This is a genomic window from Amycolatopsis sp. NPDC114503, from assembly GCF_055633655.1.
Map to the genome: position 1 here is coordinate 1 of NZ_JBVKDT010000019.1, position 55,251 is coordinate 55,251.

The following is a 55,251-nucleotide window of genomic DNA, read 5'->3' on the forward strand; positions in this document are numbered from 1 at the left end:
TGCTGACGGTTCGGGGGTGCTTGTCAAGGCGGGAAAGATGCCTTGACAAGCACCCCCGAACCGCAGGGAGGCTTCGTATCGGGGTGCGGGGGAGGTGTGGGTGCCTCGCTAGTTGGGTGTGCTGGCTGCGGGTTCGTGGTGGTCCGTGAAGGGGCCCTTGAGGGAATCTAAGTATGTGAAGGAGCCCTTCACGGACTGGTGGCTGGGAGTGAGGGGAACCCTGCGGGAATCAGGGGGTGTGAGGGTGGCCCTCACTGCTCGAATTGCCGCAGGAGTGTGCTTAGCGGGGTGGTGGTGAAGGAGGGGAGGACTTGGTCTGCTTTGGCGAAGTCCAAGGAGGCCGTGATGGGGTTGGGGATGGCGATGGTGGTGATTCCGGCTGCTTTTGCTGCGCTGACGCCGTGGGGTGAGTCTTCGAAGGCCAGGGCTTCGTCCGCGGTGACGCCTAGGGTGCGCAGGGCTGCCAGGTAGGTGTCTGGGTCCGGTTTGGGTTTGTGGCGGTCGCCGGTTTCTACGGCGGCGAAGCGGGACGCCAGGCCTAGGCGTTCTAGTTGGCCGTGGACCCAGGTGCCGGATGAGCTGGAGGCGACGCCCAGTGCCAGGCCGCGGGCGGCTGCCTCGTTCAGGTAGTCGAGGACGCCTTCTCTCGGGCCGTCTTCGGCTAGGAGTTCGTGTACCCGCGCGCGCATTGCGGGGCGCAGGGTTTCCGGGTCCAGGTCTTCGACTTGTTCGGCGAGCAGGCTGAACATCGTTGCGGCGGTGTTCTGCGTGCCGATGACTTTGTGCCAGACGTCCAGGGGCAGTTCGACTCCGTGTCCGGCGAACATTTCTTGCCAGGACCGCAGTACCGCGGCTTCGGTGTCGGCTAGGGTGCCGTCGAAATCGAAGATCAATGCTCGCGTGGCCACGTTTCGCAGCTTGCCTCAGCCGGTCCGGCGGCGGGGTCAGTTCGTGGCGAAGAACTCCGCGAGGACCGGGGCCAGTACGGCGGTTTTCACCAGGTGCGTCTGGCCGGGCAGGGTGCGGTAGCCGGCGTGCGGCAGTTGGCTTGCTGCTGCGGCGACGCCGTTGCGCATCCAGGCGGGGCTCTTGCCGCCGTCGAGGATCAGGGTGGGGGCGGTGATTCCGGACCAGCGGTTTTCGGGGAGCGGGCGGCCTGCCTGGTTGTCGTCCATGACCTGGGCGTCGTAGGCGAGGGTGTGGGCGATGCGCTTCATGCGCGGCCACGCCGGCATCAGGCGCATCATCATGACCATGAAGGCGGGCAGTCCTACGCCTTCGACCATGAACGTTTTGATCGCGGCGCCTGGTTCTCCGGCGGCTACGGCTGCTTCGAGTTTCGCCTGGTAGTCGGCGGGGACTCGCTTGCGGGTGCCGTCGACGACGAAGGGCGGTTCGTACACCGCGACCTTCTTCACCGGCACGCCGCGGTGGGCGGCTTCCAGGACCAGGGCGGCACCGGAGGAAATGCCGTAGAGGCTGATCTCTCCGCCTGCTTCCTTGGCCAGTGCGGTGATGTCTTCGATCTCGCGCTCGACGGCGTACGGGCTTGCGTCGCCGCTTTCTCCTCTGCCTCGGCGGTCGAAGGTGTAGACGGTGAAGCGGTCGGAGAGGGCTTTGGCGAGGGCGTCGTTCGGGGTCGAGGTGCGATAGCAGAGCGCGCCGTCGACGAGGACCAGTGCGGGGCCCGAGCCGATGCGGGAGTAGGCGATCTGGGTGCCGTCGGCGGACGTGACGGTGGGCATGGGGTTCCTCCTGGGGGTGCCGTTGGAAGAACTGTCGCATCCGACTAGTTGAGTTGTCAAGACAAAAAAATTGTTCGGAGGGATGTGGGGGAAGGCGAGGGAGGCGGGCGGGGGTTAGGCGCTGCGCAGGGTCAGCAGGGCGATCTCGTTGGGGGCGAAGACCCGGAACGGCGGGCCCCAGAAACCGGAGCCGCGGCTGTTGTACAGCTGGGTCGGGCCGTGCCGGGTGAGTCCGGACAGGGTGGGCTGGTCGAGGCGGACCAGGAGGTGGAAGGGCCAGATCTGGCCGCCGTGGGTGTGGCCGGAGATCTGCAGGTCGACGTTTTCCTCGCGGGCCTGTGCGACCTGTTTGGGCTGGTGGGCCAGGAGGACGACGGGGACGTCGGGATCGGAGCCGTCCAGGGCGGCGGCCAGGTCGGGGCCGTGGCCGGGCAGTCCGGAGGCGGCTCCGGTGGGGTCGTCGATGCCGGCGAAGAGCAGGCGGGCGCCGTCGCGTTCGAGCAGGGTCGAGCGGTTGTGCAGGGTGTCCCAGCCGAGGCTCTCCATGTGGTCCAGCCAGGCCTGGGCTTCGCCGAAGTACTCGTGGTTGCCGGTGATGTAGAACCGGCCGAGCGGCGCCTGGACGCCGCCGAGCGGGTCGACTTGCTTGCGCCGCTTGGCGACCGACCCGTCGGCGAGGTCTCCGGCGTGGCAGACGACGTCGGGCTGCAGGCGGTTCAGTTCGGCGACCAGGCGTTCGGACCAGCGGGTGCGGTCGAGGGGGCCGTAGTGAGTGTCGGTGATGACCGCGACCCGCAGTCCGTCGAGCCCGGCGCCGAGCTTCGGCAGCACGACGTCGACCGCCTTCACCGGCGGCACCCGCATGGCGATCCGGTTCCCGGTGACGAGCAGCACCGCCGCGACGGCGAGCGTGACTCCGGCTACGATCCGTGGCCGCGCGGGATCGTCCACTCCGGACACCAGCAGGACCAGCCGCAGCACATGCGTGAGGACGCTCCAGGTGAACAACACCCAGACCGTGCCGAGCGTGACGTCCCCGGCCCGCGCGGCGGCGTCGCTCTGCTTCGGACCGTGCCCGAGCACCATGAGCACGGGAAAACTCAGCGCGGCCACGCCGAAAACGACCGTGCCGGCGACGGTGCCCGCGCCCGGCCAGTCCGGCAGCAGCACGAGCACCGACCACGGCTCGCCGAACAGCAAGAGCACCGCGGCGACCACGAGGGCAACCCGACGAACTCCGACCACGGTTCTCTTCCCTTCGCCCAGGTACTACCCAGCGTAGCCGCAGTCCGGAGGTGGGCGGCGGGGTGTGATGGGGAGGGGTGAGCCGGATGTTCTGGACGGAGTGGCCGTTGCCGGGGCGGGCGTGGGCGAGCGGGGGGCCGTTGGCGTGGTTCGGGGAGGTGGCTGCGCGGGAGGTGAGCGGTGGCTCGGTGAGGCGGTTCGCGGGAGTTGAGCGGTGGCTCGGTGAGGCGGCTGCGCGGGAAGTGAGTGGTGGCTGGTGAGGCGGCTGCGCGGGAGGTGAGTGGTGGCTGGTGAGGCGGCTGCGCGGGAAGTGAGTGGTGGCTGGTGAGGCGGCTGCGCGGGAAGTGAGTGGTGGCTCGGTGAGGCGGTTCGCGGGTAGTGAGTGGTGGCTGGTGAGGCGGCTGCGCGGGAAATGAGCGGTGGCTGCTGATGCGAAGCCGTCGTCTCTCGAGAAAGTGCCCGCAGCGGCCACGGTCCAGCGTGCCACCGCGGCGACGGCAACCGTCTTCGGCGGCCTCGCCCGAATTCAGCTCGCGTGGTTCTCGCGTGGTTCAGGACTCTCCGCGACCCGCGCGCCAGCTGGCCACCGTTTCCTCCACGTCCAGCGGCCTCGCCCGCAACACCGGGCCGTCTTGCGGCATCGCGTGTGCCTTGCGGATGCGGTCGTTCAGGTCCTCGACGATCTCCCGCACCTTGCGTTCGGCGTGGATCTTCGCCAGTTTCCCCGGCAGGTCTTGGATTTCCCTCGGCAGGGCGAGCGACGGCGGCAGGAACGCGGCCACGTCGAGGTCGCCTTCGCGGGCGCGGCGGATCGCCCAGTCGGTCGCCGCGTCGCGGCCGGTCGGGGGCGGCAGGGGTTTTCCGGCTCCTGGCAGGTCTTCGAAGTCGCCGCGGGATTCGGCGGCGACGATTTGCCGGTCGACCCAGGTGCCGTACGACACGCCGGGCGGTTTGCGTTCCGTCACGGGAACCACCTCCCTCGCTGCCCAGCGTAGCGGCCAACCGGCCGGTGCGGACGGGACGAAGGTCCTGAACCGGCAGGTAAGATCCCACGCTCAGGCGTACGGAGGCCGGGAGGGGACGCGATGATCGTCGAGCACGAGGGCGACGGTCCCGAGGCCGCGCGCGAGGAGGTCGCGCGCACGCTCGCCCTGTTGTGGCGCGACCGTGCGGGCGCCCCGGAACCCTCGGCCCGCGGCAGGCGGCCGACGCTCACCATCGAACGGATCATCGCGGCGGCCATCGCGGTCGCCGATGCCGAGGGGCTCGTCGCGACGTCGATGCACCGCGTGGCGAAGGAACTCGGGGCGGGCACGATGACGCTCTACACCTACGTTCCCGGCAAAACCGAGCTCATCGACCTCATGGTCGACACCGTTCTCCTCGAACGGAATCTCCCCGGGCCCGGCGAGCCCCGGCCGGAGGACTGGCGTGCGCAGGTCCGCGTTTACGCCGACCGGACGCGCGACATCTACCGCAGGCATCCGTGGCTGCGGGAGAGGTCCCGGGTCCGGCCCGCGCTCGGTCCGGGGCAGCTGGCAGGCCAGGAATATCTGCTGTCCATTATGGACGGTCTGGGTCTGCCCGCGCGCGAAGTCGTCGCGGCGGCCAATTCGGTCGCGGGATATGTGGACGCGAACGCGGCGGCCGAGGCGGAGAGTGTCCACTTGGAACAGACCACGGGACAGTCCAACGACGCGTGGTGGGGTCAGCGTTCTTCGTTCTGGTACACGTATTTCGACGTCGAATCCCATCCGGCGATGAACCGGACCTGGCTGGCTGGCGGGTTCGAGAAGCCTTCGGCGGAGCAGGCTTCGGACGCTTCGGAATTCGGATTGGACCGGCTTCTCGACGGGATCGCCGACCGGATCGACCAAGTCGGCAAGTAAGCTCAGACGCTGGCGACGGCGTCGATTTCGCCGATCAGGTCCGGCCACAGCGGACGCGGAAGATCGTGTCCCATGCCTGCGTAAGTCACGAATTTCGCGCCGGGAATGGCGTCGGCGGTCGCGCGTCCGGCGCTGACCGGCTGCACGGGGTCGGCTTCCCCGGTGACGACCAGGGTCGGCGCGCGCACTCCGGCCAGTTCCGCGCGCCGGTCGCCCAAGGCGTACATTGCCTTGCCCTGCCGGCGAAACGCGGCGAAATCGGTGCGGGTGTGGAAAGTCCGCCGGCCGACGTCTCGGATCCAGTCCTCGTCGTGCGGATGGCCGGGAGAGCCGACGATCCGGTAAATGCGGACGAGCTGTTCCCCGGCGGATTCCGGATCTTTGGGCCGTTTTCGGTGTACGGCAGCGAATTTGACGAGCGTGCGGAGCTTGCGCAGATTCCATCGCTGGAGGTGGTCCGGCGCGGAGGACAGCGACGTCAGGCTCAGCACCCGCTCCGGGTGCCGGGTCGCCATCACCTGGGCGATCATGCCGCCGAGGGAGACGCCGACGACGTGTGCGCCGGGCCAGCCGAGCGCGTCCAGCACGGCGACTCCGTCGGCGGCGCAGTCGGCGAGGGTGTAGTCCGCAGTGGCGCGCGAGGACTGGCCTGCGTCGCGGTTGTCGTAGCGGGCGACGTGGAAACCCTTGTGTGCCAAGGCTTCGCAGAACTCGTCCGGCCAGCCTTGCCTGGGGGCGAGTCCGCCTTGGATCAGCAGCAGCGGACGTCCTTCGGTGCCAAAGGTTTCGTACGCGATGTCGAGGTCGCCGTTGTGGGCGAATGAAACGGTCATGGAGTCCTCCGTGGATCGGGGAACACCGCGGCGAGAGTTCCGGCGAGCACGCCCGTTACGTCGGTGTCGGGATCGACGCCGCGACGCAGGGCGAGTCCGCCGCTCAGCGCACCGAGCAGCACGACCACTTGCGGCAACGGAACGGCCGGCGTGATTCCCAGCCGCCGGCAGTGTTCGTCAAGCACGGCAACGATTTCCTCTTCATGCTGCCGTTGCGCGGAGACGGCGGCCGCGGCGGTTTCGGGAAGTCTCGTTACGGCGGCGGCGAATTCGGCGGTCGTCCGGCTCCACCGGGCGGCTTCCTCGTCGTCGGCGATGGCGTTCGGCGTGAGGGCGGCGATCAGGTCGTCGCGGGTGGATGCCTTGCCGAGAGCGGCTTTGAGCAGGTCGAGGTGTGCTTCGGCGCGGGCGTCGATGATCGCCAGCCACACGCCTTCCTTGCCGCCGAAGTGCTTGTACACCGCACCGCGCGTGTACCCGGCTTCCGCGGCGATCTCCTCCACGGTCGCGGCGAGGAACCCGCGCCGGACGAGCACCGTCCGGCCCGCTTCGATCAGCTTTTCGTGCGTGAGCTGCTGTTGTTCGGCCCGCGTCAGCCTGGTCAAGGCACACCCATTCGGTAACACGACGTTTCTAGAAACGCGACGTTACCAAGATGCGGGCGCTTCAGGAACCCCCGAGCGCGAACTGGATCCCCGTCGCTTCCTCGGAAAGCGTCCACAACCGACGGCCCCGCGCTGCCTCCCGCGAAGCGCCCATCGCCGTCCCTAATCGGGGCCGACCCACACCGCCGAACGCCGGGCCGTAGTAAGAACCGCCGGTCGCAGCCGGATCGACTGCGGCCCGGACCGCGGGCCACGCGCCGTGATCCTTGCCGTGGGTATAGGGCGCGAGCAGCCGCATCACTGGCACCGGCTTGGTGATCCCTGGTCGAGCGGGGCTGGTCCGTTCAAGACTGAACCCCGGGTGCGCGAGGATCGACTGCACCGGCGAACCCGCCGCACGCAGGCGTCGGTCGAGTTCCATGGCGAACGATTGCACGGCGTGCTTCGACAGCGCATACGCGCGAAAGTCCGAATACTTGTGCGAGCTCTGCAGATCGTCGATGTCGTACGGGTACATCCGGGTGATCAGGCTGCCTGCCAGCACCACCCGCGCAGACGAGGCGGTCAGCACTGGCATCGCCAGCGCGGTGAGCGCGAAGTGGCCGAAGTGGTTGGTGCCGACCGCAAGCTCCAGGCCCTGTTTCGTGGTCCGGCGCACGGGTCCGGGCGCGGTGATGCCCGCGTTCTCGATCAACGCGTCCACACGGTCGAGCCGTCCGAGAGCGTCGACCGCAGCCGGAATGGAGTCCAGGTCGGCCAGGTCAAGCGGGATCGTGCTCAAAGAAGCCGAACCGACGCGGGCGCGCACTGCCTCGACAGCCGCGCGCAGCCGAGACGGGTCGCGGCCCAGCAGTGCGACGTGTGCTCCGGCGGCGGCCAGCTGCTCGGTGATGAAGTAGCCGATTCCGGCGTTGCCCCCGGTCACCGCATAGGTCCTGCCAGCGAGGTCAGGCAGGTTCCGGGGATTCCACGCCACGATCGCCCCCCACAGTCCGGTTTCCGGTCGGTCCGGACTATACGAACGCCGCGGTCAGTGCGTCGGCGCGGCCTCCGTCGTGGTGCTGGAGGTCGTCGTCGTGGTGGTCGACGTGGCCGGGTTCGCCGGGGCGGAGCTGGACGGCGTCGTGCTCGTCGGCGTGGTGCTCGTGGGCGTGGTGCTGGAAGGCGTGGTCGGCGGAGTGCTGGTCGGCTTCGCCGGGGTGCTGCTGCTCGGCGCGGTGCTGCTGCCGGGAAGCTGCGTCGGCGTGCCGGGCTGGTTCGGCTGGGCCGGGGTGACCGGCGGCGGGACGGGCGGGGCGACGTCGCCCGCCGGGCTGCCCGCGGCGGCTTCGACCGCGCCGGGGCCGGGCGGGGCTCCGATCGGGACCTTGCTGTCCGGCAGGTTCGAGACTCCGCTGCGGTAGCCGTTCGCGTACGCCATCACGGTGTCCACATAGGACTGCGAGTTGTTGTACCGGCGCACCGCGAGGCGCTGGTTGGCGTCGGTGGAGAGGTCCAGACCTCCCGAGCACAGGTAGCGCGCGGTGGCGAGGGTCTCGTCGTAGATGTTGTTCGGGTCGGACACGCCGTCGCCGTTGCCGTCGGAGGCGTACGACGCCCAGGTCGACGGGATGAACTGGGTCGGGCCGACCGCGCGGTCCCACACCGGGTCGCCGTCGTAGCGGCCGCGGTCGGTGTCGCGGATCGCGGCGAACCCGCCGGAACCGTCGAGGACCGGGCCGAGAATGCGTTCGAGCGTGTTGCCCCGGGCGTCGACGTAGCCGCCGCGGGCGTGGTTCGACTCGACCCGTCCGATGGCCGCGATCAGCGCCCAGTCGACGTGGCAGCCGGGCTGTTCGCGGGCCATGATGTCGGCCGCGTTGCGGTAGGCGCGCAGCATGCTGTCCGGGATGCCGAGCGGGCCGGCGGTGGTGGCCGAGCCGGGGCCGTTCGGATAGCCGGGGACGCCGAGCGCCTGCGGGACCGGCGGCTGCGGGAGGCTGCCGTCCACGCCGATCGGCGGGAGCGTGACGCCGGGCGGCAGACCGGGGGAGTTCGGCGCGGATTGAGCGGCCGACGGCGGGTCCGCGGCGCGCAACGCCACCGGGATGCCGGACGACGTCACCGTCGGCAGCACCACGAGCGCGCCTCCGGCGAGGGCGGCGAAAGCCCGGCTCCGGGCGTTCCGTCCCTCCAGGCGGCGTCTGGCCATGCGTGTCTCCCCGTTCGGTCGGCCGGTCTGCGGCCCAAGCTAGCGGATCCGTGCGCGATCCGGTGAGGGGTCGCCGGAATTCTGTCCGTTCCGGCCAACTTTCGTTCGTCTGGCATAAAACCTTCGGCGGGTTCCGGTCATCGGTGCTTAACCGGAATTTTGCTGAATAGGCCGAATGGAGTAATCCGTTCGTCGGGTCCACAGTGGACCCGCGGGCGATTTACGCGGCCGGGCCGAATCGTTTCCGGTATTCCGACGGCGACAGCCCGGTGTGCCTGCGCAGCTGCAGCCGGAGGTTCGCGCCGGTGCCCAGTCCGGCTCGGGCGGCGATGCGGTCCAGACCATGTTCGCCGCGCTCGATGAGGCGGCGGGCCAGCGTCACGCGTTCCGTGGTGAGCCAGGCGAGCGGCGTCGTGCCCAGTTCGGCGCGGAACCGGCGGTGCAGGGTGGCGGCGCTGGTCGCCGCGCGGGCGGCGAGGTCGGTGACGGCGAGCGGCTGGTCGAGGTGCCGGCGGGCCCATTCCAGGACCGGTGCGAGCGACGCGTCCGGAATCTCCGGCACCGGGCGTTCCACGAACTGTTGCTGGCCGCCTTCCCGGTGGCCGGTGAAAACGAGACGACGGCTTACCGCGTTGGCGATTTCCGCGCCGTGATCACGCTGGATCACATAGAGCGACAGATCGAGTGCGGCCGCACTTCCGGCGGCGGTGAAAACTGTGCCGTCCTCGACGAAGAGGACATCCGGCTCCAGGCGGACCCGGGGGTAGCGCGCGGTGAACGCCTCGGCCCACTGCCAGTGCGTGGTGGCGCGGCGATCGTCGAGCACGCCGGCCTCGGCCAGGGTGAACGCGCCGGTGCAGAAGCTCATCAACCGCGCGCCGCGGGCGTCCGCACGCTGGATCGCGGCGATGATCTCCGGGTCGGCGGGGGTCTGCGGGTCCGGCCGGTTCGGGACGATCACGGTGTCCGCGGCGTCGACCGCTTCGAGGCCGGCGACGTCGGCGAGGGTGAAGAAGCCGAGGTGCATCCGGGCTTGCCCGCCGGGCGCCGCGATCGCGAAGTCGTACCACGGCGTCGGCAGTTCCGGCCGGCGCAGGCCGAACAGCTCCGTCGCGACGCCCATCTCGAACGGGTTCGAGCCGTCGCCGACGATCATCACGACGCGGTGCGAGGATCCTTTCGACATGTGCGATTCCTAGCACTCCCGGCTGCCGGAAACCAGGCCCAAGATCGGACTATGACAACTCAGCCCCTCGACCTGCGGGCCGTGCTCGCCGGATTCGACGCTCCGTGGAGCCCCCGGATCGTCGCCAACGTCAACGACTACGACATCCGCCTCGCCCGGTTCCTCGGCGAGCACGTGTGGCACAAGCACGACAACACCGACGAGTTTTTCCTCGTCCTCGACGGCAGCATCGAACTCGGCCTGCGCGAAGCGGACGGCGAACGGACCGTGACGCTGACGCGCGAGCAGGCGTTCGTGGTCCCGCGCGGCACGTTCCACAAGCCGTCGTCGAAGGAGGGCGCGGTGGTGCTCCTCGTGGAGCCGTCCGGGACGCTTTCGGTCGGCGACGAGCACGAGGAAGTGCCCGACACTGTCGACGTGACCGTCGGGCATCGCGTCTGACCTGCTGGGTTGCACCGTGGGACGGCGTATCCTCGCCGTCATGAAACGCACTTCCTTCGCGCAGTGGCCGTGTTCGATCGCCCGGACCATGGACCTGCTCGGGGACTGGTGGACGCCGCTGGTGCTGCGGGACGCCTTCTACGGCGTCCGCCGCTTCGACGAGTTCCAGCAGGCGCTCGGCATCGCGCGCAACACCCTCGCCGACCGGCTGCGCAGGCTGGTCGACGAGGGTTTGCTGGAGAAGCGCGCGTACCAGGCTGAGCCGGTGCGCTACGACTACGTGCTCACCGAAAAGGGGCGCGATTTCTGGAGTGTGCTGGCCGCGATGACGGCCTGGGGCGACCGGTGGCTGGCCACCGAAGCAGGCCCGCCGATCGTGCTGCACCACGACGCCTGCGGGCACGACACGACCGCGGCCGTCGTGTGCGCGGACTGCGGCGAGCCGTTGTCCGCGGACGACACCCGGATGCGGCGCGGCCCAGGCTTCCCCGAGCGTCTCGCGCAGCGCCCCGACGTCCAAGCGAGGTTCGCGCCCCTGGAGTAGCGGTCCGTGAAGGGCCCCTTGAGGGAATCAGATTCCCTCAAGGGGCCCTTCACGGCTGTTGGCCGGAGGCGAGTTGACATGGTCAGTCTCGTTACGCAACTATGCTGGTCGAGACGCCAACGGAGGAGGACTCGCCATGGAGTGGACCGGCGCGCGGTACGCGGACGCCCCGACTGTGCAGGTGGACGCGTGGATCGACGGCTCGCCCGAGCAGGTCTGGCGGTTCGCCTCGGACGTCGTGCTGATGCCGGAGCTGAGCGGCGAACTCCAGTCGGTCCGGTGGTGCGACGAAGGCTCGGCGCCGGCGCTCGGACGGTCCTTCGTCGGGCACAACCACCACAAGATGCGCGGCGACTGGGAAACGACGTCCTACATCGTCGAATGCGAGGAGCCGCGCGTCTTCGCCTGGGCGGTCAGCGATCCGGCCAATCCGACCGCGGTCTGGCGGTTCACCCTCGCCCCGGAGAACGGCGGCACGCGGCTGACGCAGTGGGCGCAGATGGGGCCGGGGCCGTCCGGGGTGACGGAGGTGATCGCGCGGATGCCGGAGAAGGAACAGAAGATCGTGCACGTCCGGCTGAGCGAGTTCGAGGCCTCGATGACCGCGACGCTCGGCGCGATCAAGGACCGCGTGGAGTCCGCCGGATGATGCGCACGGCCACCACCGTCGAGGCGTCGTCCGGCTGGCCTGAGACCCGGGATTTCGTGCTGGAAGCGGAAAAACTGGGTCTCGGCGAATGCTGGGTCGCCGAGGCGTGGGGTTCGGACGCGCCGTCGGTGCTCGGCTACCTCGCCGCGCGCACGGACAGGATCCGGCTCGGCTCCGGCATCATGCAGCTCGGCGTGCGCACGCCGGTCGCGCTCGCGCAGGCCGCGCTCACCCTCGCCGAGATGTCCGGCGGACGGTTCGCGCTGGGGCTCGGTCCGTCCGGTCCGCAGGTGATCGAGGGGCTGCACGGGGTGCCGTTCGCGCGGCCGCTGACCCGGATGCGCGAGACCGTGCAGATCATCCGCAGCGCGTTCGCCGGGGAGAAGATCTCCTTCGCCGGCAAGGCTTTCCAGATTCCGTTGCCCGGCGAATCCCGCCCGATGCGGCTGTCGACGACGCCGAACGAGGACATCCCGATCTACCTGGCCACGCTGTCGCCGCGAATGCTGGAACTCACCGGCGAACTCGCCGACGGCTGGCTGGGCACGAGCTTCGTCCCGGAAGGCGCCGACGCCTACTTCCGCCACCTTGACGCCGGGCTCGCGAAAGCCGGTCGGAGCCGCGGCGATCTCGTGGTGTGCCAAGGCGCGGAGGTCGCGTTCGCGTCCGATGAGGACGAACTGCGGACCATGGTCGCCGGGCGCAAGAAGGAACTGGCCTTTTCGCTGGGCGGCATGGGTTCGGCGAGCACGAACTTCTACCACGACGCCTACAGCAGGCAAGGCTGGGCCGAGGTCGCCGCTGAAGTGCGGGAACGCTGGCAGTCCGGCGATCGCGACGGCGCGGCCGGGCTGGTGACCGACGAGATGGTGCTCGCGACGACGCTGATCGGCACCGAGGACATGGTCCGCGCGCGGCTGAAGGTGTGGCGCGCCGCCGGAGTCGACACGGTCCGGCTGTATCCGGCGGGCGACACCTTGGAAAACCGGCTCGCGACGCTCGGCCGGGCACTCGAGTTGGTAACGGAAGTGCCCTGACAGACCAAGTATTGGGCCAACTGGCTGCGTCGGCGGGTCCGGCTGCGCCATAGTGTCGGCGATCCCGAACACCAAGGAGTCGCTCGATGCGCAAGATCGTGTCCACATTGTTCGTCTCGCTCGACGGCGTGGTGGAAGCGCCGGACCAGTGGTCGCTCTCGTACTGGAACGACGAGCTGGAACACGCGGTGGGCGACGGCATGGCGGACGCCGACGCGATGTTGCTGGGCCGCGTGACGTACGAGGGCTTCGCCGAAGCGTGGCCGGGCCGCACGGACGACCCGGGCGCGGAGTTCATGAACAGCGTGCCGAAGTACGTCGCGTCCACCACCCTGACCGCGGCGGACTGGCACAACACGACCCTGCTGCGCGGCGACCTCGGCGAGGCGATCGCGGAGCTGAAGTCCAGCGAGGGCGGCGACATCATGACCAGCGGGAGCACGACGCTGGTGCGGTGGCTCCTGTCGCACGGGTTGGTGGACGAGCTGACCCTGCTGCAGTACCCGGTGGTGGTCGGCAAGGGACGGCGGTTGTTTCCGGACGAGGGGTCGCAGCTGGACTTCCGGCTCACGGACACGACGGCGTTTCGTAATGGGGTGCTGCGGTTGGTGTATCGGCCGTCGGACGACTGAAAGTCCAAAAAGGACTATCCCCGAATCCGGCTCGCTGAGCGGGATTCGGGGCACCTCCGGGGTTATTCCGCCAAGCGGGCGCCACGACGCCAGATGGCGCGGGTGCTGAGCGTGTCGCTGATGTCGCGGGTCGGGTCGCCGTCGACCAGCAGAAGGTCGGCGCGGAGTCCCTCGGCGACGCGGCCTCGGTCGCTGAGGCGGAAGCGGCGGGCGGTGGTCGCGGTGGCTGCTCGCAAGGCTCGTTCGGGAGTGAGACCGGCTTCCACGAGGTACTGCAGTTCGTGATGCAGGCTCGCTCCGTGCGCGAGACCTCCGAAGAACGTCTCGGCCATGGAGACGTCGGTGCCGGCCAGCACGTCGACGCCGGCGGCGTCCAGCGCGCGCACGGTGTCGTACACGTCTTCGAGTTTGCCCTGCGGGTAGCGGTTGTAGCTGGAGCGCAGGGTTTCGTCCCACTTGCTGTCGAGGCGGGCGGCGACCCGGGGGTCGTCGGCGAGCGCGCTGCCGGTGATCCCCATCAGCGAGGCGTTGAGGCTGATGCAGGGAACGACGAACATGCCCGCGTCCTTGACGAGGCTGATGATCTCGGCGGTGTGCGGCTGGTCCATGAACACGTGGGCGAGGCCGTCGATGCCGGCTTCGACGGCCATCTTGGTCGCCTCGACAGTCAGCGCGTGGGCCACGGTGAGAGCGCCGTACTTCTTGGCTTCCGCGACCCCGGCGTTCACGGTGGCCTGGTCGAGGCACGGCAGTCCGGGATGTCCTTCGACGCTGCCGTCGTCGATCATGAACTTGATGAAGTCGGAGCCCCTGGCCAGGAGCTGGGGGACGAAGGCGGCGGCTTCCTCGGGCGTGGTGGAGAACGGCATCACGGGCATCACCGGCGGGAGGTCCCACTTCGGCCGGAATCCTTCGGGCATCAGCTCGCTGGGGTGACCGCCGGGCGGGGTGATGCCGAAACCGGCGGACCGTACGTCGGCCACCGTGTCGTCGTCGGTGATGTGCCCCCGGTTCTCCCGGGTGTTCATCCCCTGCATCTCCAGTTCGGTGGTCACCCCGAACCGCAGGGCCAGCGCCAGCGAGCCCGGGGCGGAGTGCACGTGGGCGTCGATGAGCCCCGGCAGCAGGGTGGCTCCGGTGCCGTCGACCGTTTCGCTGCCTGCCGGGATTTCGCCGCCGACCTGGACGATTCTCGTGCCGTCGAGGACCACGGTCTGCACGCCGAGGGACTTCTCCCCGTCGAAGACCCGGGCGTTGGCGATGGCGGTGAGTGTCATGGCGGTTCTTCTCGTTTCCTTGCTCCGGGTATTTACATACCTAATGCTATGTACTTGCCCCAAGGTATGCAAATGGGCTGGTGCGGCCTAGGATCAAGCGCATGAGCGGCTCTCCCGACCCCGTACTGGACCAGATCGGCCCAGCGCTGTCCCGGCTGCGGCGGCGCACTCCGGCGTCGAACAAGGATTTGTCGCGCAATCTCGTGCTCAACGTGATCGCCGACGCGCCCGATGAGACGACGGTCGGCGGGCTCGCCGTCGAGATGGGTGTCGCGCAGCCGGTGGCCAGCCGGACCGTCGCCGCGTGCATCGCCGACGGGTTGCTGCGGCGGGCGGCGTCGCAGGCCGATGGACGTCGTACGGTGCTCGAACTCACCGAGCATGGCGAGGCTGAGCGGAAACGTTTCGCCGTCGAGCAGCGAAAAGCGTTCGAGGAGATCACTGCTGGCTGGTCGGCGGACGAGCGGATCCAGTTCGCTCGGCTGTTGGCCCGGTACGGCGCCGATGCCGCGGAGTGGTCGAGGAAGCAGGCGGCGAGCCGAGACTGACGGGGGGTCTGATGGCGAAAATTCGGTGCAGGTGCGGGAACATCGTGAGAGACGACGACCCGGACGGCACCCTGTACTTCCTGACTGATGACGAGTTCGACGTCGAAGCTTCCAGCACCGCGTTGTTCGGCAAAGCCACCCGGGTCGTGCGCTGCCCGGAATGCGAGCGGCTCTGGATCTGGGCGGACGACGGCGTCCTGACCGAGTACGTGAAAGGCGAGGTGATCCGCCCCGACGCGCCGTAGCCGGGTCAGTTCACCTGCCGCCCCTGCCCCTCCCAGAACGGCTGGCGCAGCTTGAACTTCTGGATCTTCCCGGTCGCCGTCCGCGGCAGCTCAGCGAGAAACTCCACGCGCTTCGGGCATTTGTACCCGGCCAGGTGCTGGCGGCAGTGCGTGATCAGCTCGTCAGCCGTCACCTCGCTCCCGTCGGTCACCACCAGCGCCGTGACCAGTTCGCCCCATTTCTCGTCCGGAATGCCGATCACCGCGGCCTCCCGGACGGCCAGGTGCGAGCTCAGCGCGTCTTCCACCTCGATCGACGACACGTTCTCGCCGCCGGTGATGATGACGTCTTTCTTGCGGTCGGCGATGGTCAGATAGCCGTCGGTGAAGGTGCCGCCGTCGCCGGTGTGGAACCAGTTGCCTTCCTGCACCCGGGCGGTCTCGTCCGGGTTTTCCCAGTAGCCGTCGAGGTTGTGGTTGCTCTGGGTAAGGACTTCGCCGTCGGTGTCGATCGTGACGCGGACGCCCAGTGCCGGAGCACCGGCGCGGCCTAGGAGTTTCGCCTGCTCGTGCGGGTCCAGGTCGGCCCATTCGCTGCGGAAGCGGTTCACTGTGACCAGCGGCGAAGTTTCGGTCAGGCCGTAGATCTGAATGAACTCCCAGCCGAGTTCCGCGCGCACGCGTTCGATGGTCCGGGTCGGCGGCGGCGCACCGGCGACGACGATCCGGACGCGGTCGCGGCCGGGGATTTCGCCGTCCCACGAAGCGGCGCCGTCCAGGGCCGCGGTGACGACGGCGGGGGCGGCGCACATGATCGTCACGCCGTGTTCCTGTACGCGGCGCAGGATTTCGGTGCCGTCCACTTTGCGCAGCACGATGTGACGTCCGCCGAGACCGGTGACCGCGTACGGCATGCCCCAGCCGTTCGCGTGGAACATCGGCAGCGTGTGCAGCAGGACGTCATTGTCGCTGAGCGTGGTGTGCAGGCCGAAAGTCGTTGCGTTGAGCCACAAATTGCGGTGCGTGAGCTGGACGCCCTTCGGCCGCGCGGTGGTGCCGGAGGTGTAGTTGATCGTGGCGGTCGCGGATTCGTCGGCATTCCACGGTCGCGGTTCGCCGTCGCCGCCCCAGATTTTGTCGTCGTCCTCGCCGAGGACGAACACGTGTTTCGCGGTTACGCTGTCCAGCAACGGTTTCAGCTCGGGGTCGATCATCAGGACCTCGGCGCCGGAATGCTCGACGATGTACCGCACTTCGGCCGGGGCCAGGCGGAAATTCACCGGAACCAGGACGCGGCCCCAGCCGGAGACGCCGAAGAAGGACGTCAACAGCCGCGCGGAGTTGTGCGAGACGATGGCGACCCGGCCGCCGACGGGAACGCCGAGCGCGTCGAGGTTCGCCGCCTGCGCGCGGGCGCGGCGGGCGAGTTCGCGGTAGGGCACCGAACCCCAGGACTCCGCGGGCTGGGCAGGCTCGTCCACCACCGCGATCCGGTCCGGGTACACCGTTTCGGCGCGGTCGAGGAAGTCGCGGACACTCAGGTCATAGAACACGTGCCGATCCCTTCGCGTCTGCGGGCCGCACTGCCCGCGCGGGTGATTTTCGCTCGCCGAACCGGATCTAGCCACCCCACATGGAGGGTGTATCCGATTGGGACTGGATGCGGGTCTTCAGAGGTACTGGACGATGCAGAACTCGTGCCCCTCCGGGTCGGTCATGGTCAGCACGACGCCCTCGCCGGGGCAGTCGTGGCGTTCACCGGTCCATCGCCCGCCCAGCTCCTCGATCTGTGCCCGCGCCTCGTCGACGTCATCCACCTGGACGTCCAAATGGAGTCTCACCTTGCCGCGCTTCGGCTCGGGAACTCGCTGGAACGTCAGCCTGGGAGCGGCGTCGAGGCGGGAGCCGACCGTTGCCCAGTCCGGCCCGTCATGCTCTCCGGAAACCGGCCGGTCGAGAACGGCGCTCCAGAAGGCAGCCAGCACCGCAGGTTCGGCGCAATCGATCGTGACCCCGCTCAGTCGTCTCATGCGGTCCGTCCTAGCGCAGCAGCCCCGCGGCGCGAGCCCGGTTCACCGCCTGCACCCGGTTGGACACCGCCAGCTTCCGCATCGCGTGCTTGAGATACGACTTGACCGTGTTGGGCAGCAGGCCGAGCCGGTCTGAGATCTCATCGTTCGTGCAGCCCTCGCTGACCAGCCGCAGCACGTCGACCTCGCGCGGGGTCAGCGCGACGCCGGGCAGATCCAGCTCCGGACGCAGCCGTTCGCACACCGCCAGCAGCCGTTGCCGGGTGCTTTCGTCGTGGATCGACCCGGCGATCGCGGTGAGCTCGGCGTGCAGGTCGCCGCGTTCGGCCGCGGGGACGGCCGTCGGCGCGGACAGCCGTCGCTGCACCTCTTCTTCCACCTCGATGTCGCGTCCCAGCCGAGTCGCCACTGCGGTTGCCGCGTGCAACAGCCGGTCGCCGAACGTGATCGAATCGCGCGACGCGGCATACAACACCGCGCGCGTGGTCTCGCCGACGCGCACCGGCAGCGCCACCATCGCGCGCAGCCGCTCAGGCGCCACCGCGTGGTCGTATTTGTGCGTGATGCCCTGCGCGTTGAGATAGTCGACCACCGTCGACGGCCTGGCCAGTGCCACCGCTTTGCCGCCGAGCCCGGCCCCGGTGTCCACCTGCACGTGCTGCATCGACCGGGTGGCAGTGCCGCGGAGCTGGTCGATCACGTGCGAGCGGGAGGCCGCCGACACCGGTCCGCCCATCGCGACCGGCAGCTCGGTCGCGATTTGCAGTGCTTTGAGCGCGCTGGTGACCAGGGGGCTGGCCGTCAGCGCGAGCCGGCCCGGAGGCGTCATGGGCACCGTCCCGCTTCACTCGACCTTGTTGGGTGGACGTCCACGTTACGCGTTGCGTCGCGTTCGGACTACTCGTGTGGTTCGGTGGCACACGTGGCAACCTCGGATTTCGATACCGTCGCCGACCGGCTCTATGCGGGTGAGCCGGCCGACTTCGTCGCGGAGCGCACCGCGGCCGCCCGCGCGGCGAAGGAAGCGGGCGACGTCGAGCTGGCGCGCCGGATCCGCGCGCTGCGCAAGCCGACCGCGGCCGCGGCGTACGTCAACCGCCTGGCGCGTGACGGTTCCGCTCCGCTGTCCGAGCTGGCCTCGCTGGGCGAGAAACTGCGCGACGCGCACGAGCAGCTCGACGGCTCCCGGTTGCGCGAACTGGCGCACCAGCGGGCGGAGCTGGTGCAGCGGATCGTGCGGGACGCCTCTGGCTTGAGCGATTCCGTCGAGCGCGAGGTGGAGGAAACGCTGGAGGCGATCGTCGCGGACGCCGAGGTCGCCCGGCTGGCGCTGGCCGGACGGCTGACGTCGAAGGCCCGTCAGGACGCCGACCGCTGGCTGTCGCTGCCGACGAATCCCGCACCCGCCAAGAAGACCCGACAGTCCGAAAAGGACCGGAAGGCCGAGGAGGAAGCCCGGGTCCGCGCACTGGAACGGCGGCAGGCGGTGCGGGCGCGGGCGGAAGCCGAGCGGAATCTGCAGCGCGCGGAGCGGACGGCCGAACAGGCCGACGAGCGGGTGACCGAATTGCGCGAACGCCTCGCCGAGGCGGAGCACCGTGCTGCCCGGGCGGCCGACGAGCTGACCAAGGCACAGAAGACCTTCGAGGAAGCCGATGATGCCGTTCAGCGGTCTTGAGGAGCTGTCCGACGGCGCGCTCGCCTTGTCCCCGCTGCGGCCGGACGACGCGGAGGCGCACTTCGCGGGCGAGGACCCGGAGCTGATCCGCTGGCTCAACGGCGGACCGGGGACGCTCGCCGGGACCCGGGAGTATTTCCAGCACTGCCAGGAGGAATGGGTTTCCGGCGGGTCGTTGCGGGCGTTCGGCATCCGGGTGAACGGCGTGCTGGCGGGGACGGTCGACCTGCGGTTCTCCGGCGAGCATCTCGTGCCGGGGGAGGCGAACGTGGCGTACGGGCTGTATCCGCAGTGGCGCGGTCGTGGGTTCGCGACGAGGACGGTGCTGCTGGCGGTCCGGTACGCGGCCGGTGCTGGCGCGAAGCGGGCGGTGATCAAGGTGGAGCCGGAAAACGTCAGTTCAAGCGCGGTGGCGCGGCGAGCGGGATTCGAGCTGAGCGGCCGGACGGTCGAGGACGGCACCGTGCTGGACCGGTACCACCGGTGCCTCCTGGACCTCGGCTAGCGGGCGATTTCCGTTCCAGCGCACCACACCGTGCGGATCGCCCGGGTCGCCGACAGGTCCGCCACCGGATCGCCTTCGACGAGAACCAGATCGGCTCGCAGCCCAGGCCGGATCTCGCCCCGATCCGTCAGCCCGAACGCCCGCGCCGGGGCGGACGTCGCGGCACGCAGGATCTCCACCGAACTCAACCCCGCTTCGGCCAGCAGTTCGAACTCGTGGTGCAGGCTCGACCCGTGCGCGACTGCGAGCGGGGCTCCGGAGCCTCCGTTGGCGTCGGTTCCGGCGAGGATTTCGACCCCTGCGGCGTGCAAAGCTGCTGTATTGGCCACGAAATCGCCAGCGGCGCCGTCGAAGAAGGCGAGCGCCCCTTCCATCATGGTGAGCGTCGGGATCGCCGTCTGCCCGGCGGCCTTCATCGCGTCGATGTCTTCGGCGGCGATCCGGCCGACCACCGGCACATGCGTCACGAACCGCGCGCCGGTCGCCACAGCCAGGTGGTACGCGCCGGGGGTCGCCGCGTGCACGACGGCGTCCAGCCCTCGCTCCCGCGCCGCGTCGACCAACGCCTGCAACGCCTCTGCGGGCGGCCCGCCGTCACCAGGAGCTTCGGCGACGCCTTTGACGTAGTCGACGCCCTCCGCAGCCCGCGCTTCGACGAACTGGACGGCGGCTTCCGCGGTCGTGACGATCGCGGAAGCGGGCATTTCCGGGATCGTGGAGTGGAGGCCGTGCGGGCCGATCAGGGGAAGCCCCGCGGTGCGGAAATCCGCCGGGCCCGCAGCACGTATCTCGGCCACGCGCTCGGCTGGCCAGCACGCCATGTCGAGGCCGGTCGTGATGCCCCATTCGGCGAGGTCGGCCAGTTGATCCGGCCGTTCCAGGTGAAGGTGCGCGTCGATGAGGCCGGGCAGCAGCGTCGCCCCGGCGGCGTCGATTTCCCTTGCCCCGGCGGGATCTGTGCCGAGCACCGGCCCGTCGATGACGACGGTGCGCGGCTCGGTGAGTCCTTGTCCGTCGAAGACGCGCACATTGCGCAGAGCGGTCTTGGCCACGATCCCTCCCCGGGTCAGTGGACGTGATACCGCAAGAGTACTGAACTGTCGTCGACAAGCACGCTAATTAATTCGAGCTGCTGCGGCTCGATCGCCGCGCCCATCGCGACCCGCGGCGCGTCTCCGGCGATCAGCATCGGCGCGACCGTCAGACGCAGTTCGTCGACCACACCGGCGGCCAGCAGCGACGCGAACAGGTGCGGTCCGCCCTCGCAGTCGATGCGGCGGAGGCCGCGGCGGGCCAGTTCGTCCACCGCCGCCGCGAGGTCGACGTCGCCGTGCCGGGGGCGCGGGCGCTGGTCGTCCGGGGCGGCGTGCAAGGCCGGGTCGCCGGTGGCCTCGTGCAGAGTTGGGTCGCCTGTCCCAGCAACCAGGACATCCGCCCCGGCCGACGCCCACGCCGCGCGCAGTTCCGGATCGGTCGCCGCGCTCGTGATGACGATCGTGGGCACCAGGGCCTTGGTGATCACCGGTGCGTCCGGCGGCAGCGAACGGCCGGTGCTGACCACGGCGATCGGCGCGATCGGGGCCAGCCCGTGCCTGCGCCGCCGCTCGGCGGTCTTCTCGTCCGGCCGCAGGCCCTCGAACCCCTCGGCCTGCGCGGTGCCCGCGCCGACCAGCACGACGTCGGCGAGGTCGTTGCCCAGCCGGTAGACGATCCGGTCCGCGGGCGTCGACAATCCGCCCGAGCGGCCTTCGATGGTGATCCCGCCGTCGGCGCTCGAAACGAAGTTCACCGCGAGCCACTTCGGCACGTCCGGATAGACGTAGAGCTGCTCGACGTCGGCCTCGGTGCGGTCTGAGTTTCCGGGAAAGACTTCGCGCATCAGACCGACCGTACAACGTTCGCCGGCGGCCGGGTGCCGACGATGCTCGCGACCATCTCCGCGACCTGCCGCGTCTCGCGGACCTGGTGCGCACGGAACATCGCCGCGCCGTGCATCGCGGACACCGCGGTCGCGGCGAGCGTGCCGACGACCCGTTCGCCGACCGGGAGGTCCAGCGTTTCGCCGATCACGTCCTTGTTCGACAGCGCCATCAGCACCGGCCAGCCGGTCGCGACCAGCGCGTCGACGTGCCGCAGCAGCTCGAGCGACTGGTAGGAGTTCTTCCCGAAGTCGATGCAGGGGTCGATCATGATGCCCTCGCGCGGCACGCCCGCGGCCAGCGCGCGTTCGGCCAGCTCGGTGGTGCCTTCGACCACCGCGGCCACCACGTCGTCGTACACCGGCCGGAGCGCTTCGGTGCGCGGCACGAGACCGTTGGTGTGCGAGCAGATGTAGCCCGCGCCGTGCTCGGCGGCGACGTCGAGGATCTCGGGCTCGATCGCCGCCCAGTTGTCGTTGACCAGGTCCGCGCCCGCGCGGCAGACGGCGTCGGCGACCTCGGCGCGGTAGGTGTCCACGCTGATGACCAGCTCGGGGAAGTTCTCGCGGGCCCAGGCGACGGTCGGCACGACCCGGCGGATCTCCTCCGCCGCGGTGACCTCGGGGCCCTTGCCCGCGGGGACGCCGCCGATGTCGATCAGGTCGGCTCCCTCGGCGTGCGCGCGGCGGATGGCCGCCTGAGCGGGGGCTTCTTCGAAGGTCGCACCGTTGTCGTAGAACGAGTCGGGAGTGCGGTTGATGATGGCCATCACCAGGGCGCGGTCACTGGTGAGGCGACGGCCTCGGAACACGAGGTCGGGCGTGTGCATGCGGTCTCCCGGGCCGGAACGAAAGATCTCGCGTGATCATAGGCGAGTTCGCGCCGGGAGTACGTCCGGCAGGTGGCGGGCGGAGCGGTCCGGAGGCCACCTGCGTCCGGGCGTTCGGTCGATCCTGCGAACAGCGGTGCGATCAGGAGGCGAGCGCCTCGTTGACGGTCAGGAACTCATCAGCGGTGCGGGTGGCGGAGAATTCGATCACGCGGTAATGCGCGAGGCGTTGCAGCACGAGCGGGTCGGTGGCGAGCACGGCGTCGAGCTTGCCGCGCAGGCACGGGCGGGAGATGATGACCTGGTCCGCGTCCTCGTTTCCTTTTCCGGAAACGAGGAACAATCCGCGCGCGAAGTGGCCGCGCAGCCAGTCCGCGTGTTCGGCCAGTGCGTAGTCGACTTCGTTTCGAGGTGCTGTGTAGGACAGCAATGCGATGTACATGACCTCAGAGTAGGACGCTTCACCGGATGGTGCATCCTCCTCCCGAGTGCCGTCGTGCTTCATCGAATGGTCAAGTATTCCCAATAATTCTTTACGGAACAGCGTACTGGTTGGATTTCCGTTACGGGGTACGGGAAATCACCGGGCCCGGCGTTTCCGCAGGACATTTCGGACGGATGGTCAAGACCACCCCCAATTCTGCGTGAAGCAGCCCGCCAGATAAAGATCCACGCGGTCGGCGAACCGGCTCGGATCGCGTCCGGTGAGTTCGCCGATCCGGGTGATGCGGTATCGCAGGGTGTTCACGTGCAAGTGGAGCGTGGCCGCCGTCTGTGTCCAAGATCCCGAATTCTCCAGGAACGCCTTGAGTGTCGTTATCAATTCGGAACCGTGTGCGGCGTCGTACGCGAGTACCGGCCCCAGTACTTTTTCGCCGAATGTCCGGCGCAAGTCTTCCGGCACGGCCGCGAGCAGCAGCAAATGAGACGCCACTTCATCGCCGGACAGCACCGTCGCGCGGCCCGGCGTCAACGCGGCCAGTGTGCGCGCATGCCGGGCTTCCTGCACGCCGGAGCGCAGACCGGCGGCGTCCGCGGCCCGGCTGAGGCCGAGCGTCAACCGCGCGGACCCGAGCGCCGGCTCGATGGTGTGCACTGCTTCCCGCAACGTCTCGGTGTCGCGCGAGGAGAAGAGGCCGAACGTCTCGCCGTCGACGGTCGCCACCAGCACCGGCTGTCCGGTGGTCGAAAGCAGCTCCTCCACCAGCACCTGCGCGAGTCCCGGCCCGCCGCCGCGGACCTCGGCCGACAGCGTGGCCACCGGTTCCTGCGGGGCGAACCCGGCGGCGGACAGCCGGGAGGTCAGCTCGCCCGGCGCGGCGTCGTCGGAGAGCACCAGCCGCAGCAGCGGTTCGGCCGCCCGGTTCTCGATCCGCCGGGCCTCGTCCACCCGGGACCGTTCGAGCCCGATCAGCGCGGCGAGTTCCTGCGCCAGCTCGCGGCGGGCGGACGGCCACTGCGCCGGATCGCCGTCCACCACCAAGAACCAGCTCGCGATCCGATGCCCGGAGCGTCCGGCCGCGCCGAGCAGCGTGACCGGACCGTCCTGGCACGGCAGCCGTTCGGCGCGCAGGAACCTCCGAGCCAGCGCGGTGCGCCGCGCGGCGGGCAGTTCGGGGCCGCCGGCCAGCTGCTGTCCGGTCGCGCTCAGCACGACGCAGCCGGTCCCCAGTTCCTCCGCACCGGCCTTGACCAGCGCGGACAGCCCTCGCCCGGAGGTCACCGCGGCGACCAGCCGCCGGTGCGAATCGCGGGCGGGCGCCGAGCGTTCCGCCGCCAGGCCCAGGATCACCCGCTCGGCCACGGTCGCGAACGAAACCGACACGGGGACCTCGAACAAGGGCAGGCCGACGCGCTCGCAGGCGGTCACGAGGTAGTCCGGCACCGGTCCGCCGACCTCGGCGGTCCCGGCCCCGAGCGCGGTCACGCCCGCGGCGGCGAGCTTGCCGACGAACGCGTCCGCGTCGGACGGCCCCGGCAGCCAGCGCATTCCGCACAGCACGATCTCGCCGCCGTCGAGGTACCGCGTCGGATCCTGCAGGGTCGCCTGGAAGACGCGGCCGAACTCGCGGTCGCGCGCCTTCTCGCCCGCCAGCAGCCGCAACCCCAGCTCCGGGGTGTCGAGCAGTGCACCCAGCCGCATGCGCGCCTCCTTCCGCCCATCAGTACCGCACACCAGAGGGGTTTGGCGGAAACTACGAAAAACCGGCCCTTCCCGCTCGCCGCTTTCGGTGGATCTGCCGTGGCCCGTGCCACGCCGCGGCAGGTGTACTCACTCGGCGAGCGAAGAAGAAGGGATACCAATGGCGATCGTTCTGGGCGACAACCGCTACGGGAAGGCCGAAAACCGGCTGGTCCGCGTCGACCGTGACGGTGACGAGCACCGGATCACCGACCTCACCGTGAGCGTGTCGCTGTCGGGCGACATGAGCGACACCCATCTGACCGGGGCCAACGACAAGGTGCTGGCCACCGACACGCAGAAGAACACCGTCTTCGCCTTCGCCCGCGACGGCATCGGCGAGATCGAGGACTTCGCGCTGCGGCTGGCCCGGCACTTCGTGTCCACGCAGGAGAGCATCCACGCCGCGCGCGTCGGGATCGTCGCCCATCCGTGGGAGCGGCTGCAGGTCGGCGGACGGCCGGCGCACCATTCGTTCGCGCGTTCCGGAGCGGGGACCCGCACCACGCGCGTCACCTACGACGGCGAGCGGGCCTGGGTGCTCGGCGGGGTGGAAGACCTGACCGTGCTCAACTCCACCGGCTCCGAGTTCTGGGGCTTCCCGCGCGACGAGTACACCACGCTGGTCGAGGTGAAGGACCGGATCCTCGCCACCGCGGTGTCGGCGACCTGGCGGTACTCCGTCGAGGAAGCCGACTGGGCGCACGCGCACGAGACCGCGCTCGCCACGCTGCTCGACGCGTTCGGCGGCACGCACAGCCAGTCCCTGCAGCAGACGCTGTACGCGATGGGGCAGGCGGTACTGGAAGCCGTCCCGGAAATCGCGGAGATCCGGTTCTCGCTGCCGAACAAGCACCACTTCCTCGTCGACCTCGAGCCGTTCGGCCTCGACAACCCCGGCGAGGTGTTCTACGCCGCCGACCGGCCCTACGGCCTGATCGAGGGCACCGTCCTGCGCGACGACGCCCCGCCGGCCGGCCCGGCCTGGTCCTGAGCAAACCGAAACCCGAGCTGTTGGGAGCAGTACTGTCATGACCGTGTCCATCGATGCCGACGTCGAACGCGCCTGGCTCGCCGAATGCGTGCGGATCGCCGAGAAGAACGTCGCCGACGGCGGCGGACCGTTCGGCGCGCTGGTGGTGAAGGACGGCGAGATCGTCGCGACCGGCGTCAACCGCGTCACCCCGTCGCTCGACCCGACCGCGCACGCCGAGGTGGTCGCGATCCGCGCGGCCTGCCAGGCGCTTGACACGTTCAGCCTGGCCGGCTGCGTGCTCGTCTCCTCGTGCGAGCCGTGCCCGATGTGCCTCGCGTCGTCGCTGTGGGCGCGCGTGGACCGCGTGCTGTACGCGGCCGACCGGCACGACGCCGCCCGCGCCGGATTCGACGACCGGGCGTTCTACGAGCTTTTCGAGAACCCGCGCGAAACGTGGCAGACCCCGGTTTCGCGAGTGTCCACACCGGAGGCTTTCGCCCCGTTTTCCGCCTGGCTCGGCCGATCCGACCGGATCGAGTACTGAACCTCGGCGAGTGCTGAATGCCGGTCAGAATCGGCTTCAGCGTCCACCGCCCCACCCCACCGGGCCACCATCCCGGTGCTGACCGGAGCACCAGAAAAACGCAAACGTCCCGCCGTCCCGCCCCGTGCGTATGCCAGGGGTGCGGTGCGGCACACCCACCGGCAAGGGGAGGACGCATGACCCAGGTACGCCTCGACGAAGCGGTGACCTCGGCTCCCGGACCACAGCGCAAGTCCATTGTGGAGCGACTCTTCGAAATACGCGCTCGCAACACCACCGTAGGCCGGGAAGTACGCGGCGGCGTGACCACTTTCGTCGCGATGGCCTACATCGTTTTGCTCAACCCGCTCATCCTCGGCGCTTCCGCCGACATCACCGGCGCGAAACTCAGCGCCGCGCAAGTGACCACGGCGACCGCGCTCGCCGCCGCGGTGATGACTGTCCTCATGGGACTCGTCGGCAACGCGCCGCTCGCGCTCGCCGCCGGGCTCGGCATCAACGGCATCGTCGCGTTCCAGATGGCCCCGTCGATGACGTGGGCACAAGCCTTCGGGCTCGTGGTGCTGGAAGGCGTCTGCATTGTGCTGATGGCGGTCAGCGGCGTCCGGGAACGCATCATGAACGCGATTCCCGGACCGCTGAAAACCGCGATCACCGTCGGCATCGGGCTCTACATCGCGCTCGTCGGGCTGGTGAGCGCCGGGTTCGTGACACGTATTCCGGACGCCGCGCACACCACCGTCCCGGTGCGGCTCGGCACCGACGGGCATCTGTCCGGTCTGCCGATCGCGGTGTTCTGCTTCGGCCTGCTGCTGATGACCGTGCTGATGGCACGGAAGGTGCCGGGAGCGGTGCTGATCAGCATCGCCGCCGCCACCGTGCTCGCGGTGGTGCTGCACGACGGTTTCGGCGTCGGCGACTGGGGGTTGACGACTCCGACGCTGCCGCATTCCGTGGTAGCGGCCCCTGATTTCGGTCTGCTCGGACACGTCGACCTGTTCGGCGGATTCGCCAAGGCGGGTGCGCTGACCGCGACGATCTTCCTGTTCACCCTGGTGCTGTCCGGCTTCTTCGACGCGATGGGCACCATCACCAGCCTGTCGGCCGAGGCCGGGCTGTCGAAGAACGGCCGGGTGCCGCGGATGGGCCGGATCCTGTTCGTGGACGGGGCAGGGGCGATCGCGGGCGGGATGTCCGGCTCGTCGCCGAACACCGTGTTCCTGGAGTCCGCGGCCGGCGTCGGGGAGGGCGCGCGGACCGGGCTGGCGAGTGTCGTGACCGGACTGCTGTTCGGGGCGACGCTGCTGTTCACGCCGATCGCGGGCATCGTCCCGGCGCAGGCCGCCGCGCCCGCGCTCGTGGTGATCGGCGGGATGATGGTGGCGCAGTGCCGCAACATTCCGTGGCACGACCCGGATTACACGATCCCGGTGTTCCTGACGGTCGCGCTCATTCCGTTCACCTACTCCATCACCAACGGCGTCGGCGCGGGCCTCATCGCGTTCGTGCTGATCAAGACCTTCCGCGGGAAGTGGCGTGAAGCAGGGTGGATCCTCACCGTGCTCGCGCTCGTGTTCACCGTCTATTTCGGAATCGACGTGGTGAAGGCGATCCTCTAAAAGAAAGGGACCACCATGCCTCTGATGTTCCTCAACGGCGGCGCAATGCGCGGCGAACCCCTGCACCACCTGCTCGACGGCGCTCCACTGGTGGCCGAAACGACCACGGCCGCGAAGTACCGGTTCTATTCGGTAGGCGGGCAATGCCCGGCTCTGGTCCCGGTGGCGCACGGCGGCGCGGCGATCTCCGGCGAGGTCTACGACCTCACGCTGGACCAGCTGCGCGACCGCGTGCTCCCGTCCGAACCGCCGGAGCTGGAGCTGGGCGTGATCGAACTGGCCGACGGCAGTTCGGCGTTCGCGATGCTGTTGCGGCGGCCGCAGACCTCGCACGTGCAGCTGCGGGACATCACGGAAATCGGCGACTGGCGCGCGTTCAAGGCCGCCGCGTGACGGTTCTGGTGGCTCCGGACAAGTTCAAGGGCTCGCTCACCGCGGCGGAGGTCGCGGAGGTGGTGGCCGCGGCGTTCGCCGAGGTCGCACCCGGCGAACCGGTGCGGCAGCTGCCGGTGGCGGACGGCGGCGACGGAACAGTCGCCGCCGCCGTCGCCGCCGGGTTCCGGCGAGTGCCGGTGCGGGTTTCCGGGCCGACCGGCCGCCGGATCACCGCGTACTACGCGCTGCGCGGGACGGTCGCCGTGGTCGAACTGGCGGAGGCGTCCGGCCTTCACCGGCTGCCCGGCGGCCGGCTGGAACCGCTGACCGCGTCGAGCTACGGCACGGGCGAGCTGATCGCGGCCGCCCGTGCCGCCGGCGCGACACAGATCGTGCTGGGCGTCGGTGGCAGTGCCTGTACCGACGGCGGAGCCGGATTGCTGACGGCGTTGGGCGCGCGACTGCTCGACGCCTCCGGTGCACCGATTCCGCCGGGCGGAGCGGCGTTGACCGAGTTGTCCACAGTGGATCTTTCTGGACTGCCCGAAGTGGACGTCGTTCTGGCGTCCGATGTGGACAACCCGCTGCTGGGTGTGGATGGCGCCGCCGCGGTGTATGGACCGCAGAAGGGTGCTGGTCTCGCCGAGATCGCGTCGCTGGAACGCGGGCTGACTCGGTGGGCCGAAGTGTTGGGCTCCGCGCACGCCACCACCCCGGGCGCCGGCGCGGCAGGCGGCGTCGGGTTCGGTGTCCTCACCGGACTCGGCGCCCGTATTCGGCCGGGAATCGAGGTGCTGCTGGAGTTGCTGGGTTTCCCGGCCGCCGCCCGCGACGCCCGGCTCGTCATCACCGGCGAGGGATCGCTGGATACCCAGTCGCTGCACGGAAAAGCGCCGGTGGGCGTTCTCCGGGCAGCGGGCGGCACGCCGGTGGTCGCCTTGGCCGGCCGGTGTCTGCTGTCCGCGCCGGAGTGGCAGGCGGCGGGCTTCGCCGGGGTGTACGCGCTGACTGATGTGGAGCCGGACGAACATCGGTGCGTGGCCGATGCCCGCGCGTTGCTGCGGGACCGGGCCGCGCAGCTGGCCCGGGATTTCAGCCGAGCAGTACCTGCCTGACGTGGTCGGACAGGGGGAGTCCGGCCGCGTCCGCGGGGGTCAGCCAGCGGTGGTCGTCGTGTTCGGCCGGGTTGAGCTGAAGGTCGCCGAGGAATTCCGGGTGCGCGTCGTAGTAGGAGGCGTGCACGGTGAACGGTTTGCCGGTGCGGTCCGGCCAGGATTGGCGGGCCCGTTCCCTGGCGAGCCGTACGCGCAGCCCGGTTTCCTCGGCGACTTCCCGCACCGCGGTGGTCTCCGGGGCTTCGCCGGGTTCGACGGTTCCGCCGGGGAATTCCCAATGCCCGCCCAGGAAGGTGTCGGGGGCGCGGCGGATCAGCAGGATGGTTTCGCCTCGGGGGAGCAGGACGTAGGCGAGTTGTTTGTCGTTCATGGTGCGCCTCCGTTGGCGACGAGGATGTGACCGTTCACCCAGCCGCCTTCCGGGCCGCACAGGAACGCGACCGGACCGGCGCAGTCGCGTGGGGCGCCGACTCGGCCCAGCGGGGTGTGCTGGGTGATTGCTTCGCGCAGGGGCTCGGTGATCCAGCCTGCGCCGTGTGGTCCGCTGTAGCGTTGGGCGAACTCCCGGATCAACAGCCAGCTTGCGCGGGCGTTCACGGCGAAGTGCCGGTCGTAGCCGGGCCAGCAAATGGTGACCAGGGCGGTCTTCCTATTCTTCAATGGCACCGTCCTTCGCACGGAGGTGCTGGCGGAAGGTGTAGGACGGATCGGTTTCGCGGCGCGACAGGAATTCGGTGAACCGGACCTGTTCGCGAAGAGTTATGCCGTCACGGATCTTGGCTGCCTGGCGGTGTTCGGTGTCGCGGATGGACTCGGCTAACCGGAGAACGTCGTCGGCTTGGGCTGCTGGGACGAAGAGAACGCCGTCGTCGTCGCCGAAGACGAGGTCGTCAGTGGTGACCGTCCATTCGCCGACGGTGGCGGACTCCAGGGCGTCGGCGGCGCGGTCGTCGAGGTGCAAGGGGCCGGTGGAGAGGGAACCGAGGCTGAATACCGGGAGGCCGATTTCGCGTAGTTCGACAGTGTCTCGGTGCAAGCCCCAGATGACTATTCCGGTGAGTCCGGCTGCGGCGACTTCGGCGGTGACGAGGTCGCCGACGCAGCTTTCGTCTTGGCGGCCTCGGTTGTCTACTACCAGGACGTCGCCTGGCTGTGCCGAGGTGATTGCTTCCAGGAAGACGTCCACGCTGCCGGAATGGCGGGCGGGCAGAACCCTTCCGGCTAGCTTGCGTCCTGGGATGACTGCTCGGGTTCCGGCTGGCGCACACCGGACGGAGAGGCGGGCGCGCAGACAGCCGTCGGCCAGATGGGCGGTGGTCAGGGTTGCGAAACGTTCGGTTAGTTCGGTGTGGTTCATGCTTCCCGCCCTTCGTGCGAACTGCTTCACGCTAGCGGGAATCGGTGCTGAGGGGCACCGGTTTGTGGCGTGCTTTGGCTTTACGCCGCGAAGCGCCGTGGGAAGATCAGCTGAGTGCTTGAGTCTCGGTCGCCGATTCCTCCTGGCTGGCCGCCCACGAGGCCAGGAGGGCCAGTCCGTCCGCGGTCGCCGAGCCTGCGGGGGCGGTGTAGACGTTCAGGATCAGGCCGGGTTCGGCGGGCAGTTCCATCGACTCGACGTCCAGGTCGAGCTGGCCCACGACGGGATGGTGCAGGCGTTTGCGTCCGGACCGGTGGAGCCGGACGTCCTGGGAAGCCCAGCGCTGCCGGAACAGTTCGCTGCTGGTCGCCAACTCGCCGACCAGGGCGATCAGCTCCTCGTCGTGCGGGTTGCGGCCTGCTTCCATGCGCAGCTTCGCGGCCACGTCCCGGGCGACGCGCTCGTAGTCGACGAAAAACGTTCTCGCCGCGTCGGGATCCAGGTACACGAACCGCGCGGTGTTCGCCGGTCGTCGCGGGGCGGCCAGCACCGGGGAATACAGCGCGCGGGCAAGGGGGTTCGTGGCCAGCACGTCGTAACGGCCGTTGCAGATCCACGCCGGGGCGTCGGTGATGGCGGCGAGCACCTGCTGCAGTGCCGGACGCACTGTCGCGGCGGGTCGGCGACGGCGGGCACCGCCCGGTGTCTTGGACTGCCGCGCGAGGTGGAACAGGTGATCGCGCTCGGCCTCGTCGAGGTGCAAGGCGGAGGCCAAGGCGTCGAGCACTCCGTCGGAGGCGCCGGCGAGGCTGCCGCGCTCCATCCGCACGTAGTAGTCGACCGACACCCCGGCCAGCAGGGCGACCTCTTCGCGACGCAGGCCTTTGACCCGGCGGTTGCCGCCGTAAGCGGGGAGACCGGCCTGCTCGGGCGTGATCCGCGCGCGACGCGAACTCAGGAATTCCTTGATCTCGGTGCGCAGATCGATCGTGGCCACCTCCTCACAGTAAGCCCTGCCGACCAGCGGAGGGAGGCCCTGCCGGTACCCCGATGGCGGCACGCCCACGCGTCGTAGCAGGAAAAAGGCCCTAGGTGCCCGAGGCGGTCGTGGCGGTGCCGCCGTCGACCGGGACGATGGCACCCGTCAGGTAAGACCCGGCCCGGCTGGCGAGGAACACGGCGACACCTGCCATGTCGTCGTCGCGGCCGAGCCGGCGCAGCGGGGCCTTCGCCGCGATCGTGTCGCCGATGGCGTCGATCGTGGCCGCCATCATCTGCGACGGGAACACTCCGGGGGCCACCGCGTTCACCGTGATGTGCTGTGGGCCCAGTTCCCTGGCGAGCACCCTGGTGAGTTGATGGAGCGCCGCTTTGCTGCTGGCGTACGAGTAGTTGGGCGCCTCGGCGACGTGAACGGCGGCGATGCTGCCGATGTTGATGATCCGCGCGGGATCGTCGGCGGAGCCCGCCCTGCGCAGTGCCGGCAGCAGCGCCTGCACCAGCCAGAACGGCGACTTGAGGTTGAGGTCGAGCACCGTGTCCCAGGCCTCGTCCGGGAACGTCTCCAGCGGCTCGCGCCACATCGCTCCCGCGTTGTTGACGAGGATGTCCAGGCGTTCCGAGCCGGCGTTGACCAGTTCGGCGAGGCGCTGACACTCGTCGTGGCTGGACAGGTCGGCGGGGAATGCTCGAACGTCGCCGAATTCGGACAGCAGACGCTGTGCCTCCGCGCACGCGTCTTTCTTGCGCGAGCTGACAACGACGCGGGCACCCGCCTGCAGGAGGCCGCGCGCGATCATCATTCCGATGCCTCTGGTGCCGCCGGTGACGAGCGCGTACTTTCCGCTCAGATCGAAAAGGTCTGCGTGCGTGGTGTCGGCCATTGGTCTTGGTCCTTTTGCCGTGGAATCAGGTGCTGCCCCAGGCTGACGGGATTCCCGGACGTCTGGGAGACCCTGGCGAGACCGGCACTGCGAGGCCTCCCTTGCCCGGCACCAGACATTCCGAATGATCCGGACAGGGCTGGAAAGTGTCATACCCGGCGAATCGGGCAGCCATTACCACACGCTTTGGCGGCTATGTCCGGCTTCTTCCGTTCTCTGGTTGAAGTCCTGGTGAATTCCCGGGTGGGCGACGTTCTCGACCAGGGTTTCTTCACTTTCCGCACGCATAATTCCGTCCCGGTAGTCCGAACGTGTGGCAGGAGGAAGAGTGCCGGGGTCTGTGCGCACCCGCTGGATAGGCGGTGGGGTCGCGATTGCGGTCGTGGCTGCGGGGATCGCGTTCGCGGTCTGGCCCGACGGGGCTTCGGCGCAGGATCCGGAGATCCAGATCTCCCGGTCGGCCTGCGGGCAGGGCTGGGCGGATCCGCGAGCCGGAATTCAGACCTTTCACCTGCACAACACCGGAACCGTGACCGCCGAGGCGGATCTGATCGACCCGGCGACCGGGGTGGTCTACGGCGAGGTCGAGGGGCTCGGCAGCGGGACGAGCCGGCCGATGCAGGTTACGCTCGGCAACGGAACTTACGCATTCCGTTGTCTCCCCGAGGATTCGTCGGCGATTGTCGGGCCGACGGTCACGGTGAGCGGTGGCGCCGAACGTGGTCCGGGCGTCGCGCCGGTGACGCAGAACGATCTGCTCGGGCCGTTGAAGTCCTATCAAGCCCATGTGACGCAAGTGCTCGGCCAGTTGGCCGCCGACGTCGGCAAGGTGAAGGACGCCATTCGCGCCAACGATCGCGTCGCGAGTCAGGGCGCTTGGCTTGTCGCGCATCTCGACTACGAACGGCTTGGCGCGGCCTATAACGCCTTTGGCGACTCCGACAAGGCCATCAACGGCACCGCCGCCGGGCTGCCCGACGGAGTCAAGAGCCCGGACTTCACCGGCTTTCACCGGCTCGAATCCGGCTTGTGGCACAACGAAGATCTCGCCGCCCTCGGATCGGTGGCCGATCAGCTGGACAGCGACGTGCAGAAGCTCCGCAAGTCCTTTGCGGACAGTCAGGTCGATCCGAACGACCTTGGCCTGCGCGCGCACGAGATCGTGGAGAACACCCTGCAATTCGAACTGACCGCCCGCACCGATTACGGGAGCGGCACCAATCTCGCCACCGCGCGGGCGAATCTCGACGGGACTCAGGCGGTCCTCGACGTCTTGCGCCCGGTTCTGGCACCGCGTTATCCGGGACTGTCCAAGGTGGACAGCTGGATGCAGCGGACCAAAGCCGCGCTCGACAGCGCCAAGAAGCCGGACAACTCGTGGACGCCGGTGAGCCAATTGTCCGCGCCGCAGCGGCAGAAGCTCAACGGCGACGTCAGCGAGCTGACCGAGCTGCTCGCTCCGATCGCGGCCATCGCGGAGCCGAGGAGGACCTCGTGACGACGGAATCCTCTCGCCGGTCCTTCCTGCGCCGCACCGTCGTGGGCGCGGGGATCACCGCCGCTGCTGGCATCGGCGTGACAGCAAGCGCCAGCGAAGAAACAAACACCGTTCCGTTCCACGGCCCCAAACAGGCCGCGATTCTCCGCCAGCCCCCGGCGCAAAGCATCGTCGCGTCCTTCGACGTAGTAGCCGAGAACCGCGCGGAATTGACGCAGCTGTTCCAGGAAATCACCGACCGTGCGCGGTTCCTCACGAACGGCGGAGCCCCGGCGGCGCTCGGGATCACCGCCCCGCCCGCCGACTCCGGGGTGCTCGGCCCGGTCGTGCCGCACAGCGACCTCGGCGTGATCGTCGGCGTCGGATCGTCCCTTTTCGACGGACGTTACGGGCTGGCCGACCGCAAGCCCAAGAAGCTCAAGCCGATGACCATGTTCCCCAACGACGCGCTCGACGCCCCGCAATGCCACGGGGACCTGTCGCTCACGCTGTCCGCGGGGGACACCGACACCGTGCTGCACGCTCTGCGCGACCTGGCCCGCGCGACTCGCGGCGGAATGCAGTTGCGGTGGAAGATCAACGGGTTCAGCTCGCCCTCGCGCCCGTCGGGCACCCCGCGCAATCTGATGGGGTTCAAGGACGGCACGGCGAATCCGGGCGAGTCCGAAATGGACCGGCTGGTGTGGGTGTCGGGAGACGGCGAGCCCGCGTGGACGACCGGCGGCAGTTACCAGGTGATCCGGCTGATCCGGATGCTGGTCGAGTTCTGGGACCGCGTCTCGATCACCGAGCAGGAGAACATGTTCGGCCGCCGCCGCGACACCGGCGCTCCGCTGGACGGGGCGTCCGAACAGGACGAACCACGCTACGCCGACGATCCGATCGGCACCGTCATCCCGCTCACCAGCCACATCCGCAAGGCGAATCCGCGCACCCCGCAGACCGACGGACAGCGGATCCTGCGCCGCGCGGTCAACTACGACCGCGGCGTGGACTCCAACGGCAACCTCGACATGGGCCTCGTCTTCACCTGCTACCAGCAGGACCTCGAGCGGCAGTTCGAGGCGGTGCAGAAGCGGCTGATCGGCGAGCCGCTCGTCGACTACATCTCCCCGTTCGGCGGCGGCTATTTCTTCGCGCTGCCCGGCGTCACCGGTCCCGGCGACCACTTCGGCCGGGCGCTCCTCGCCTGAGGCGCGCCCCGATCCCCACCCGCGAAACCAGGAGGAATCCTCAGTGGACACAGCATTCGGCAGACGGCGCCGTCGCCTGCTCGGTGCGGGCGCGCTCGTTTCGGCGGCCGTGCTCGCGATCGTCACCGGCTCCGCGGCATCGTCCGCGCAGGCCCAGCCGCTGCACCAGTTGCCCGCGTCGTGGCTGCCCACGCTCACCCCGATCAAGCACGTCGTGGTGATCTTCGGCGAGAACGTTTCGTTCGACCACTACTTCGGCACCTACCCGAACGCCACCAACGAGAACGGCACCCCGTTCCAGGCGGCGAAGCACACGCCGAAGGTCAACGGCCTCGACGACAAGCTGCTCACCCGCAACCCGAACGCCTACAACCCGAAGCGGCTCGGGCCGGACCAGGCGCTCACCTGCGACCAGAACCACAGCTACGGCGCCGAACAGGCCGCGTTCAACGGCGGCAAGATGGACAAGTTCGTCGAGAAGACCGAGACCGACAAGTGCAAGGGCCAGCCGGTGCTGTTCGGCGAGCCGGGCCTGGTCATGGACTACTACGACGGCAACACCGTCACCGGCATGTGGAATTACGCGCAGCACTACTCGCTGAGCGACAACTCGTTCAACACCGTTTTCGGCCCGTCCACCCCGGGCGCGATCAACCTGATCTCCGGGCAGACGCACGGGATCCAGGCGGTCGACCCGGTCACGCACGAGCCGAAGAGCGACCCGTACGTCGTCGCGTCGCCCGACGAGGACGGCGTCGGCACCGTGATCAACGACCCGGACCCGGCGTGGGACGACTGTTCGGACAAGAACCACACCGCGAAGGACAACCTCGGCGCGATGCAGGGCCGCAACGTCGGCGACCTGCTGAACGACCGGCACGTCACGTGGGGCTGGTTCCAGGGCGGCTTCAAACCGACCGGCACCGAGAACGGCTACGCGGTCTGCGGGCAGAAGCACGCGAACATCGGCAATCAGTCCTCCGTGGACTACAGCCCGCACCACCAGCCGTTCCAGTACTACAAGTCCACTTCGAACCCGCACCACCTGCCGCCGTCCTCGGTGCAGGCGATCGGGCAGACCGACCAGGCCAACCACCAGTACGACACGAGCGACTTCGACGCTTCGCTCAAGGCCGGCTCGATGCCCGCGGTGAGCTTCCTCAAGGCGCCGGAGTACCAGGACGGGCACGCGGGCTATTCCGACCCGCTCGACGAACAGCATTTCGTCGTGGACGAGATCAACAAGATCCAGCAGTCGCCGGAGTGGCGTTCGACCGCGATCGTGCTCGCCTACGACGACTCCGACGGCTGGTACGACCACGAGAACTCGAAGATCGTCAACGGTTCGCAGGACGCCTCGCAGGACCAGGCCGTCTGCACCGGCAAGCCGGCCGGGCTCGGCGGCCACGCCGACCGTTGCGGTTACGGCCCGCGGCTGCCGCTGCTGGTCGTCTCGCCCTACAGCAAGGTGAACTACGTCGACCACACCCGGACCGACCAGACCTCGGTGCTGAAGTTCATCGAGGACAACTGGTTCTCCGGCCGGGTCGGCGACGGCTCGTTCGACACTCGCGCGGGCGGACTCTGGAACATGTTCAACTTCTGGTGGCCGCAGGCGGGCAAGCTCCCGCTCGACCCGAAGACGGGCGCGCCGACCGGGCGCGGCTAGCTCGCGTTTCTCTCAGAACACCGAAGGCCACCGGGTTTCGACCCGGTGGCCTTCGGCCGTTTCCGGGCCGGTCTCCCAGGCCGCTCAGCGGGAAACCGCGTGCGAATACCGCGATACTGGAAATTTTCCAGTGCCGGAGAACTGTGCGCGCAGTCGCGGATTGGGCGCCGATGGTGTTCGGGAACCGGCCGGGAAAGCGCGGGCGGGGAGAACCGGAATGGAGTCGCGCTGCGCGGACCCTCACTCGACACGATAGGGTATTCGGAGGCACATCCTGTAGAAGGTGAAGGAACGCGAATCATGGCGCAAAAAGTCCTTGTCGAGATGGTGGACGACATCGACGGCAGCATCGCCGAACAGACCGTCCCGTTCAGTCTCGACGGCGTGAGCTACGAGATCGATCTGTCCGAAGACAACGCTGCCGCACTGCGGGAAGAGCTGGCCCGTTACGTCGCCGCCTCGCGCCGGGTCGGCGGCCGCAAGGTCCGCATGGCCGCCGGGCAGGCCCCGCGGCCGGCTTCGACCGCCGCGGACCGCGAGCGCAACAAGGCGATGCGCGAGTGGGCCGAGAACAACGGTTTCACCGTGTCCGACCGCGGTCGGCTTCCGGCGGAGATCGTGAAGGCTTACGAGGAGCGCGACACCGAGGCTCCGGCCAAGCCGGCTCGCAAGCGCGCGACGCGCAAGAAGGCCAGCGCCTGAGCGTTCTTTTCGGCAGCTGTGCCGCGGGGGCCGCGGCTAGTGATCAGCGGTGAGGGCGCCGCCGGGATTCCCGGCGGCGCCCTTCTGGCTGTCTGGGGGGAATAGCGATTTCCCGCCCTTCGACCGCGAATGAGGCGGCCGCGGCCCGGTCGGGGAATCGATTTCCCGGGGTTAAGACTTGCCGAGCCCGAGCAGGGTGTCCAGGTCGATCTTGCCGCCGGCGGCGTCGCGGATCGCGCGCATCGCTTCGGCGGACGCGAGCCGTTCCCCGTGCTGGTCGGCGTGCGCGCGCAGCAGATTCCCGATGTGCCGTTCCGGGACTGTCCACGTGGGCCAGCGGCGGCGGGCGATCGTGGCGAGTTCGGCGAAGTCCGGCGTGCCCGCGCCCGCGGTCGCGTCGAGCAGCCAGTGCAGATACGTGCGCAGCACCGCGACCGGGAAACTGCCCGGATGGCTGAGCCCGCCGTGCCCTGGCACGAAGGTGCGGACGTCCGGGAACATTTTGTCGAGCCAGTCCAGCGCGGTCAGCCAGCCCGGGATCGAACCGTGCACGGCGAACGGCGTCGATCCGACCGACAGCAGATCGCCGGTGAAGAGCGTGCCGGTGCGCGGTTCGAACAACACGAGGTCGCCGTCGGTGTGCGCGGTCCCGGGAAAGGGGACGACCTCCACGACCACGCCGCCGAGATCCACCTCGACCGGTTCGATCACCGCGTGCACCGCCTCGGGCCGCGGCGCCTCGAGCTTGCCCCAGTTCGTGCAGGCGAAGATCTCCTCGTTGCACTGCGGGCCGGACCGGATGATCGGCACCGCGGTGGGCGCGGCGAGGATCCGGCCGCCGTTGCGCAGCGCGACGCCCGCCCCGTTGTGGTGGGTGCCGTGCGCGTGGGTCAGCACGAGCGTGAGCGGCATTTCGACGGTCGAGTACTTGCGGACGTCGCTGACCAGGTCGAGCGTGTCGCGTTCGGTGCCGCAGGTGTCGACGAGCAGAACCCCTTCGCGGCCCCGGATCCAGCCGCAATTGGACACCATCCAGTCGCTCGGGCTGCGCACGTAAGCGACGACGCTCGGGTCGGAATACCGGAGCGGGACGATATTGCGCCTGATGACGGGCATGGGATCCCCTCGTTGGCCACCGGACGGGAATTGATCACCGGAATGGTATAGACCAAGTCATCTGCTGTCAGCGGGGTGGAGACCACGCTCACGCACGTGGTCCGCCGCGATTCTCGCCCGTCCCGTTCCGCCCAGCTTCGCGCGCATCGTTGCCCCCGGCTCCGTCGGTGCCCGACAGCGTATACCCCGAGGCCACGGTTTTCTCGATGGTCCACAGAGGACTGGATCAGGGGTTGCTCACGTCCGGTAATCGCCGGATACCGGCAGTGAGACCGGCCGCGCCGAGCGCCACGGATTTCGCGCCGTGCCGGGACAGCCGCACGGACACCGGTTTCCCGGACAGCAGCGGCCGTTCCTCCAGCGCTTCCCGCACCGGCTTCTCCAGCAGCGCCCAGGATTTGACCACCGAACCGCCGAGTACGCAGGTCGCGACGCCGAGCAGCCCGGCGGCGTGCGCGACTGCCTGGCCGACGAACCGCCCCGCGTCCGTGAACACCGCTTGGGCGGCCAGGTCCCCGGCGAGCGCTTCGGCGGCGACGTCCTCCGCCGCGAGGGTCCGGCCGGTCGCCTCGGCGTAGCGACGGGTCAAGGACCTCCCCGCGGCGTACGCCTCAAGGTGTCCGATCTGCCCGCAAGTGCAGCGTTCCTCCCCGTAGCGGCCGACATGCCCGATCTCGCCCGCCCCGGTCGCGCCGCCGTACAGCAGCCGTCCGTCGACGAACAGCGCGCCGCCGACGCCGGTGCCGACCGCGACGCCGAGCACGTTCCGCTCGCCGGGCAGCAGTTCGCCGAGCAGGAATCCGTCGACGTCGTTCACGGTGCGCACCGGCACGCCGCCGAGCCGCGCGGACAGCTCGGCGTTGACCGGCGTACCCGCCCAGCCGGTGAACGAATCGCCGGTGACCAGCACTGTTCCGGTCACCGGGTCAACGACGCCCGCCGCTCCGACGCCGACCCCGGCGAGCGCCGCGCGGTCCGGGACCAGCGAGCTGACCAGCTCCGCCGCGCGGTCGAGGATCGCCGCGCCGCCCCGGTGCGCTTCGGACGGCGCGGACGTCGACCCCAGTTCCCTGCCTTCCTCGTCGCACACCACCACCAGGGTTTTCGTCCCGCCGATGTCGACTCCGGCCCGCAACCCCGTCACGCCGAGGGGTCCGCGCCGGCCAGCGCCTCGCGCCGGCTCCGCTGCAACTGCGGGTCCGGCACCGGCGAGGACAGCAGCAACGCTTGCGTGTACGGGTGTTCCGGAGTGCGCAACACCGTTTCCGCCGGGCCTTCCTCCACCAGTTCGCCTGCGCGCAGCACCGCCACGCGGTCGCACAGGCTGTCGACCACCGCGAGGTCGTGGCTCACGAACAGGCAGCCGAAACCGAACTCGCGATGCAGCCGCCGGAACACTTCCAGCACCGCCGCCTGCACGGATACGTCCAGCGCGCTCGTCGGCTCGTCCGCGATCAGCAGCTTCGGGCCCAGCACCAGGGCGCGGGCGAGGCTCACGCGCTGACGCTGCCCGCCGGACAGCTCGTGCCCGTACCGGCCCAGCAAGCTCTCCGGCAGCTCGACCGCGTCGAGGAGTTCCCGCACCCGCCGCTGGCGCTCGCCGCGGCCGGCCGAGGTGTGGACCACCAGCGGTTCGGCGACGGTCTGCGCGACCGTCATCCGCGGGTCGAGCGACGAAGCCGGGTCCTGGAACACCGCGCCGATCTGCCGCCGGACACTCCGCGCCGACCGGCCGGTGCCTTTCGGCAGCGGCTCGCCGAACACTTCGACGGTTCCGGATTTCGGCGTGACCAGGCCCAGCGCACAGTTCCCGAGCGTGGTTTTCCCCGAACCGGATTCGCCGACCAGACCGACGATCTCACCCGGTGAGACGGACAGGGAAACGTCCTTCACCACCTGCCGTCCGCCGTACTCGACCACCACGTTCGACAACGCCAGCACCGGCTTGCGGGTTTCTTCGGCAGTCGCTTCGTGAGTGAACGAACCCAGTTGCGGAACTGCGGCCAGCAGTTCCCGGGTGTAATCCGCCCTCGGCGCGGCGAACAGTTCCGTCGCCGGAGCTTCTTCCACGAGCTTGCCGTGGCGCAACACCGCGACGCGATCCGCGACATCGGCGACGACGCCCATGTTGTGCGTGATCAGCAGCGTCGCGGTGCCTTCGTGTTCGCGGATATCGCGCAGCAGGTCGAGAATCTGCTGCTGCACCGTGACGTCGAGCGCGGTGGTCGGCTCGTCGGCGATGATCAGTTGCGGTCCGGCCGCGAGTGCGATCGCGATCATCACGCGCTGCCGCAGACCGCCGGACAGTTCGTGCGGGTACTGCTTAAGCCGTGCGGCCGGTTCCGGAACGCCGACGCGATCGAGCAGTGCGGCGCACCGGTCGTAGTAGCGGCGGTGGCGCAGCTTCTCCGGGTCGTGGTTGCGGATCGCCTCGGCGAGCTGGAAACCGATGGTCCGCAACGGGTTCAGCGCGGTCATCGGCTCCTGGAACACCATCCCGGCCGCCGGGCCGCGCAGTTTCCGCAGGTCTTCGCCGCGCAGGTCGAGCACGTTCTGCCCGGCCAGCTCGATCGACCCGGTGACCCGCGCGGAATCCGGCAGCAGGCCGAGCACCGCGAGCGCGGCCGTGCTCTTGCCGGAGCCGGACTCGCCGACCACCGCCACGATCTCGCCGGGCGCGACCGACAGGCTCAGCCCGTCGACCGCCGCCGCACCGCCGGAATAGGACACCCGCAGGTCGCGGATGTCCAGCACTGCTTCGCTCATCGTCGCCCCTTCACCGCGAACGCGTCGCGCAGCCCGTCGCCGAGGAAGTTGATCGCGCACACCACCAGCACGATCGCGATGCCCGGCGGCAGGATCAGCCACCACGCGCCGTCGAAGGTGTAGGTAATTCCTTTAGAGAGCATGGCTCCCCAGTCGGTATCGGGCGCCGGAACGCCCAGGCCGAGGAAGCTGACGTACGCCACGAGCAGGATCGCGTCGGCGATCTGGAACGTCGCGTTCACCACGACGGTGCCGATCGCGTTCGGGATGATGTGCCGGAACACCACGCGCGTGCGGCTCGCGCCGAGCACGGTGATCGCCCGGATGTAATCGCGTTCGCGCAGGCTCACCGTTTCCGCGCGCATCAGCCGCGCCGGCACCAGCCACGACACCGCGCCGATCAGCAGCGCCAGCACGCCGACGCTCGGCGTCACCAGCGTCGCGGCCACCAGCAGCAGGAACAGCGCCGGGATCGCGACGCCGGTGTCGACGATCCGCATCAGCACGGTGTCCAGCCAGCCGCCGGTGTACCCGGCGACCGCGCCCCACACCGCGCCGATCGCGGTCGCGATCAGACCGGCGAGCACGCCGATCACCAGCGACGTCCGTCCGGCGACCATGAGCCTGCCGAGCACGTCGTAGCCGAGGTCGTCGGTGCCGAGCAGATGCCCTCCGCTCGGGCCGAGCCGCGCCGAAGCGAGGTCGGTGTGCGCTTGGTCGGTGCCGTAGAACAGCGGCCCGAGGAAACAGAACGCCACCACGAGCAGCAGCAGAATCGCGCCCGCGACGGCGGACTTGCGGGCAAACAGCCGCGAAAGGACAGTCACGACCGCGCTCCCTTCACCCGCACCCGCGGGTCGATCGCCAGCTGGACCAGGTCCGCGAGCAGGGAGCCGAGCACGGTCGCCACGGCGATCACGAGCACGACGCCCAGCAGCACCGGGAAATCGGCGGTGCGGGTCGCGGTCCAGAACAGCAGGCCGATGCCGGGGTAGTTGAACATCGATTCGACGACCAGCGATCCGCCGAACACCACCGGCACGTAGTAGCCGAGCATCGAGACCACCGAGGTCAGCGAGTTCGGCCAGACGTGCCGCCAGATGATCGTCCGCTCCGGCGTTCCCTTGGCCCGCGCGGTGCGCACGAAATCCTCGGACAGACTGTCCAGAGTGGACGCTCGCATGTACCGGCTGAACGCGGCGAGCGCGGCTCCGGTGCCGGCGAGCACCGGAAGTACCAGCGCGCCCGGCTGGGACAGCAGTTCGCCGATCGTTTCGCCCTGCGCGGCTTGTGCCGGGAACCACGGAAGTACCTGTGCGAACAGGATGATCAGCACCAGCGACAGGAAGAACACCGGCGTCGCGTAGAGCACGAAGGTGATGGCCGTGGTGAGCAGATCCGCGGTACGGCCGCGGCGGACCGCCTGCCAGACACCGAGCGGCAGCGCGACGAGAATCGCGAGTGCGGTGGAAAGCACGGTCAGCAGCAGGGTTTTCGGCATGCGCTCAGTGAGCAGCGTGCTCACCGGCGAGTTCTGCGTGTACGACTCGCCGAGGTCGCCTTGCAGCAGCCGCAGCAGATAATCCCAGTACTGCACCGGAAGCGGCTGATCGAAGCCCTGCGCGTGGTTGAACGCGGCGATCTGCGCCTCGGTGGCCTTCACGCCGAGCACGCCGCGAGCCGGGCCGCCGGGAAGCAAATGCAGCAGCACGAACGTCACCACGGTGACCAGCAGCACGACCACCACGGCCAGCACGAGCCGGCGGAGGATGTAGCGCGTCATGTCCTCACCTCGTCCAGAACCAGCGTTGCGGAAGCAGCCCGGCCATCGGGTCCTGGGTCACGCCGTGCAGCGCGGTGTCGATCGCCGACACCTGGTACGGCGGATTCGGCAGCCACAGCACGGGAAGCTGTTCGGCCAGGTAGGCGCTGTAGTCGAGCATCGCCCGGTCGTCCCTCGCCAGGTTCGTGGCCGCGATCAGCTTGTCCGCCTTCGGATCGCTGTAGCCGCCGAAGTTCGTTCCCGCGCCGGTCGCGAACAGTTCCTCGCCGCTCGGGTTCGCCGAGAAGTACCAGCTGCCCTGCGTGCCGAAGTAGGACAGCTGCCAGCTGCACGAAGGGTCCTCCGGTTTGCACGTGGTTCCGTTGGCCAGCACGGTGTTCAGCGGCTGCGCGTTGATCTTCATCTCGATGCCGGCCTTCGACAGCTCCGAGCGCAGTTCCTGCATGGTGCCGTCGGTTTCGTCGGAACCGGATTCGGTCAGCATGGTCAGCGACAGCCGGGTGCCCTCGGCGATGCCCTCGCCGCATTTCGCCGGGTCCGCGCAGAGGAGGACGCCGTCGGAGCCGGGTTTCCAGCCGTGGTCGGCGAGCAGCTGCTTCGACTTGTTCAGGTCGAACGGGTACGGATTGGTTTTTTGCTTGGGGGACAGGTACTTCGTGTCGTTGTCCTGCGGGACCGGGCCGTAGCCGACGCGTGCGGCACCGCGCCAGATCACCGAAGTGATGGCGTCTTGATCGACCGCGTGCTGGATCGCCTGCCGCACGTACAGCTGGGAGAACACCTTGCCCAGCTTCGGATTGTTGAAGTTGTACGGCGAGTACGTGATGGACCAGCCGTTCCACGGTTCGACCCGGTACCCCTGCTCCTCCAGCTTCGAGCGCTGGCCGAGGTTCGACGTCGGCAGGTAGCCGTAGTCGATGCCGCCGGCGCGGAGCACGTTGTACTCCGCCGACGGACTGGTGAAGGTCAGGAACCGGACGGTGTCGAGCTTCGCCGGATCCGGTCCGGTGTACTTCGGGTTTTTCCGCAGCGTCACCTCGCCGGACGTGGTGAACCCGGCCAGCGTGAACTGTCCGTTCACGACCTTCCACAGTGGATTCGTCGCGTACGTGCCGAGCTGTTTCGCTTGGCCGACCAGGAAGTCGAAGACCTGTTTCGCCCCGGCTGGAGTGCGGTCGTGATCGCCGACCGGGCCGGTCGCGCTGGTGCGGTCCCACGCGTGCGGCATCGGGACGATCAGGCTGAGCTGGTTGGCGGTGAACCAGTCGGGGTTGTACGCCTTGTCCAGGGTGAACGTGAAGGTGCGGTCGTCCACGGCGTGGAATCCGGTGATGCTGTCCGGGATCGAGCCCTTCGAGTACTTGCCCCAGTTGTCCTTGCCCGCGCGGGCGAGGTTGAGCCAGAACTCGACGTCGCGGCTGGTCAGCGGCTCGCCGGTGGACCAGGTCAGCGGCTTGAGCGTGATGGTCACGGTCTTGCCGTCGGGGGAGTAGCTCGGCACGTTCGCGGCGCTCGCGGCGTCGTCGAGGGCGACCGAACCGGAACCGCCGTCGTAGCTGTACAGCGGCACGTACATGGTCGACCGGATCATGCCGTTGTACGACCCGCCGTAGCCGGGGATCGAGAGCGGCATGATCCAGTTCGGCGTCGCCGACGGAGGCAGCGCGAACCGCACGGTGCCGCCGGTTTTCGGGGTTCCGGAACTGCCGCCGTGCGGTTCCCGGCTCGCCGCGCAGCCGGACAGCGCCAGCGCGGCGGCGAGCGTGACCCCGAGCGCGGTGCGCCACGGGCGTCGAGCCATTCGCATCACTTCCAACAACTCTGATGAAAGACCAGTGCCAGGCACTATGCCGTGTCCTGGCTGTCGGGTAATCTTGCACGAGAGACGGGAAATGCCAAGAGCCCTGTCGAACGGTTTAGTTACATCAGTTTTGATGAAAGAGGTGACGCGGTGGATCCGGCCGGATCGCTGCGGCTGTTGTGGCTGGTCGCGCACGGCCACGCGACGTCGCGCATGGACCTGGCGCGAGCGCTGGGGCTGCCGCAATCGACGGTGTCGGTGCGCACGCAGGCACTGATGTCCGCCGGGGTGCTGAGCGAATCCGGCGAGGGCCGGTCCGGGGGCGGGCGGCGGCCGAAGCTGCTGTCGGTCAACGCGGAGTTCGGCCATGTTTGGGGCGCCGACGTCGGCTCCCGGCACGTGCGGATCGGCGCGCTCGACATCGCGGGCAACCTCCTGGAGGTGCATGAGCGTCCGCTGGACATCAGCCAGGAGCCGCGCGAGCTGGTCGCCGGGCTCGCGGCCGCGGTGCGCGATGTGATGGCGGGCGCGGACTGCCCGGGGCGTGCGCTCGGTCTCGGCGTCGCGTTCCCGGGTCCGGTGGATATCGACGCGGGCACCATCACGCTGCCCTCGCGGATGCCCGGCTGGCGCGGTTTCGCGGTCCGGGACGCGCTGGCGGAGCACTTCGAGCTGCCGGTGGTCGTGGACAACGACGCGAACATGCTGGCGTTGGGCGAATCCGTGGCCGGCGCGCCCGGCCGCACGTTGCTGGTGGTGAAGGCCGGTACCGGCATCGGGTCCGGAATAGTGCTGGGCGGCGAGCTTTACCGCGGCCGGGCCGGAGTCGCGGGCGACATCAGCCATGTGCGCGTGCCCGCCGCCGAGGACCAGCCGTGCACCTGCGGGAATCGCGGCTGTCTGGAAGTGGTGGCCAGCGGCGCCGCGCTCGTCGGACAGTTGCGGGCGCAGGGATTGAAGCTGGAGACCACCGCGCAGGTGATGGCCACCGCCGAGGACGGCCATCCCGAAGCGACCACGGCGGTGCGGCGCGCCGGGCTGCGGCTCGGCGAGGTGCTGGCCACGGTGGTCAACTTCAGCAACCCGGACGAGGTGCTGCTCGGCGGCGCGCTGTCCGGTTCGGAAGCGTTCGTCGCGGCCGTGCGCGGTGCGCTGTACGAACGGTGCCTTCCCTTGGCTACCAGGGAACTGCGGATCGACCGGGTGCGGTTCGGTGCGGACGCGGGACTTTGCGGCGCGGGTGCGCTCGCGCTGGACGCGGTGTTCGAGCAAGCGATCAAACGGAGTGGACGATGAAGAAGCTGCGGGTCGGGATCACCGGAATCGCCATCGAATCGAGTACTTTTTCGCCGCATCGGTCCACAGTGGACGATTTCCGCGTCTCGCGCGGCGACGACCTGCTGGCCCGCTACGACTTTCTCGACGCGGACTGGGCTGCCGGGGTGGAATGGGTTCCGCTGGTCGACGCCCGGTCGCTTCCCGGCGGTGCGGTCACCGAGGAGGCTTATGCCGAGCTGTCCGGGGAAATCCTGGACCGGCTGCGTTCGGCGGGTGAGCTGGACGGGCTGTTCTTCGACATCCACGGAGCGATGAGCGTGGTCGGCCGGTCCGATGCGGAGGCTTCGCTCGCGCAGGCGATCCGTTCCATCGTCGGTCCGGACGTCCTGGTGTCGGCGTCGATGGACTTGCACGGCAACGTTTCCCGCGAGCTGGTCGCCGCGCTGGACCTGATCACCTGCTACCGGATGGCCCCGCACGAGGACGCGTGGGAAACCCGCGAGCGGGCGGCGCGGAACCTGGTGTCACGGCTGCGGTCCGGCGGTCGGCCGAAGAAGGCTTGGGTGCAGGTTCCGGTTTTGCTGCCGGGGGAGAAGACGAGCACCCGGCTCGAACCGGCGAAGAGCATTTACGCGGCGGTGGACGACGTCGAGGCGCTCGACGGAGTTCTGGATGCGGCGATCTGGGTCGGCTACGCGTGGGCCGACGAACCGCGTTGCCAGGCCGCGGTGGTGGTGATGGGCGACGACGTTTCGGTGATCACCAAGGAGGCGGAGTACCTGGCGCAGTCCTATTGGGACGCTCGGCACGACTTCGCTTTCGTCGCCCCGGCCGGCACCCTGCCGGAATGCCTCACGCAGGCGGTCGCTTCGACCTCGCGGCCGTTCTTCATCAGCGATTCCGGCGACAATCCGACCGCCGGCGGTGCCGGGGACACGTCGTGGAGCCTCGACGTCCTGCTGAACACTCCGGCCATTGTGGACTCTCCGCTGACCACGTTGTATGCGGCCATTGTGGACCCGGAAGCCGTTGCGACCGCGGTGGCAGCTGGCGTCGGCGCGACGATTTCCGTTGAGCTGGGCGGAAAGGTCGACTCGGGTCCGCACGGCCCGGTCGCGCTCACCGCGCAGGTGGCCGCGATCGACACCGACGATCCCGTCGCCGGAACCGCGGTCGCGCTGGCTGTCGGTGGCCTGCGGGTGATCGTGACCGCGCGCCGCAAGCCGTACCACCTCGAATCCGACTTCCACGCGCTCGGCCTGCGCCCGCGCGAGGCGGACGTCGTGATCGTGAAGATCGGCTACCTTGAACCCGAGCTGTATGACATGGCCGCGGACTGGCTGCTGGCCCTCACCCCCGGCGGCGTCGACCAGGATCTGCTCCGGCTTGGCCACTCCGGCATCGTCCGGCCGATGTTCCCCTTCGACGCCGACATGGCGGCCCCTTCCCTGGCTCCTGAGGTCTTCTGAACGCTCTGAGTATTCAGCGCCGAGGCAACCAGTAACTCGCCTCGGCGCTGACCTGTGTTTACTGCCGTCGGCTTGACAGGCAGGCATTTGCCTGCCTTACTGTAAGTGTGCAACCCGACCTGGACAAAGTGTTCAAGGCGCTGGCGGATCCGACCCGCCGGTACCTGCTCGACCAGCTGCGCGAGGACAACGGGCAGACGCTGGGCGAGCTGTGCCGCCGGCTGGAGATGACGCGGCAGTCCGCGACCCAGCACCTCGCCGTGCTGGAGGCGGCGAATCTGGTGAGCAGCGTGCGCCGCGGCCGGGAAAAGCTGCACTACCTGAATCCGGTGCCGCTGCACGAGATGCAGGAGCGGTGGGTGGACCGGTTCGAGCAGCCGCGGCTGCGGATGCTCAGTGCCGTCAAACGTCGAGCAGAGGAAGCCATGAAGCCGAGTTTTGTGTATGTGACCTACATCCAGAGCACGCCGGAGAAGGTGTGGGACGCGCTCACCGACGCCGAGCTGACCGGGCAGTACTGGGGCCACCGCAACGAATCCGACTGGAAGGTGGGTTCGCGGTGGGCGCACGTGCGGACCGACGGGTCCGGGATCGCCGACGTCAGCGGAGAGGTCGTCGAGGCTGTTCCGCCGAAGCGCCTGGTCACCACGTGGTACGACCCGAACGGCCCGAAGGATCAGGAGCCGTCCCGCGCGACGTTCGACATCGAACAGCACGAGGGCATCGTCCGGCTGACCGTGACCCACGAGGACCTGCCGGACGAGAAGGCGTACCAGGACGTGTCCGGCGGCTGGGCGGCGGTGCTGTCGAACCTGAAGTCGCTGCTGGAGACCGGGCACGTGCTGCCGCAGGCTCCGTGGGAGATGCCGTGACCGCCGCGCGGGAATAGACCCGCGGCCAGCGTTGTTGGGGCCTTGTGAGCGCCGGTTTTCCCGGAGAGCCGCTCACGAGGCCCCTTTCGTGTCGGCAGTGCCAGTTGTGCGGCCGGAACCGATGCGCTACTCTCACCGCATACCCCAGGAAGTCGGCCCCGCCGCCCAGGGGTTCCGCCCTTTCCGTCAGCGTGAGTCCACGCGACGAGGATCGGGCGTCTTTCCCGAAGCCCGTCGCCTGACCCGCTTCGCATCCTCCGGCGGTCCGCGTTCTCGCGTCGACTGTCACTGCTCAAGGAGCCACAAACCATGACACAGCAAGGAATTCTCGACATCCACGGCAAGACCGCCGCACTGGGCTACGCGCCCGGCGGCCCGTCCGTGCCGCTCACCCTGATCCGCACCCACGGCCTGCGCCGCGGCGACGAACTCGTCCTCGACGACGGCGAACTCGTCTCGGTCAACGGCCGCCCGCCCGGGGAAAAGCGTCCCGATTTCGACAAACTCACCCCCATTCACCCGAACCAGCGGCTGGTCCTCGAAACCAGCCGGCACCAGCTCACCACGCGCGTCCTCGATCTGGTCGCCCCGCTGGGCAAAGGCCAGCGCGCGCTGATCGTCGCCCCGCCGCGAACCGGGAAAACCACTGTCCTGCAAGCAATCGCGCAAGCAGTGGCGGTCAACCATCCGGAAGCGCACCTCATGGTGCTGCTCGCCGACGAACGCCCCGAAGAAGTGACGGACATGAGCCGCTCGGTCCACGGCGAGGTCGTCGCGTCCACTTTCGACCGCAAGCCCGCCGAACACACCGCCGTTGCCGAACTGGCCCTGGAACGCGCGAAAAGACTGGTCGAAACCGGCCGGGATGTCGTGCTGCTGCTGGATTCCCTGACCCGCCTCGGCCGTGCGTACAACCTGGCAGCCCGCACCTCCGGCCGCATCCTGTCCGGCGGCGTCGACGCCAGCGCACTGCACCCGATGAAGAAAATCCTGGGCGCGGCAAGGAACATCGAGAACGGCGGCTCGCTCACCATCATCGCGACTGCCTTGGTGGGAACGGGTTCGCTGGCCGACACGGTGTTCTTCGAGGAGCTGAAAAGCACGGGCAACTCGGAACTCCGTCTGGACCGCATGCTCGCCGACCACCGCGTGTTCCCCGCAGTGGACTTCTTCGGCTCCGGCACCCGCCGCGACGAGTTGATCGTCCCGCCGCAGGAACTGGCCGTGATGAACGAGGTCCGCCGCGCGCTGTCCAGCCAGGACCCGAAGCGGGCCGCGGAACAGTTCCTGGAACAGGTCCGCACGACAAAGTCGAATGCGGAGTTCATCGCGCGGGTCAACGCTTCGCTGGCTGTTCCGTCCACAATGGCCGCCTGAGGTGGTGATGGAACGGCTCGGATTCACCTGCCGCCACGACTTCCCGCAGCGAGGCGAACCGTTCGCCCTCTCCGGAATCTCCGTCGGCAACTGAACAGAATTCGCGGCGGCGACGCACTCCGCCCGACCGAGCTGTCCGTCCTCACCAGGGCCCGCGTCAGGGAATCGTCACCAGCCACCGATCCGACCGCCGCCGCAGATACCCCCACCAGTACCCGGCCGAAACCACCAGCACTCCAGCCGTGATCGCCAGGTCCAGCAGGCTCTGCGACACCAGCACGTACCCCAGCGCCAACACCGCCACGACCGGCACCACCGGCCACCCCGGCATCCGCCATACCTGCGGACGCCGGTGCGCCGGCCGACGCGCCCACAGCACGCTCACCGAAATCGCCAGATACAGCGCGACCACGGCCACCCCGGTGACGCCGCTCAGCGTTTCCACCGGCACGAAACACAGCACCGCTTCCGAAACACCGACCACGAGCGTCGCCACCCACGGCGCGCCGAAACGCGGGCTCACCACGCTCAACGCGCGATTCACTGGCTCCGGCCAAGCGCGATCCCGTCCCGACGCATACAGCACGCGCGAATTCTGGATCACCATCACGATCACCGCGTTCACGATCGCCGCCGCGATGCACAAGCTGATGATCGTGCCGAACGTCGAACTGCTCCAGCTCACCACGAGCGCGGTCAGGTCGAGATTCCCGAGCGTCGCGAGATCCGGCACGCCCAGCGTGATCGCCACGACCGGCACCAGGATCACGACCGCGCTGATGCCGAGCGTCCAGAACACCGTCCGCGACACCGTTTTGTGCGGCTCCCGCATCTCCTCCGCCAAATACACCGCGGTCGAGAACCCCTGCACGACGAACAATGCCACCGCCAGCCCGGCGATCACCGAAACCAGCGCGATCGGATGCAGCCCGTCCATGCTGGGCCGCACGAGCACCGAGGCCGGGCGGTCCGTGTGCGCGAATCCGAGCACGGACACCACGACGATCGCCACGATCTCGATCACCAGGAAAATCCCGGTCAGCCACGCATTCGACCGCAGGTTCACCAGGCCCATCCCGGTGGACGCCAGCATCACCAGCGCACCCGCGACCGACGGATCGATGTGGACGGCCACGGCCAGATAGTCGGCCACCCCGATCGCGATGATCGGCGGCACCACCAGGATCACGATGAACGACAACACAAAGGTGATCCACCCGGCGAACCGGCTGACCACCGTCGACACCATGGCGTACTCGCCGCCCGAACTCGGGACCAGCGTGCCGAGTTCGGAGTAACAGAACGCGATCCCGACGCACAGCAGCACGGCGAGCCCGATGGCCAGCGCGGTGCCGGTGCCGAGCGAGCCGAACAACGGCGGGACGAGAACGAACAACGACGACGCCGGCGTCACGCAGCTGAGCGTCAGCAGGGTTCCGCCGCCGACCCCGATCGATCTGGTCAGCGAGCGGCGCGCGGGCGAACCGGTAGCGGGGTCGGTCTGGACGGGGACCGGATGAGGCGGCATGGGGATCCCTCCGTCGGCGGCGCTGGAATTCGACGGATGGAACAGGACGGGTTTGCCGTTGTCAACGCCGGAAAGACGACGAAATCCGTTGTCGGTCACCCGGGCTGACGGGCGATCCGGACACTGTGGGCGATCATTCGCCACGTCTGAGGTTGCCCTCGCCGGGGTCGACCCGAGATGATCCCCGGATGCAGAGCCAGGACCCGAACCGGCCCGCGCCGCCGGTGGTCGACGACATCTCGAAGCAGATCATCGCCCAGTTGCAAGAGGACGGACGGCGGCCGTACGCCACGATCGGCAAGGCCGTCGGGCTGTCCGAGGCGGCGGTCCGCCAGCGGGTGCAGCGACTGTCCGATTCGGGCGTCATCCAGATCGTCGCGGTGTCGGATCCCTTGCAGATCGGGCTTTTCCGCCAGGCGATGGTCGCGATCACGGTCGACGGCCCGCTCGATCCGGTCGCCGACGCACTGGCCGAAATGGACGAGATCGAGTACGTCGTGCTCTGCGCCGGCCGCTTCGACGTGCTGTGCGAGGTGCTCTGCGCCGACGACGAGGCGCTGCTCGACGTGATCTCCAATCGCATCCGCACGCTGCCCGGAGTGCGCACCGCGGAGACGCTCGTGTACCTCAAACTGCGGAAACAGTCCTACCAGTGGGGCACGCACCGCAGGTGACGACGAAATCCGAAGGTCTGTCCCGATGAGACTGATGAAATTAGTCGTTGTGGGTGTCCTCGGCGACTGATCCGCTTGCCAGCCGGCGTCGGCTCGTGCGATAACCGAGAAGTCCGGCCGGTACGCCACGGTGCGTGCCGGCAGCTTCGAGGCCCGTTTCGAGGAGCCATGACCACGACCGCCGAACCCGCCGGGATCACCACCGGCTCGGGCACTGCCGCACGCGACAACCTCTGGCTGCACTTCACGCGCCACAGCCGCGCCGACACCGCCGACATCCCGGTGATCGTGCGCGGCGAGGGCGCCTACATCTGGGACGACACCGGCAAGCGCTACCTCGACGGCCTGGCCGGGCTGTTCGCGGTGCAGGTCGGCCACGGTCGCGAGGAACTGGCCGAAGCCGCTGCGCGGCAAACGAAACAGCTCGCGTACTTCCCGCTCTGGGGCCACGCGCACCCGCCCGCGCTCGAACTGGCCGAACGTCTGGCCGTCGCGTCGCCGGGCGACCTCAACCGCGTGTTCTTCACCGTCAGCGGCGGCGAATCCGTGGAAACGGCGTGGAAGCTCGCCAAGCAGTACTTCAAGCTGACCGGAAAACCCACTAAGCACAAGGTGATCAGCCGCGCGCTGGCGTATCACGGCACGTCGCAGGGCGCGCTGTCCATCACCGGAATTCCCGGCGCGAAGGCCGATTTCGAGCCGCTCGTGCCGAGCACTCTGCGCGTGCCGAACACGAACTTCTACCGCGCGCCCGAACACACCGACGACTATGCGGCGTACGGCCGATGGGCAGCCGACCAAATCGAGCAGGCCATCGAATTCGAGGGCGCGGACACGGTCGCCGCGGTATTCCTGGAACCCGTGCAAAACACTGGCGGTTGCTTTGTTCCGCCGCCGGGTTATTTCGAACGGGTTCGCGAGATTTGCGACAAACACGACGTGCTGCTGGTGTCCGACGAGGTGATCTGCGCGTTCGGCCGGGTCGGCTACGACTTCGCCGCCAAGCGCTACGGCTACCAACCGGACATCATCACCACTGCCAAGGGTCTGACCTCGGGTTACGCGCCGCTCGGCGCGGTGCTGGCGAGCGACCGCCTGATGGAGCCGTTCGCCGGCGGCGAGGCGACGTTCATGCACGGCTCGACCTACGGCGGACACCCGGTTTCGTGCGCGGTCGCATTGGCCAACCTCGACCTCATCGAGCGCGAGAACCTTTACGGCCATGTGCTGGACAAGGAAACCGCCTTCCGGGCGACCCTCGACCGGCTGACCGATTTGCCGATCGTCGGCGACGTGCGCGGCACCGGTTTCTTCTACGGCATCGAACTCGTGAAGGACAAAGCGACCAAAGAGACCTTCACCGCCGAGGAATCGGAACGGATTTTGCGCGGTTATCTCTCGAACGCACTGTTCGAGGGCGGTCTCTACTGCCGCGCCGACGACCGCGCCGAGCCGGTCGTCCAGCTGTCGCCGCCGTTGATCTGCGACCAGCCGCAGTTCGACGAGATGGAGCAGATTCTGCGCGAGGCGCTCACTGGAGCGTGGAAGTTGCTCTGACGCTCTCTGTCGCGAGGGTTGTCCCGCTACGCTGATCTTCGTTGCCTACCAACGGGAGGAAAGCGCGTGGCGCAGTGGAATGACCTGGTCGCCTACATCAGGCAGACCTACCGGGTGATCCGGGACGACCCGGGCGAAATCCGGATCCGGGTCCTGTTCGGCGACGACGCGGAGACGACGGGGCGGGCGCAGGTCGTGGTGATCGCCCGGGAGATTTTCGACCAGCGCGAGGACTGGGTGCAGATCGCGACCCCGTTCGCCCGCGTGGACGAGGTCGATCTGCTCACCGTGCTGAGCGAGGTAGGCCAGACGCTGGTGGTCGGCGGGCTCGTGGTGATGGGCGAGCACCTCGTGCTGCGGCATTCGCTGCCGCTGCTGAACCTCGACCTCAACGAGTTCACCGATCCGCTCGAACTCGTCGCCGGTTCGGCCGAGCTGCTGGAACAGCAGTTCACCGGGCGTGACGACTACTGAGCCGCCGCAGCCGCGAAAAAGCGGGGCCCTGATCCGATCAGGGCCCCGCTTCTTGTCGCGTCAGTACGGCAGCGTAGCCGGTGCCCGCGGACCGTCCATCCTGGACTGAACACTCGGCTCGACGGCCGGGCAATGCTTGCCGCGACCCGGGCTGGTCCCGTCGATCAGGAAGGAGTCGGCAGCGTCGGTGACGCACTGGCTCTTCTTGAAGTACGCGCCATGACCCCAGCCCTCGTAGGTGAGCAGCGGCGCGCCCGACTGCTGCGACGCGCGCACCGCCCAGCTGTAGGGCGTGGCCGGGTCGTAACGGCTGTTCAGCATCAGCATCGGCACGCCCCGCTGGACCGACAGCGGGTGCTGCGGGTTGCGCACCGGGGCCGGCCAGCTGGCGCACCCGGCCGCCGCGCTCCAGCCCAGCGGCGAGAAGTGCAGGTCAGGCGACACGTCGGCAAGCGCGCGGCGGTAGCTGTCGAGCTGCGGGTACGAGGTGATCGGCAGCCGCCAGTCCGAGCAGAAGATGCTGGCGAACGGGTTCGGAATGGGGAGGTCGTCCTTGGCGAAGGCCGAGCCGAGCGGCTTCCCGTCGCGAAGGCTGACCAGGTTCTGCGCGAGCTTGCCCCAGGTGGGACCGTAGAAGTTCTGCGCGAAGATGCCGACCAGCGCCATCGGGTCGAGTTTGTCGTCCGGGGTGCCGAGTTCGCCGCGTTCGGCGCGGGCGTACAGGTCCGCGGTCACCGCGCTGACGTCCTGGCCGTGCAGCGCGCACGACGTCGTCCGGTCGCACCAGTCGGAGAATTGCTCGAACAACTCCTGGGTGGCCTGGGTTTCCGTCTTCAGGAACTCCCAGGTGCTGCGGATGGAGTGGTCCATATTGCTGTCGAGCACGAGCGCGCGCACCCGGTCCGGGTACGCCTCGGCGTACTGCTGGCCCATCAGCGTGCCGTAGGAAACGCCGTAATAGGTGAGCTTTTCGTCGCCGAGCGCGGCGCGGATCGCGTCCATGTCGCGCACGACGCTGCGCGTGTCGGAGTGAGTGGCGAGCGGCCCGGTGATCCGCTCGCAGCTGCGGCCGAGCGCGCGGTTGTACGAGAGCAGTTGCTGGAACTCGGCGGAATCCTTCGGCTGCACCGGGTTTTTCGCGGTGATCTCGTCGAGCCCGCACTTGATCGCGGTGCTGTCCCCGACCCCGCGCGGATCGAACCCGACAGTGTCAAACCGCGCGGCGACCTTCGGCGACAACGTCCAGCCGCTCTGCACCTCGCCCGCGCCCGCACCGCCCGGCCCGCCGGGATCCATGAGCACCGAACCGATCCGGTGCGCGGGGTCGGTGGCCTTGCGCCGCGCGAGCGCGAGCTGAATCGTGCCGTCGCCAGGATGATCCCAATCGAGCGGCACGGTGAGCTTGCCGCATTCGGCGCCCTGCCCGGTGGGACAAG

57 protein-coding genes (1 of these 57 only partly in view) are annotated in these 55,251 nt (G+C 68.9%); 26 read left to right on the plus strand and 31 right to left on the minus strand.

The window, feature by feature from the left end:
- Positions 1-251 precede the first annotated feature (251 nt).
- From ACZ7OI_RS45080 to ACZ7OI_RS45095, 4 genes are all read right to left on the minus strand, one after another.
- Positions 252-908: an HAD family hydrolase gene (locus ACZ7OI_RS45080; protein WP_470270250.1), complete on the minus strand. Its 657-nt coding sequence runs from the start codon at positions 906-908 to the stop codon at positions 252-254.
- Between the two features lie 36 nt (positions 909-944).
- Positions 945-1,745: an alpha/beta fold hydrolase gene (locus tag ACZ7OI_RS45085; protein WP_470270251.1), complete on the minus strand. Its 801-nt coding sequence runs from the start codon at positions 1,743-1,745 to the stop codon at positions 945-947.
- Positions 1,746-1,859: 114 nt separating this feature from the next.
- Entirely contained in the window at positions 1,860-2,990 is a 1,131-nt protein-coding gene (locus ACZ7OI_RS45090; RefSeq protein ID WP_470270252.1) for a metallophosphoesterase, read from the minus strand.
- A gap of 551 nt (positions 2,991-3,541) precedes the next feature.
- Positions 3,542-3,955, minus strand: a complete 414-nt coding sequence (locus ACZ7OI_RS45095; RefSeq protein WP_470270253.1) for a DnaJ family domain-containing protein — start codon at positions 3,953-3,955, stop codon at positions 3,542-3,544.
- A 120-nt stretch (positions 3,956-4,075) separates the two neighbouring features.
- Here ACZ7OI_RS45095 and ACZ7OI_RS45100 point away from each other — a divergent pair, with 120 nt between their 5' ends.
- Positions 4,076-4,879 (plus strand): TetR/AcrR family transcriptional regulator C-terminal domain-containing protein, encoded by an 804-nt coding sequence (locus ACZ7OI_RS45100; protein WP_470270254.1) that lies wholly within the window; start codon positions 4,076-4,078, stop codon positions 4,877-4,879.
- A 2-nt stretch (positions 4,880-4,881) separates the two neighbouring features.
- Here ACZ7OI_RS45100 and ACZ7OI_RS45105 read toward each other — a convergent pair whose 3' ends face one another.
- The 5 genes from ACZ7OI_RS45105 to ACZ7OI_RS45125 form a co-directional block, all read right to left on the minus strand.
- A complete protein-coding gene (locus tag ACZ7OI_RS45105; protein WP_470270255.1) occupies positions 4,882-5,712 on the minus strand; it encodes an alpha/beta fold hydrolase in 831 nt (276 codons plus the stop codon).
- Positions 5,709-6,317, minus strand: a complete 609-nt coding sequence (locus ACZ7OI_RS45110) for a TetR/AcrR family transcriptional regulator (protein ID WP_470270256.1) — start codon at positions 6,315-6,317, stop codon at positions 5,709-5,711. The genes ACZ7OI_RS45105 and ACZ7OI_RS45110 overlap by 4 nt, the downstream gene beginning before the upstream one ends.
- Positions 6,318-6,378: 61 nt before the next feature.
- Positions 6,379-7,242 (minus strand): SDR family NAD(P)-dependent oxidoreductase, encoded by an 864-nt coding sequence (locus tag ACZ7OI_RS45115; RefSeq protein WP_470270257.1) that lies wholly within the window; start codon positions 7,240-7,242, stop codon positions 6,379-6,381.
- Between the two features lie 105 nt (positions 7,243-7,347).
- Positions 7,348-8,508, minus strand: coding sequence for a lytic transglycosylase domain-containing protein (locus ACZ7OI_RS45120; RefSeq protein ID WP_470270258.1), 1,161 nt, complete (start codon positions 8,506-8,508; stop codon positions 7,348-7,350).
- Positions 8,509-8,728: 220 nt separating this feature from the next.
- Complete coding sequence (locus ACZ7OI_RS45125; protein WP_470270259.1) at positions 8,729-9,694, minus strand: helix-turn-helix domain-containing protein; 966 nt, start codon at positions 9,692-9,694, stop codon at positions 8,729-8,731.
- Between the two features lie 51 nt (positions 9,695-9,745).
- Here ACZ7OI_RS45125 and ACZ7OI_RS45130 point away from each other — a divergent pair, with 51 nt between their 5' ends.
- The 5 genes from ACZ7OI_RS45130 to ACZ7OI_RS45150 all read left to right on the plus strand — a co-directional run bounded on the left by ACZ7OI_RS45130 (position 9,746) and on the right by ACZ7OI_RS45150 (position 12,997).
- Positions 9,746-10,135, plus strand: a complete 390-nt coding sequence (locus ACZ7OI_RS45130) for a cupin domain-containing protein (RefSeq protein WP_470270260.1) — start codon at positions 9,746-9,748, stop codon at positions 10,133-10,135.
- Between the two features lie 40 nt (positions 10,136-10,175).
- A complete protein-coding gene (locus tag ACZ7OI_RS45135) occupies positions 10,176-10,679 on the plus strand; it encodes a winged helix-turn-helix transcriptional regulator (protein WP_470270261.1) in 504 nt (167 codons plus the stop codon).
- Between the two features lie 136 nt (positions 10,680-10,815).
- Positions 10,816-11,328, plus strand: a complete 513-nt coding sequence (locus tag ACZ7OI_RS45140; protein WP_470270262.1) for an SRPBCC family protein — start codon at positions 10,816-10,818, stop codon at positions 11,326-11,328.
- Positions 11,328-12,365: an LLM class flavin-dependent oxidoreductase gene (locus ACZ7OI_RS45145; RefSeq protein ID WP_470270372.1), complete on the plus strand. Its 1,038-nt coding sequence runs from the start codon at positions 11,328-11,330 to the stop codon at positions 12,363-12,365. The genes ACZ7OI_RS45140 and ACZ7OI_RS45145 overlap by 1 nt, the downstream gene beginning before the upstream one ends.
- Positions 12,366-12,451: 86 nt before the next feature.
- The gene (locus ACZ7OI_RS45150) at positions 12,452-12,997 is read left to right on the plus strand and encodes a dihydrofolate reductase family protein (RefSeq protein ID WP_470270263.1); all 546 of its coding nucleotides are present in this window, start codon (positions 12,452-12,454) and stop codon (positions 12,995-12,997) included.
- 62 nt (positions 12,998-13,059) lie between these two features.
- Here ACZ7OI_RS45150 and ACZ7OI_RS45155 read toward each other — a convergent pair whose 3' ends face one another.
- The gene (locus tag ACZ7OI_RS45155) at positions 13,060-14,274 is read right to left on the minus strand and encodes an amidohydrolase family protein (protein ID WP_470270264.1); all 1,215 of its coding nucleotides are present in this window, start codon (positions 14,272-14,274) and stop codon (positions 13,060-13,062) included.
- A gap of 101 nt (positions 14,275-14,375) precedes the next feature.
- Here ACZ7OI_RS45155 and ACZ7OI_RS45160 point away from each other — a divergent pair, with 101 nt between their 5' ends.
- Both ACZ7OI_RS45160 and ACZ7OI_RS45165 read left to right on the plus strand, forming a co-directional pair.
- Positions 14,376-14,822 (plus strand): MarR family winged helix-turn-helix transcriptional regulator, encoded by a 447-nt coding sequence (locus ACZ7OI_RS45160; RefSeq protein ID WP_470270265.1) that lies wholly within the window; start codon positions 14,376-14,378, stop codon positions 14,820-14,822.
- 44 nt (positions 14,823-14,866) lie between these two features.
- Complete coding sequence (locus ACZ7OI_RS45165; protein ID WP_470270266.1) at positions 14,867-15,067, plus strand: hypothetical protein; 201 nt, start codon at positions 14,867-14,869, stop codon at positions 15,065-15,067.
- Between the two features lie 5 nt (positions 15,068-15,072).
- On the opposite strand, the gene ACZ7OI_RS45170 is transcribed toward ACZ7OI_RS45165, so the two are convergent.
- From ACZ7OI_RS45170 to ACZ7OI_RS45180, 3 genes are all read right to left on the minus strand, one after another.
- Positions 15,073-16,599 (minus strand): AMP-binding protein, encoded by a 1,527-nt coding sequence (locus ACZ7OI_RS45170; protein ID WP_470270267.1) that lies wholly within the window; start codon positions 16,597-16,599, stop codon positions 15,073-15,075.
- A 117-nt stretch (positions 16,600-16,716) separates the two neighbouring features.
- The gene (locus ACZ7OI_RS45175; RefSeq protein WP_470270268.1) at positions 16,717-17,076 is read right to left on the minus strand and encodes a VOC family protein; all 360 of its coding nucleotides are present in this window, start codon (positions 17,074-17,076) and stop codon (positions 16,717-16,719) included.
- A gap of 10 nt (positions 17,077-17,086) precedes the next feature.
- Positions 17,087-17,905: a LuxR C-terminal-related transcriptional regulator gene (locus tag ACZ7OI_RS45180; RefSeq protein ID WP_470270269.1), complete on the minus strand. Its 819-nt coding sequence runs from the start codon at positions 17,903-17,905 to the stop codon at positions 17,087-17,089.
- 93 nt (positions 17,906-17,998) lie between these two features.
- Here ACZ7OI_RS45180 and ACZ7OI_RS45185 point away from each other — a divergent pair, with 93 nt between their 5' ends.
- Positions 17,999-18,754, plus strand: a complete 756-nt coding sequence (locus ACZ7OI_RS45185; RefSeq protein WP_470270270.1) for a hypothetical protein — start codon at positions 17,999-18,001, stop codon at positions 18,752-18,754.
- A complete protein-coding gene (locus tag ACZ7OI_RS45190) occupies positions 18,732-19,259 on the plus strand; it encodes a GNAT family N-acetyltransferase (RefSeq protein WP_470270271.1) in 528 nt (175 codons plus the stop codon). The genes ACZ7OI_RS45185 and ACZ7OI_RS45190 overlap by 23 nt, the downstream gene beginning before the upstream one ends.
- On the opposite strand, the gene ACZ7OI_RS45195 is transcribed toward ACZ7OI_RS45190, so the two are convergent.
- From ACZ7OI_RS45195 to ACZ7OI_RS45215, 5 genes are all read right to left on the minus strand, one after another.
- Positions 19,256-20,311, minus strand: a complete 1,056-nt coding sequence (locus ACZ7OI_RS45195; protein ID WP_470270272.1) for an amidohydrolase family protein — start codon at positions 20,309-20,311, stop codon at positions 19,256-19,258. The two genes, ACZ7OI_RS45190 and ACZ7OI_RS45195, sit on opposite strands and share 4 nt — an antisense overlap.
- Positions 20,312-20,325: 14 nt before the next feature.
- On the minus strand, positions 20,326-21,138 hold the full coding sequence (locus ACZ7OI_RS45200) for a pyrimidine reductase family protein (protein ID WP_470270273.1): 813 nt from the start codon (positions 21,136-21,138) through the stop codon (positions 20,326-20,328).
- Positions 21,138-22,007 carry a dihydropteroate synthase gene (gene folP / locus ACZ7OI_RS45205; RefSeq protein ID WP_470270274.1) on the minus strand — a complete coding sequence of 290 codons (870 nt, stop codon included), beginning with the start codon at positions 22,005-22,007 and terminating at the stop codon, positions 21,138-21,140. The genes ACZ7OI_RS45200 and folP overlap by 1 nt, the downstream gene beginning before the upstream one ends.
- A gap of 142 nt (positions 22,008-22,149) precedes the next feature.
- Positions 22,150-22,449 carry a YciI family protein gene (locus tag ACZ7OI_RS45210; RefSeq protein ID WP_470270275.1) on the minus strand — a complete coding sequence of 100 codons (300 nt, stop codon included), beginning with the start codon at positions 22,447-22,449 and terminating at the stop codon, positions 22,150-22,152.
- A 180-nt stretch (positions 22,450-22,629) separates the two neighbouring features.
- Positions 22,630-24,150, minus strand: coding sequence for a PucR family transcriptional regulator (locus ACZ7OI_RS45215; protein WP_470270276.1), 1,521 nt, complete (start codon positions 24,148-24,150; stop codon positions 22,630-22,632).
- 160 nt (positions 24,151-24,310) lie between these two features.
- Between ACZ7OI_RS45215 and pucL the strand changes: the two genes are divergently transcribed.
- From pucL to ACZ7OI_RS45240, 5 genes are all read left to right on the plus strand, one after another.
- Positions 24,311-25,183 carry a factor-independent urate hydroxylase gene (gene pucL / locus ACZ7OI_RS45220; protein ID WP_470270277.1) on the plus strand — a complete coding sequence of 291 codons (873 nt, stop codon included), beginning with the start codon at positions 24,311-24,313 and terminating at the stop codon, positions 25,181-25,183.
- 37 nt (positions 25,184-25,220) lie between these two features.
- Entirely contained in the window at positions 25,221-25,709 is a 489-nt protein-coding gene (locus tag ACZ7OI_RS45225; RefSeq protein WP_470270278.1) for a nucleoside deaminase, read from the plus strand.
- Between the two features lie 176 nt (positions 25,710-25,885).
- Positions 25,886-27,328 (plus strand): NCS2 family permease, encoded by a 1,443-nt coding sequence (locus tag ACZ7OI_RS45230; protein WP_470270279.1) that lies wholly within the window; start codon positions 25,886-25,888, stop codon positions 27,326-27,328.
- A 15-nt stretch (positions 27,329-27,343) separates the two neighbouring features.
- On the plus strand, positions 27,344-27,721 hold the full coding sequence (locus tag ACZ7OI_RS45235) for an allophanate hydrolase-related protein (RefSeq protein ID WP_009082380.1): 378 nt from the start codon (positions 27,344-27,346) through the stop codon (positions 27,719-27,721).
- A complete protein-coding gene (locus tag ACZ7OI_RS45240) occupies positions 27,718-28,818 on the plus strand; it encodes a glycerate kinase (protein ID WP_470270280.1) in 1,101 nt (366 codons plus the stop codon). Before ACZ7OI_RS45235 ends, ACZ7OI_RS45240 begins: the two co-directional genes overlap by 4 nt.
- On the opposite strand, the gene ACZ7OI_RS45245 is transcribed toward ACZ7OI_RS45240, so the two are convergent.
- From ACZ7OI_RS45245 to ACZ7OI_RS45265, 5 genes are all read right to left on the minus strand, one after another.
- A complete protein-coding gene (locus tag ACZ7OI_RS45245; protein ID WP_470270281.1) occupies positions 28,796-29,188 on the minus strand; it encodes an NUDIX hydrolase in 393 nt (130 codons plus the stop codon). The genes ACZ7OI_RS45240 and ACZ7OI_RS45245 overlap by 23 nt on opposite strands.
- Positions 29,185-29,478 (minus strand): SDR family oxidoreductase, encoded by a 294-nt coding sequence (locus tag ACZ7OI_RS45250; protein WP_470270282.1) that lies wholly within the window; start codon positions 29,476-29,478, stop codon positions 29,185-29,187. Before ACZ7OI_RS45250 ends, ACZ7OI_RS45245 begins: the two co-directional genes overlap by 4 nt.
- Positions 29,468-30,175, minus strand: a complete 708-nt coding sequence (locus tag ACZ7OI_RS45255) for an RraA family protein (RefSeq protein WP_470270283.1) — start codon at positions 30,173-30,175, stop codon at positions 29,468-29,470. The genes ACZ7OI_RS45250 and ACZ7OI_RS45255 overlap by 11 nt, the downstream gene beginning before the upstream one ends.
- Before the next feature lie 106 nt (positions 30,176-30,281).
- Positions 30,282-31,172: a helix-turn-helix transcriptional regulator gene (locus ACZ7OI_RS45260; protein WP_470270284.1), complete on the minus strand. Its 891-nt coding sequence runs from the start codon at positions 31,170-31,172 to the stop codon at positions 30,282-30,284.
- A gap of 91 nt (positions 31,173-31,263) precedes the next feature.
- A complete protein-coding gene (locus ACZ7OI_RS45265) occupies positions 31,264-32,058 on the minus strand; it encodes an SDR family oxidoreductase (RefSeq protein ID WP_470270285.1) in 795 nt (264 codons plus the stop codon).
- A 382-nt stretch (positions 32,059-32,440) separates the two neighbouring features.
- On the opposite strand from ACZ7OI_RS45265, the gene ACZ7OI_RS45270 reads away from it, so the two are divergent.
- From ACZ7OI_RS45270 to ACZ7OI_RS45285, 4 genes are all read left to right on the plus strand, one after another.
- A complete protein-coding gene (locus tag ACZ7OI_RS45270; RefSeq protein WP_470270286.1) occupies positions 32,441-33,556 on the plus strand; it encodes an EfeM/EfeO family lipoprotein in 1,116 nt (371 codons plus the stop codon).
- Positions 33,553-34,749, plus strand: coding sequence for a Dyp-type peroxidase (locus ACZ7OI_RS45275; RefSeq protein WP_470270287.1), 1,197 nt, complete (start codon positions 33,553-33,555; stop codon positions 34,747-34,749). The genes ACZ7OI_RS45270 and ACZ7OI_RS45275 overlap by 4 nt, the downstream gene beginning before the upstream one ends.
- A gap of 43 nt (positions 34,750-34,792) precedes the next feature.
- Positions 34,793-36,418 carry a phospholipase C gene (locus ACZ7OI_RS45280; RefSeq protein WP_470270288.1) on the plus strand — a complete coding sequence of 542 codons (1,626 nt, stop codon included), beginning with the start codon at positions 34,793-34,795 and terminating at the stop codon, positions 36,416-36,418.
- A 300-nt stretch (positions 36,419-36,718) separates the two neighbouring features.
- Positions 36,719-37,120 (plus strand): histone-like nucleoid-structuring protein Lsr2, encoded by a 402-nt coding sequence (locus ACZ7OI_RS45285; protein ID WP_470270289.1) that lies wholly within the window; start codon positions 36,719-36,721, stop codon positions 37,118-37,120.
- Between the two features lie 171 nt (positions 37,121-37,291).
- On the opposite strand, the gene ACZ7OI_RS45290 is transcribed toward ACZ7OI_RS45285, so the two are convergent.
- The 6 genes from ACZ7OI_RS45290 to ACZ7OI_RS45315 all read right to left on the minus strand — a co-directional run bounded on the left by ACZ7OI_RS45290 (position 37,292) and on the right by ACZ7OI_RS45315 (position 44,586).
- Entirely contained in the window at positions 37,292-38,236 is a 945-nt protein-coding gene (locus tag ACZ7OI_RS45290) for an MBL fold metallo-hydrolase (RefSeq protein ID WP_470270290.1), read from the minus strand.
- A gap of 226 nt (positions 38,237-38,462) precedes the next feature.
- Positions 38,463-39,380, minus strand: a complete 918-nt coding sequence (locus tag ACZ7OI_RS45295) for an ROK family protein (protein ID WP_470270291.1) — start codon at positions 39,378-39,380, stop codon at positions 38,463-38,465.
- Positions 39,377-41,002: a dipeptide ABC transporter ATP-binding protein gene (locus ACZ7OI_RS45300; RefSeq protein WP_470270292.1), complete on the minus strand. Its 1,626-nt coding sequence runs from the start codon at positions 41,000-41,002 to the stop codon at positions 39,377-39,379. The genes ACZ7OI_RS45295 and ACZ7OI_RS45300 overlap by 4 nt, the downstream gene beginning before the upstream one ends.
- Positions 40,999-41,829 carry an ABC transporter permease gene (locus ACZ7OI_RS45305; RefSeq protein WP_470270293.1) on the minus strand — a complete coding sequence of 277 codons (831 nt, stop codon included), beginning with the start codon at positions 41,827-41,829 and terminating at the stop codon, positions 40,999-41,001. The genes ACZ7OI_RS45300 and ACZ7OI_RS45305 overlap by 4 nt, the downstream gene beginning before the upstream one ends.
- On the minus strand, positions 41,826-42,785 hold the full coding sequence (locus tag ACZ7OI_RS45310) for an ABC transporter permease (protein ID WP_470270294.1): 960 nt from the start codon (positions 42,783-42,785) through the stop codon (positions 41,826-41,828). Before ACZ7OI_RS45310 ends, ACZ7OI_RS45305 begins: the two co-directional genes overlap by 4 nt.
- Positions 42,786-42,789: 4 nt before the next feature.
- Positions 42,790-44,586 carry a peptide ABC transporter substrate-binding protein gene (locus ACZ7OI_RS45315; protein WP_470270295.1) on the minus strand — a complete coding sequence of 599 codons (1,797 nt, stop codon included), beginning with the start codon at positions 44,584-44,586 and terminating at the stop codon, positions 42,790-42,792.
- A 150-nt stretch (positions 44,587-44,736) separates the two neighbouring features.
- Between ACZ7OI_RS45315 and ACZ7OI_RS45320 the strand changes: the two genes are divergently transcribed.
- The 4 genes from ACZ7OI_RS45320 to rho all read left to right on the plus strand — a co-directional run bounded on the left by ACZ7OI_RS45320 (position 44,737) and on the right by rho (position 49,582).
- Complete coding sequence (locus tag ACZ7OI_RS45320; RefSeq protein WP_470270296.1) at positions 44,737-45,882, plus strand: ROK family protein; 1,146 nt, start codon at positions 44,737-44,739, stop codon at positions 45,880-45,882.
- Entirely contained in the window at positions 45,879-47,333 is a 1,455-nt protein-coding gene (locus ACZ7OI_RS45325; RefSeq protein WP_470270297.1) for a M81 family metallopeptidase, read from the plus strand. Before ACZ7OI_RS45320 ends, ACZ7OI_RS45325 begins: the two co-directional genes overlap by 4 nt.
- 107 nt (positions 47,334-47,440) lie before the next feature.
- Entirely contained in the window at positions 47,441-48,205 is a 765-nt protein-coding gene (locus ACZ7OI_RS45330) for an ArsR/SmtB family transcription factor (protein ID WP_470270298.1), read from the plus strand.
- A 309-nt stretch (positions 48,206-48,514) separates the two neighbouring features.
- Positions 48,515-49,582 (plus strand): transcription termination factor Rho, encoded by a 1,068-nt coding sequence (gene rho / locus ACZ7OI_RS45335; protein WP_470270299.1) that lies wholly within the window; start codon positions 48,515-48,517, stop codon positions 49,580-49,582.
- 157 nt (positions 49,583-49,739) lie between these two features.
- On the opposite strand, the gene ACZ7OI_RS45340 is transcribed toward rho, so the two are convergent.
- The gene (locus ACZ7OI_RS45340) at positions 49,740-51,110 is read right to left on the minus strand and encodes an APC family permease (RefSeq protein WP_470270300.1); all 1,371 of its coding nucleotides are present in this window, start codon (positions 51,108-51,110) and stop codon (positions 49,740-49,742) included.
- 188 nt (positions 51,111-51,298) lie between these two features.
- On the opposite strand from ACZ7OI_RS45340, the gene ACZ7OI_RS45345 reads away from it, so the two are divergent.
- The 3 genes from ACZ7OI_RS45345 (at position 51,299) to ACZ7OI_RS45355 (ending at position 53,815) form a co-directional block, all read left to right on the plus strand.
- Positions 51,299-51,784 carry an Lrp/AsnC family transcriptional regulator gene (locus ACZ7OI_RS45345; RefSeq protein WP_182891173.1) on the plus strand — a complete coding sequence of 162 codons (486 nt, stop codon included), beginning with the start codon at positions 51,299-51,301 and terminating at the stop codon, positions 51,782-51,784.
- Between the two features lie 168 nt (positions 51,785-51,952).
- A complete protein-coding gene (locus ACZ7OI_RS45350) occupies positions 51,953-53,341 on the plus strand; it encodes an aspartate aminotransferase family protein (protein ID WP_470270301.1) in 1,389 nt (462 codons plus the stop codon).
- Positions 53,342-53,407: 66 nt separating this feature from the next.
- Complete coding sequence (locus tag ACZ7OI_RS45355; protein WP_067580428.1) at positions 53,408-53,815, plus strand: hypothetical protein; 408 nt, start codon at positions 53,408-53,410, stop codon at positions 53,813-53,815.
- A gap of 60 nt (positions 53,816-53,875) precedes the next feature.
- Here ACZ7OI_RS45355 and ACZ7OI_RS45360 read toward each other — a convergent pair whose 3' ends face one another.
- Positions 53,876-55,251 carry the 3' portion of an alpha/beta hydrolase gene (locus tag ACZ7OI_RS45360; RefSeq protein ID WP_470270302.1) on the minus strand. 109 nt of this gene lie beyond the right edge of the window, so the window shows 1,376 of its 1,485 coding nt (coding positions 110-1,485); its start codon lies off the right edge, out of view; it ends in the stop codon at positions 53,876-53,878.

Excerpts from the sequence above, each read along its gene's own strand:
- ACZ7OI_RS45085 (WP_470270251.1), bottom strand. The coding sequence starts at position 1,745 with ATGCCCACCGTCACGTCCGCCGACGGCACCCAGATCGCCTACTCCCGC.
- ACZ7OI_RS45100 (WP_470270254.1), top strand. The coding sequence starts at position 4,076 with ATGATCGTCGAGCACGAGGGCGACGGTCCCGAGGCCGCGCGCGAGGAG.
- ACZ7OI_RS45105 (WP_470270255.1), bottom strand. The coding sequence starts at position 5,712 with ATGACCGTTTCATTCGCCCACAACGGCGACCTCGACATCGCGTACGAA.
- ACZ7OI_RS45120 (WP_470270258.1), bottom strand. The coding sequence starts at position 8,508 with ATGGCCAGACGCCGCCTGGAGGGACGGAACGCCCGGAGCCGGGCTTTC.
- ACZ7OI_RS45125 (WP_470270259.1), bottom strand. The coding sequence starts at position 9,694 with ATGTCGAAAGGATCCTCGCACCGCGTCGTGATGATCGTCGGCGACGGC.
- ACZ7OI_RS45130 (WP_470270260.1), top strand. The coding sequence starts at position 9,746 with ATGACAACTCAGCCCCTCGACCTGCGGGCCGTGCTCGCCGGATTCGAC.
- ACZ7OI_RS45135 (WP_470270261.1), top strand. The coding sequence starts at position 10,176 with ATGAAACGCACTTCCTTCGCGCAGTGGCCGTGTTCGATCGCCCGGACC.
- ACZ7OI_RS45140 (WP_470270262.1), top strand. The coding sequence starts at position 10,816 with ATGGAGTGGACCGGCGCGCGGTACGCGGACGCCCCGACTGTGCAGGTG.
- ACZ7OI_RS45145 (WP_470270372.1), top strand. The coding sequence starts at position 11,328 with ATGCGCACGGCCACCACCGTCGAGGCGTCGTCCGGCTGGCCTGAGACC.
- ACZ7OI_RS45150 (WP_470270263.1), top strand. The coding sequence starts at position 12,452 with ATGCGCAAGATCGTGTCCACATTGTTCGTCTCGCTCGACGGCGTGGTG.
- ACZ7OI_RS45155 (WP_470270264.1), bottom strand. The coding sequence starts at position 14,274 with ATGACACTCACCGCCATCGCCAACGCCCGGGTCTTCGACGGGGAGAAG.
- ACZ7OI_RS45160 (WP_470270265.1), top strand. The coding sequence starts at position 14,376 with ATGAGCGGCTCTCCCGACCCCGTACTGGACCAGATCGGCCCAGCGCTG.
- ACZ7OI_RS45175 (WP_470270268.1), bottom strand. The coding sequence starts at position 17,076 with ATGAGACGACTGAGCGGGGTCACGATCGATTGCGCCGAACCTGCGGTG.
- ACZ7OI_RS45180 (WP_470270269.1), bottom strand. The coding sequence starts at position 17,905 with ATGACGCCTCCGGGCCGGCTCGCGCTGACGGCCAGCCCCCTGGTCACC.
- ACZ7OI_RS45190 (WP_470270271.1), top strand. The coding sequence starts at position 18,732 with ATGATGCCGTTCAGCGGTCTTGAGGAGCTGTCCGACGGCGCGCTCGCC.
- ACZ7OI_RS45200 (WP_470270273.1), bottom strand. The coding sequence starts at position 21,138 with ATGCGCGAAGTCTTTCCCGGAAACTCAGACCGCACCGAGGCCGACGTC.
- folP (WP_470270274.1), bottom strand. The coding sequence starts at position 22,007 with ATGCACACGCCCGACCTCGTGTTCCGAGGCCGTCGCCTCACCAGTGAC.
- ACZ7OI_RS45210 (WP_470270275.1), bottom strand. The coding sequence starts at position 22,449 with ATGTACATCGCATTGCTGTCCTACACAGCACCTCGAAACGAAGTCGAC.
- ACZ7OI_RS45215 (WP_470270276.1), bottom strand. The coding sequence starts at position 24,150 with ATGCGGCTGGGTGCACTGCTCGACACCCCGGAGCTGGGGTTGCGGCTG.
- pucL (WP_470270277.1), top strand. The coding sequence starts at position 24,311 with ATGGCGATCGTTCTGGGCGACAACCGCTACGGGAAGGCCGAAAACCGG.
- ACZ7OI_RS45225 (WP_470270278.1), top strand. The coding sequence starts at position 25,221 with ATGACCGTGTCCATCGATGCCGACGTCGAACGCGCCTGGCTCGCCGAA.
- ACZ7OI_RS45230 (WP_470270279.1), top strand. The coding sequence starts at position 25,886 with ATGACCCAGGTACGCCTCGACGAAGCGGTGACCTCGGCTCCCGGACCA.
- ACZ7OI_RS45235 (WP_009082380.1), top strand. The coding sequence starts at position 27,344 with ATGCCTCTGATGTTCCTCAACGGCGGCGCAATGCGCGGCGAACCCCTG.
- ACZ7OI_RS45245 (WP_470270281.1), bottom strand. The coding sequence starts at position 29,188 with ATGAACGACAAACAACTCGCCTACGTCCTGCTCCCCCGAGGCGAAACC.
- ACZ7OI_RS45255 (WP_470270283.1), bottom strand. The coding sequence starts at position 30,175 with ATGAACCACACCGAACTAACCGAACGTTTCGCAACCCTGACCACCGCC.
- ACZ7OI_RS45265 (WP_470270285.1), bottom strand. The coding sequence starts at position 32,058 with ATGGCCGACACCACGCACGCAGACCTTTTCGATCTGAGCGGAAAGTAC.
- ACZ7OI_RS45285 (WP_470270289.1), top strand. The coding sequence starts at position 36,719 with ATGGCGCAAAAAGTCCTTGTCGAGATGGTGGACGACATCGACGGCAGC.
- ACZ7OI_RS45290 (WP_470270290.1), bottom strand. The coding sequence starts at position 38,236 with ATGCCCGTCATCAGGCGCAATATCGTCCCGCTCCGGTATTCCGACCCG.
- ACZ7OI_RS45300 (WP_470270292.1), bottom strand. The coding sequence starts at position 41,002 with ATGAGCGAAGCAGTGCTGGACATCCGCGACCTGCGGGTGTCCTATTCC.
- ACZ7OI_RS45310 (WP_470270294.1), bottom strand. The coding sequence starts at position 42,785 with ATGACGCGCTACATCCTCCGCCGGCTCGTGCTGGCCGTGGTGGTCGTG.
- ACZ7OI_RS45315 (WP_470270295.1), bottom strand. The coding sequence starts at position 44,586 with ATGGCTCGACGCCCGTGGCGCACCGCGCTCGGGGTCACGCTCGCCGCC.
- ACZ7OI_RS45325 (WP_470270297.1), top strand. The coding sequence starts at position 45,879 with ATGAAGAAGCTGCGGGTCGGGATCACCGGAATCGCCATCGAATCGAGT.
- rho (WP_470270299.1), top strand. The coding sequence starts at position 48,515 with ATGACACAGCAAGGAATTCTCGACATCCACGGCAAGACCGCCGCACTG.
- ACZ7OI_RS45340 (WP_470270300.1), bottom strand. The coding sequence starts at position 51,110 with ATGCCGCCTCATCCGGTCCCCGTCCAGACCGACCCCGCTACCGGTTCG.
- ACZ7OI_RS45345 (WP_182891173.1), top strand. The coding sequence starts at position 51,299 with ATGCAGAGCCAGGACCCGAACCGGCCCGCGCCGCCGGTGGTCGACGAC.
- ACZ7OI_RS45350 (WP_470270301.1), top strand. The coding sequence starts at position 51,953 with ATGACCACGACCGCCGAACCCGCCGGGATCACCACCGGCTCGGGCACT.